We start from the raw sequence: 57,443 nt of genomic DNA on the forward strand, positions 1-57,443 counted from the left end.
ATCATCGGGTCGACGCCCTGGGAGAACAGGTTCAGCCCGAGCGTCACCAGGTCGACGTTGCCGGTGCGCTCGCCGTTGCCGAACAGGCAGCCCTCGACCCGGTCGGCGCCGGCCAGCAGCCCCAGCTCGGCGGCGGCCACGCCGGTGCCCCGGTCGTTGTGCGGGTGCAGGCTCAGCACCAGGCTGTCCCGCCGGGGCAGGTGCCGGTGCATCCACTCGATCGAGTCGGCGTAGACGTTCGGCATGGCCATCTCGACGGTGGCCGGCAGGTTGACGATCAGCTTGCGGTCCGGGGTCGGGTCGACCACCTCGATGACCTTGGCGCAGACCTCCAGCGCGTACTCCAGCTCCGTGCCCGTGTAGGACTCGGGCGAGTACTCGTAGTGGATGTCCGTGTCCGGGGTGTGGATCTCCGCGTACTTGCGGCAGAGCCGCGCGCCCTGGGTGGCGATGTCGGCGATGCCGTCGCGGTCCAGCCCGAAGACCACCCGACGCTGGAGCGTGGACGTCGAGTTGTAGAAGTGCACGATCGCCCGCCGCGCGCCGCGCAGCGACTCGAACGTCCGGTCGATCAGGTGCTCCCGGCACTGGGTGAGCACCTGGATCGTGACGTCGGAGGGGATCAGGTCCTGCTCGATGAGCTGCCGTACGAAGTCGTAGTCCGTCTGGCTCGCCGAGGGGAAGCCGACCTCGATCTCCTTGTAGCCCATCTGCACCAGCAGCTGGAACATCCGGCGCTTGCGCTCCGGCGACATCGGGTCGATCAGCGCCTGGTTGCCGTCGCGCAGGTCCACCGCGCACCAGCGCGGCGCGGCCTCGACGTGCCGGGTCGGCCAGGTGCGGTCGGGCAGGTCGATCCGGAACTGCTGCTGGTACGGCTGGTAGCGGTGGTACGGCATCCGGCTGGGGCGCTGCCGGGCGATGGGATCGGTGTCAGCGTCGGTGACGGGTTGAGCCATGACGGAGTGCTCCCTGGAACATGTGGCGTCAGCAATCGGAAGGTGTCGGCCGGGTGCCGGGCGACGGTGCCCGGGCGGTTGCCGATGGAAGGTTCGGATGTGCTGGACGGCGCGGTTCGACTCCGCGACGAGGTGCCGGCCTTCAGGCCTCGTCGCGGCGACCAAGGAGGAGGTACGCCTGCCACATGACCAGGTAACCCTACGTGGCCGGCCGGGGGGCGGGAAGGCCGGTCCGAACTATGAGACGCACTTCGCAGGCTCGCTGGTCAGCAGCAGGTCGGCCAGGGGGAGGCGCCGGCGTAGGCCGGTCTCCGACCGCAGCAGGTCGGCGGGGAGGCTCAGCGGGTCGCCGAGCTGCCCGACGGCCGCCACCACGTGCGGCCGTACGTCCCCCGGCAGGTCGAGGTCGGCGGCCAGGCCGGCGTGGTCGAACTCGTGCAGTTGGCGTACGTGCAGGCCGAGCGCCGTGGCCTGCACGGTGAGGTGGGCGACCGCCTGGCCCAGGTCGTACGCGTGCCCGGCGGGGCCGGTGCGGTGCGCGCCGAGCAGCAGGGCGGCGGCGCGCTGCGCCCAGCGCTGGTCGGGGTCGGGCAGGTTGACCAGGATCCGCTTGAACGTCTCGTCGTCGCGGTGCCCGAGCGCGAACCGCCACGGCTGGGCGTTGCCGGCCGACGGCGCCCAGCGGGCCGCCTCCAGCAGTGCGGCCGCGTCCTGGCGGGACAGCTCCGCCACCGGGTCGAAGGACCGGGGGCTCCAGCGGAACGCGAGCAGCGGGGTGAGGTCGGCCATGGGGCTAGTGTCCCGTAAGGGCGATTAGGGGGTTAGGGGTGGGATGTCCGAATGTGGCGAAGGGCACCCGTAACGTCACCGCCGGTCAGGGCGTTCCCGCGCCCGGGCTCGTGGCCGGTTCCGTGGTCGGCTCCGGCGTCGCCGTGCCGAGCGGCTCGGCGTCGACCACCGGCCCGGCCAGCTGGACCGTCGCCGGGGCCGGCGCGGGCGTGCCGGCGAGCAGCAGCGTGCCGGACGCGGTGTGCACCGCCGTGGGCGTGCCGTCGGGGTCGTAGCAGTAGATCCCCACGTCCAGCGGCGCGTTGATCGACGCCGACGTGGTCTCGACCGAGTAGCAGGCCCCGGCGGCGCCGGGCGGCGGCTGGGCGGGCGACACGGCGAGCGGGGCCCGCCGGTCGGTCAGCACGTCCAGCCAGTCGGTGAACGGGTGCTGCACGCGCGGGTCGACCCGGCGGGGCACGGCCTCGTCGCGATCGCCGAGGCGTACGCAGGTCGCCGGCTCGGGCCGGGCGGCGGACGGCAGGGCGCACTGGAACAGCCCGTCGGCGGTGGCGGCGAACGAGACGTCGGCGCTCCCGCCGAGCGCGCCGCCCGGCACGTCGACCCGCCAACTGCCGTCGTTCGCGCTGGTCACCAGGATCGTCCGGTCCGGGGACCCCGGAGCGCGCAGCGTGTAGCTGGCGACCAGGTGCCGGTCCTGGGCGGCGGCCGCCAGCGCGGCCAACTCGTCGCGTGCCGCGTCCATGCCCGCCGGCACCGGCGCCGAGGTGGGTGTGGGCCGGGGGGCCGGCAGGTCGGCGGTGCAGGCGGCGAGGAGCGCGGGCAGGGCGAGCGCGAGCGCGGTGGCGAGGCGTCTGGCCGGACGCGCCGACGCGCGCGCGGGCTTCGCGGGAAGGCCGGCCGGGCGGAGATGGGCGTGCACGGGGCCATTCTGCGGCCCGGGAAGCACGCGCGTGCGCCCCGCCGCGCGCGGCGTCCCGGCGTGTCGCGCACCACCCCGCCCCGGGCGGCGGGGCCGGATCGTGGGATCACCCGACCCGGCCGGGTCGGGCGACCGATACCCTGGGTGCGTCTGACACGCGCCGCCGGCTGAACTCCGGCGGCGTCGGCACGCTCAGGGTCGTCGCTGGAGGGAGCGCACCGTCGTGGCACTCGTGGTGCAGAAGTACGGCGGATCCTCCGTCGCCAACGCCGAGCGGATCAAGCGGGTGGCCGAGCGCATCGTCGCCGCCCGCAAGGCCGGCGACGACGTCGTCGTGGTGGTCTCCGCGATGGGGGACACCACCGACGAGCTGCTCGACCTGGCCAACCAGGTCAGCCCGCTGCCGCCGGGCCGCGAGCTGGACATGCTGCTCACCGCCGGGGAGCGGATCTCCATGGCGCTGCTCGCCATGGCCATCCACAACCTGGGGTACGAGGCCCGCTCGTTCACCGGCTCGCAGGCCGGCGTGATCACCACGTCGGTGCACGGCCGGGCGCGGATCATCGACGTCACCCCGGGCCGGCTCAAGGGCGCGCTCGACGAGGGCGCGGTCGTCATCGTCGCCGGTTTCCAGGGCGTCTCGCAGGACACCAAGGACGTCACCACGCTGGGCCGGGGCGGCTCCGACACCACCGCCGTGGCGCTCGCCGCCGCGCTGCACGCGGACGTCTGCGAGATCTACACCGACGTGGACGGCGTCTTCAGCGCCGACCCTCGGATCGTCCCGAACGCGCGGCACATCACCCAGATCACGTACGAGGAGATGCTGGAGCTGGCCGCCTGCGGCGCCAAGATCCTGCACCTGCGCAGCGTGGAGTACGCCCGCCGGGCGGGCTTGCCGATCCACGTCCGTTCGTCATACTCGACCAACACCGGCACGATGGTCACCGGATCGATGGAGGACCTTCCTGTGGAGCAAGCACTGATCACCGGGGTCGCCCACGACCGCAGCGAAGCCAAGATCACGATCGTGGGGGTGCCCGACGAGCCGGGCGCCGCCGCGCGGATCTTCGACACCGTGGCCGGCGCCGAGATCAACCTCGACATGATCGTGCAGAACGTGTCCACCGAGGGCACGGGCCGCACGGACATCTCCTTCACGCTGCCCAAGGCCGACGGCCCGACCGCCATGGCCGCCCTGAGCAAGATCCAGGAGTCGGTCAAGTTCAAGGGCCTGCTCTACGACGACCACGTCGGCAAGGTCTCGCTGATCGGGGCCGGCATGCGCTCGCACCCCGGCGTCGCGGCCGGCTTCTTCGCCGCCCTCGGCGCGGCCGGGGTCAACATCGAGATGATCTCCACCTCGGAGATCCGCGTCTCCGTGGTCTGCCGCGACACCGACCTGGACGCCGCCGTGCGTGCCATCCACGAGGCCTTCGACCTCGGCGGCGACACCGAGGCCGTCGTCTACGCGGGGACGGGACGGTAGCCACCGTGTCGCCGCTGCCCACCCTGGCCGTGGTCGGGGCGACCGGTGCCGTCGGCACCGTGATGTGCGAGCTGCTCAGCGGCCGGAAGAACGTCTGGGGCGAGATCCGGCTGCTCGCCTCGGAGCGCTCGGTCGGGCGGCGGCTGCGCTGCCGGGGCGAGGAGTTGACCGTCCAGGCGCTGACCCCGGAGGCGTTCGACGGCGTCGACGTGGCGATGTTCGACGTCCCCGACGAGGTCTCCGCGCAGTGGGCGCCCGTCGCGGTCAGCCGCGGGGCCGTGGCGGTCGACAACTCCGGCGCCTTCCGGATGGACCGTGACGTGCCGCTGGTGGTGCCGGAGATCAACCCCGAGCAGGTACGCAACCGGCCGAAGGGGATCATCGCCAACGCCAACTGCACCACCCTGGCGATGATCATCGCCATCGCCCCGCTGCACCGCGAGTACGGGCTGCGCGAACTCGTGCTCGCCTCCTACCAGGCGGCCTCCGGCGCCGGACAGGGCGGCGTGGACACCCTGCACGCCCAGCTCACCAAGGTCGCGGGGGACCGGGTGCTCGGCTCCCGCCCCGGCGACGTACGCCAGGCGGTCGGCGACGACGTGGGCCCGTTCCCCGCGCCGCTGGCGCTCAACGTGGTGCCCTGGGCCGGCTCCCTGGTCGACGCGGGATGGTCGTCCGAGGAGATGAAGCTGCGCAACGAGTCGCGCAAGATCCTCGGGCTGCCCGACCTCAAGGTCTCCGCCACCTGCGTACGGGTGCCGGTGGTGACCGGCCACTCCGTCGCGGTGCACGCGGTCTTCGCCACCGAGGTGGACGCCGAGGGCGCCCGCGAGGTGCTGCGGAACGCGCCCGGGGTGATCCTGGTCGACGACCCGGGGGCGGGCGAGTTCCCCATGCCCATCGACGCGGTCGGCACCGACCCCTCGTGGGTGGGCCGGATCCGCCGTGCCGTCGACGACCCCCGTGCGCTGGACTTCTTCGTCACCGGCGACAACCTCCGCAAGGGCGCCGCCCTCAACACGGCCCAGATAGCCGAACTCCTCGCCAAGGAACTGACCCCCCGCTAACCCCTCCCTCTCGCGTCGATCATGGCTGCGCGGGACCTCGACGGCCGGGCGGTGTTGGTCCGCCCGGCTCGATACCGCAGGCATTTTTATGCCGCGGAGATATCAGCCGTCCGGTGGTGGTGGTTCGTCGGCCAGCACACCTAGGCCGGGGCGAGGCGGGTGGCGTCGCGGCCGTGGCGTTTCACCGCGTAGAGGGCCTGGTCGGCGCGGCGCAGTGTGGCTTCGGGGGATTCGCCCGGGCGGGGGAGGGCCACCCCGACGCTGATCGTGCGACCGATCCGCCGCGCCGCCTCGTTCAGGCGCTCGGCGATGCGTACGGCCTCCTCGGGGCGGCCCACCTCGATCACCGCCACGAACTCGTCGCCGCCGACGCGGTAGAGCTCGTCGCCGTGCCGCAGCGCCCCTTCCAGGGCCCGGGCCAGCCGGACGAGGACGCGGTCGCCGGCCTGGTGGCCGTACGTGTCGTTGACGGTCTTGAAGCCGTCCACGTCGATGGCGAGCAGGGCCGTACGCCCCGGGGTTGCCGCCGCGATCCGCTGGCCGAAGGGCCCCGTGTGCCGCAGCCCGGTCAGCGGGTCAGAGTCGGCCTGCTCGCGCAGGCGGGCCAGCGTACGCAGCCGGTCCAGGCAGCTCCACGCCTGACCGGCGAGCAGCTCCAGCAGGTTGACGGTGGTCGGATCGGGGCGCAGCATCCGTTCGTCGGCGACCAGCAGCACCCCGCCGTCGTCGGGCTGGCCGACCGGCACCGCGACCAGGGTGCGCACCCCGGCCCGGGTCAGCGGCAGGTGGTCGGGGATGGGCGGGTGTCTCGCCTCGCCGAGCGTGTAGCCCACGCCGTGGCGGTGGGCGCGGGTGACCAGCCGGTCCAGCGCGGCCGGGCCCGCCTCGGCCAGCTCCGCCCGGATCCGACCCTCCAACTCGCCCGGGGTGGCCGGCGGCGTGCCGAGCCGGGGCCCGCTCGGGCCGGTGAGCACCAGCACCGCCGCGGAGAGCGTGGAGACGTCCCGGGCCGCGGTGATCGCGGCGGCGAACAGATCCCACTCCGTCGACGCCGAGGTCAGCGCGGCGGCGTGCCGGAGGAGCTTCTCGCTGCGGCTCTCCGCCGGTGGCCCGCCGAGCGCCACGATCCGGGCGCCGAGCCGGGCCGCCAGCCGCTCGGCGGTGTCGCGCCACGGCCCGAGGTCGGTCGGACCGCACCACTGGAGGTCCAGCACCCCGATGGGCCGGCCCGCCGGGTCCAGCACCGGTACGCACACCTCGGCGGTGACGTCGGGGCGTACCGGGATGTAGTCGGGGTCGTCGGCGACGTCGGGCACGACGGCGGTCCCGCCGGAGGCGTACACCCGGCCCACGATCCCGGTCTTCGGCGGGACGGTGGAGAAGACCTGCCAGGACCCGGTGGCCGCGACGCAGCGCAGCCGGTCGTGGACGTGCAGCAGCACGGAGATGGTGGCCGGCGCGTGGCGGGCGAGCGCCGTGACGGTCCACCGGCACGCCTCGACGACGGTCGACGCCATGGGGAGGCGGACCGTGACGTCTCGGATGACTCGCTCGTGATCCACTCGGCACGTCGTTCCAGGTAGGGAGGGCTGCGACCGGCGGGCGGGCCCGCGATCAAGCGTACTCAGCGGACCGCCGTACCGCCGTGGCCAAGATCGTCAGCGTTCTTCGTACACATGTGCCATCCACAGGCTGTGGACAGGGCCTGTGGGTACGGGCGGGCCGCGCGCCGGGGCTCGCGGCGATAGCGTGGGGGTCCCGGTCGAGTGGAGGCACCGATGCTCATCGCCCAGCTCAGTGATCCGCACCTGACCACCGGCGCGCTCGCCGCCGAGCCGGCCGCCGGCCTGCACCGCGCCCTGGGTCGGGTGCTGGCGCTGAACCCCCGGCCCGACTGCGTGGTCGTCACCGGTGACCTGGTCGAGCGTGGCCGCCCCGACGAGTACGCGACGCTGCGCGAGATCCTCGGCCGGTTCCCGCTGCCGCTGCACCTCGTCGCCGGCAACCACGACGACCGCGAGTCGCTGCTGGACGCCTTCGGCGGCACCCCGTGGCTCGGCGGTGGCTTCTCGGCCTACTACCACGTCGACCACCCGGAGGCGACCGTCGTGGTGCTGGATTCCCTGATGCCGGGCGGGGGCGGCGCCGGCTGTCTCGGCGAGGACCAGCTCGGCTGGCTGGACGGGGTGCTGGCCGGCCGGCCCGAGGTGCCGGCGGTGGTCTGCCTGCACCACCCGCCGGCGCCCGTCGGCATCCCGTTCCTCGACGACATCCGGCTGACCGACGGCGACGGGCTGGCCGAGGTGGTCGCCCGGCACCCGCACGTCGTCCGGGTGCTCGCCGGGCACGTCCACCGCCCCGTGACGGTGAACTTCGCCGGCACGGTGCTCACCACCGCGCCGAGCACCTGGCGGCAGAGTTCGCTCACCACCAGCCCCGACGAACGGTTCGGCTGGGTCGCCGAGCCGACCGGCTTCCTGCTGCACCAGGTCGCCGGAAGCGGCTGCGTCACGCACCTGGTGCAGGCCAGCCACGCCGCCGGTATGACCTGCGACCTCTGACCGCCGCCGGGGTGGGCGAGGTCTGGTATGTCGCGTACGGCTCGAACATGCACGCCGACCGGATCGGCTTCTACCTGGCCGGGGGCTGCCCGCCCGGCGGGCGCCGGACCTACCCGGGCTGCCGGGACCCGCGACCCCCGAGGCGTACGGTGCCGGTTTCGCTGTCCGGCGGCGTCTACTTCGCCGGCGAGTCCCGGGCGTGGACCGGCGGGATGGCCTTCTACGACCCGGCGCTTCCCGGCGAGGCCGCGGCCCGGGCCTACCTGCTCGACGGCGGGCAGTTCGCCGACGTGGCCGCCCAGGAGATGTACCGGGAGCCGGGCGCCGACGCCGACCTGGTCGCCGAGGCCGTCGCCACGGGGAGGGCCACCCTCGGCCCGGGCCGCTACGAGACCCTGCTCTGCCCCGGCCGGCTCGACGGGCTCCCGCTGCTGACCTTCACCGCCCCGTGGGCGGCGTCCGAGGTGCCGTGGCGCGCCCCGGCCCCCGCCTACCTCGGCATGATCGCCCGCGGCCTGCGCGAGTCGCACGGCTGGGACGCGGACCGCGTCGCCCGCTACCTGCTGGCCCGGCCGGGAGTCGCCGGCACCTGGGATGCGGCGGCCGTCGCGGCGCTGATCGCCGGGACGGACCGGCGCGAGGCGCCGGGCTGACCGACGCACCGTACGGCCCCCGGCTCCGAACGCCGGGCGAGGGCGGGACGCGCGGTGGCCGCGTCCCGCCGTCCGGCGACCCCGGCGGTCGGTCGGACCATCGGCGCACGTCCCGCCGGCCGGCAGCCGATCAACCGGGCGGACGCAATTGCCCGGGGCGGTCGTTTCACCGTCCACAATCACCACCGGAGATCGATAACCTCGGCCGGCCGTGCGGGTGCGCGGCTCGTCCGCCGGCTCAACGACCGGCCGTCTGTGTGGGGGAATCGCATGAGGAGAAGGCTGATCGGTCTCGCGGTGGCGCTCGGCGTCGCGGTGGGCGTTTCGCTGACCGTCGCCGGCCCGGCCCAGGCCGCCACCCCGGCCGTCCAGATCACCAAGGCCTACTACAACTCGCCGGGCGCCGACAACCGCTCGAACTCCAGCCTCAACGCCGAGTACATCCGGCTGACCAACCGGCGCTCCACCACGATCAACCTGAAGTACTGGACGCTGCGCGACCAGTCCAACCACGTCTACAAGTTCTCCGGCGACTTCCGGCTCGCCCCGGGCGCCAGCGTCTTCGTGCACACCGGCAAGGGCACCAACAGCTCGACCCACCGCTACTGGGGCTCGGGCGCCTACATCTGGAACAACACCGGCGACAAGGCGTACCTGCGCAACTCGGCGGGCACCCTGATCGACTCCTGCTCGTGGGGGAGCAAGGGCAGCTACACGTACTGCTGAGGGCGGGCGCCGGCCCCGGGCAGCCGGGGCCGGCAGCACGCCGTCGACACTGCCGGGCATGTCGGAAACGCCCGTCCGGACGGGCCCCCGGTCGCGGGCATGCCCAGCTCCGGGGGTACGCCCCGGTCGACGGGGACGGGCGCCGATGAGAGGCTGTCGGCGACGCGGCGGCGATCCCCCACCGGCGTCACCGCGACCGAACACTGCCGACGGCGCGGCCAGCCCCCGGGGTTGACCGTCACCCGGGTGCCCGCGCCGGCTTCCCACGAGGAGTTCCATGTCCATCCCCGGGATGCGCCGGGCCGCCATCGGCCTGACCGCGCTCGCCGTGACCGCCCTCGGCGCGGTCACGACCACCCCCGACCAGGCGGACGCCGGCCCGAAGCCGGTCGCCGTCAAGCTGCTCGCACTCAACGACTTCCACGGCAACCTCGAACCGCCGTCCGGCTCCAGCGGCACCATCGCCGGGCAGCCCGCCGGCGGGGCCGAATACCTCGCCACCCAGCTCGCCGAGCTGCGCAAGCGCGCCGCCAAGGAGCAGAACACCATCACCGTTGCGGCCGGCGACCTGATCGGCGCCTCCCCGCTGCTCTCCGCCGCGTTCCACGACGAGCCGACCATCGAGGCGCTCTCGCTGGCCGGGCTCGACTACGCCAGCGTCGGCAACCACGAGTTCGACGAGGGCGCCGCCGAGCTGCTGCGAATCCAGAACGGCGGCTGCCACCCGGTCGACGGCTGCGCCGACGGCACCCCCTACGAGGGCGCCGGCTTCCAGTACCTCTCCGCGAACGCGTTCAAGACCGCGACCGGCCAGCCGCTGCTGGCCCCGTACGCCATCCACAAGGTGCAGGGCGTCAAGGTCGGCTTCATCGGCATGACGCTGGAGGGCACCCCGCGCATCGTCAGCCAGCAGGGCGTCGCCGGCCTGACCTTCGCCGACGAGGCGCAGACCGCCAACCGGTACGCCCGCGAGCTGCGCCGCAAGGGCGTCGAGACGATCGTGGTGCTGCTGCACGAGGGCGGCACGCAGGAGGCCACCGGCGGCATCAACGACTGCAAGGGCATCTCCGGCCCCATCGTGGACATCGCCAACCGGATGGACCCGTCCATCGACGTGGTCGTCAGCGGCCACACCCACCAGGCGTACAACTGCGACATCGCCGGCAAGCTGGTCACCAGCGCCAGCTCCTTCGGTCGTCTGGTCACCGACATCGACCTCTCCATCGACCGGCGCACCGGCGACGTGATCAGCGCCAAGGCCGAGAACGTGGTGGTCACCCGGGACGTCGCCCCGGACCGGGCGCAGACCGACCTGATCAACCGCTACAGGACCGTGCTCGGCCCGGTGGCCGGCCGCGAGGTCGGCCAGACCACCACGGAGATCAAGAAGACCCAGGAGACCCTCTTCGGTACGACCATGGGCGAGTCGCCGCTGGGCAACCTGATCGCCGACGCGCAGCTCGCCGCCACCGACGGCGAGCAGGGCGCGGTCGCCGCCTTCATGAACCCCGGTGGCGTACGCGCCGACCTCGACGCCGGGCCGGTCACCTACGAGGAGGCGTTCACGGTGCAGCCGTTCGCCAACAACCTCGTGACGCTCGACCTCACCGGCGCGCAGCTCTACTGCCTGCTGGAGCAGCAGTTCGTCACCGGCCGGACGCTCTACCCGTCGTCGACCGTCCGGTACGTCGTCGACCCCGCCGGCACCACCGGCACCGCCGCCGACGTCTGCTCCGGCACCCGGGTCGTCCGGGGCAGCCTCACCCTCGGCGGTACGGCGGTCACCGCCGACGCCACGTACCGCGTGACGGTGAACAACTTCCTCTCCGGCGGCGGTGACGGCTTCACCGTCCTCACCGGCGGCACCAACGCGGTCACCGGCATGATCGACCTGGACGCGTTCGTGGCCTACCTGACCGCCGAGTCCCCGGTCTCGGCGCCGGCCCTGGACCGCATCCGCACCACTGCGGAGGTCCCCACCGCCTGACGGCGGACGCACCAGTCGACGGGCCCCGGAGCATCCGCTCCGGGGCCCGTCGTCGTCCGGCGCCGCGCCCGCGGCCACGATTCGCGGGCGGGCGCGGTCAACCGGGGACGATCACCCTCGCAGGGTCGGGCGGGCGCGATCACCCCTGCACAGTCGGACGGGCGCGGTCAGGCCTTGGCAGCAGCCGGCTCGGCGGCCGGCGGGGTGGCCGGCGCGCGGCCGTCCTGGGCCGGCGTGAGCAGCCGGCGCAGGGAGAGCGCGATGAGCGAGGCCACCAGGCAACCGCTGACGACCGCCACGACCCAGACCCGGCCGTTGGCCGCACCGAGCAGCGGGCCCGCCGTGACCGGGCCGATCACCCCGCTGATGCCGAAGATCATCGAGCTCATGGCGTTGTACCGGCCGCGCAGCGCGTCCGTGGCGAGCGCGTTCGTCAGCGCCGGCATCACCGGCGACAGCAGGGTCTCGCCGAAGCCGAAGATCGCCGAGCAGGCCACGACGCAGAGGGCGGCAACCAGCGCGTTGCTCGGGCCGACCACGCCCCCGGCGCCCAGCACCAGCCAGGCGATCGCGAAGACCGCGCCCACGACCGCCAGCCCGCCCGTCCGGCTGCGCCCCTCCATCCGCCGCAGGACCAGCAACTGGGAGAGCACGATCATCACCGTGTTGCCGGCCAGCGCCCAGGCGACCACGCGCGGCGTCACCTCGGCCACCCGCACGGCGTACGCGGTGAAGCCGACCTCGATCTGCGCGTAGCCGCAGGTGGTCAGGACCAGGCCGAAGATGACCAGCCGCCGGAACGGGCGGTCACGCAGCACGGTGAGGTAGCCGCCGGCCGACGCCCGGTCCCCGCCCGTCGCGGCGGCGAGCCGGTGGCCCACGTGCGGCAGGGTCAGCAGGATCAGCGCGGGCATCAGGTAGCTGATCGCGTCGAGCACGTAGATCGCCTGGAAGGTGACCGCGCGGGCCGTGTCGACGATCGCCCCGGAGGTCAGGCCGCCGAGGCCGATGCCGAGGTTGAGCAGGGCGAAGTTCAACCCGAAGACCCGCTGCCGCTCGTCGGCGTCGGTGAGTGAGGCGAGGATCGTGTTCTGCCCGGGCCAGATGACGGAGCTGCCCATCGCGACGAGCGTCATCACCCCGAACGCCGAGGCGCTGGAGTCGACCAGTGCCAGTGACCCGGTGCCGACCGCCTCGATCACCAGGCCCGTCAGCAGGATCCGGCGTGCGCCGAACCGGTCGATGAGCGTGCCGCCGACGGGCGACAGCGCCAGGGTCACCACGCCGTACCAGCCGATCACCAGACCGGCGCGGGTGTCGGAGAGGCCGCGGACGTCGGTCAGGTAGATGAACAGGAACGGCAGGGTGAGGCCGCGCCCGATCGCCGACAACAGCGTGCCGATGAGCATCCGCCGAGCTTCGGAACGGCGGGGCAGGGCGCGACTGAGCATCCCCCGATTCTGTGTGCTGGGTGTGACACAGCGCGAGGCCTTTTGGCGCCGAGTTTCCCGTTCGCCCTGTGCGGGGGGTCACAGGGCGGGCGTGCCGGCGGGGCGTCGTACCTCTCTGCGATCCTGGTCGCGATGACCACCACCTGGCGACACCTGCCCGCACCGGCCCGCGAGATCGCCGCCGCCACCACCGACGCGGTCGCCGCCGCCCGCGAGCGCGCCCCCGAGGCGTACGACGTCGCGGTGGCCCGGCTCGCCGCAGCCGACCGGTCCGGCCTGGTGCTCGGCGCGGTGGTCCGGCTGTTGCTGGAGGAGACCCACCCCGACGGCCTGGACGGCGACGACGTCCGTCAGGTGCTCGAAGGCTGCGTGCGTGACGCCGCGCAGTGGCAGCCCGACGTCGACCCGCACGTGGTGCTCGTCCTGCTGGCGGGCGCCCTCGGCGTCTACGACCCCGACGGCGACGAGTCGCCGCCCGACCCGCCCGCCGTGGCGCGGCACGGGCCGCTGCTCGTCGCCGACCTGCTGGCCGCCACGGGGCGGCCCCTCGACGGCTACCTGACGGCCGCGTTCACGGAGATCGCGCGCACCGAACGGCAGGACTGACCGGCCCCCGGGGACCGGCACTCGACTGGGGAGGGTCCGACATGACCAGCAAGTTCACCGAGCTGGCGATCGACTGTGCCGACCCGCACGGTCTCGCCCGGTTCTGGTGCGCCGTCCTCGGCTACGTCGTGCAGGACGAGGACGACGGAACCGTCACGATCGGCTCCCCTGCGGTGCCGGAAGGCAGGGACCGCCCCGGCCCGGTGCCGCCGACGTTGACGTTCGCGCGCGTGCCCGAGGGCAAGACCGTCAAGAACCGGCTCCACATCGACGTCAACCCGACCGACATGGACCGGGACGAAGAGGTCCGTCGCCTGCTCGACCTGGGTGCCCGGCACGCCGACGTCGGCCAGGGCGATGAGCGCTGGGTCGTGCTCGCCGACCCGGAGGGGAACGAGTTCTGCGTCCTCGCGGACCGCTGCCCCTGACCGGACGCCGCGCACCGCGCCAACCTGGTTCCGGATCGCCTACGGTGGGAAGAACGGTCGGAAACGAATCAAGGCCCCTCGCTGGAGGGGCCTTGACCTGTTCTTACCTCTGGTCGGGGTGGCCGGATTCGAACCGACGACCTCTTCGTCCCGAACTGTCGGCGAGGCGGTGGGAGCGGGTGGCGTTCGAGGTCATCCGGCCTGCTGAGGGTCGTTCGGGTCGGGTGTGGTCGGTTCGGTTGCTGTACTCCGCTGCTGTACTTCCTCGGCGGTGCGCAGGACGTTGTGGGCAGCGGTCACCACCGGACAGCCTGCGGTTCGACAGACCGGGCAGCGTCCGTCGGGTCCGGGTCGGTGGTGGCGGAGGATGGCTCGGGCGGTGAGGATCAGCCGGTTGCGGATCTGGGCCAGGGACAGGAACGGTGCGGTCACCGCTCAGCCCACCCCGAGGGTTACGGCGAGGTGGGTGAGCGTCGTCGGGGCGGCGGAGTCGCGGGAGATCTGGGCGAGCATGTCGCGGCCGGCTGGCCGCTGCCGGATCTCGGCGGGGGCGATCCGGTCGGCCTCCACCAGGACCCGGCCGGCACCGACCGGGTCGTCGGCGTGCAGGTACGCGCGGGCGACATCCACGAGGTACGCGGCGCGGTGTTCGGCGCTCAGCCACCGCCAGCCGTCCCGCACGGTCACCCTCTCGTGCCGGGCCACGGCCTCTTCGGCGTCGCCCCGTTCCACCGCTATAGCGATGCGGGCCAGCTCCACCGCCGTCGGCCCGAAGCCGGTCCGATAGTGGTCGTGTCCGTCGCCCACCCACGCCGCCATCTCGCCCACCCACGCCGCCATCTCGCCGGCCTCGTCGACCAGGTCGACGGCGGCCCGATCGTTCCCGTCACGGGCGGCGGCCAAGGCGGCCTGCACCAGCAGCGTCCCGCACAGCGACAGCTCCGCCGGGTCGCCGGACCCCATCGCCGGCGGCGCGATGCGGTACGCGGCGGCCAGCATCACCGACTTCGCCACCCGCGCCCGCCCGGAGGCACGCAACACCTGCCCGAGCTGTACCGCAGTTGCAGCCACCAGGATCCGGTCGCCGGTGGCGGCGAGCATCGCCCGGTCGACGGCCAGCCACGCCACGTCGGGGGCGCCGAGCTTCACCAACACCGACCCGGTCACCCGATACGCCTCCACCAGCGGCGTCCGCCCCGCGCCGGGATCGCGAGCATGGGTGCGCTGCGCGTCGGCCAGCAGCCCCGGCACCAGGTCGACCACCTGCGGGTAGCGGGCGTGCTGGTAGGTCGTCCAGACGTGCGCGGCCTGCCGTACCAACCGGTCGACCGGCAGCACACCGTGGGCCGCCGGGCGTTCCAAGGCGATCTCGTACGTCGACAGAGCCGCCCGGATCCGCTCGACACCCTCGACGCGCTCGGTCATTCCGGCAGGCTTGACGTCCCGGCCGAGCAGCACCGCCGTGTCGATGCGCAGCACGGCGGCGATGTCCTGAAGCGTCGACACCTTGTCCAGCGAACGGACACCCCGCTCGACCTTGTCCACCCAACTCTTCGACTTGCCCAACCGATCCGCCAACACCTGCTGCGACAGCTTGCGCCGCCCCCGCCAGTACGCCACCCGCCGACCGACCGGCAACAACTCACTGCTGTCCACGACGCCACCGCCGATCCGGCACCGCCCGGGTCGTCTCCTCGGCCGGTATTCGATCCGCCTCAGCCTGCGCGAGAATCCGCCGTCGCGCCGCTTCCCGTTCCGCCTGCTGAATCTGTTCGCCTCGGCCTTCGGCTGGAGCGTCGTCGCTCATTCCCGCCTCCGCTGTGAAGAGGGGACGCGGCGGCACTGCTCTTGGAAGGGACCAAGCCGCCGCGCCGGCTGGCGACGCGTCCGAGCCCGGTGCTCACACCGACCGCACCCGCCGCGTCTGGGAACTACTCTTGTGACCGCACAGCTACGCACGGAAGCGCCTCGATGCTTTCAGGACCTTTCACAGGGGATCCGATGGATGACCTCGGCGCACAACTGAGGCAGGCTCGTACCGAGGCCGGCGTGACGCTGGCCTCCATCGCGGCCCGTACCTGCTACTCGGCATCGCACCTGAGCAACGTCGAGGCGGGACGCCGGACCGCGACGCCGGACATCGTGCTCGCCTACGCGCGAGCGTTGGGAGACCCGGACGTGAGACGCAGGCACCTCCTCAAAGCCGCCACCATCGGCCCGATCGCCGCCAACGAGCTGATCCGATCCGGCTTCACCGCTGCCCTCGCCGGCCGCCGCGACAGCGAGGACCGCTGGCGCGACCGGGTCGACCAGTACGGCCGCGACTACATGGAGATCGGTGCCGACAGCCTCCAAACCCGGCTCGCCGGTGACCTCGTCGTCCTGCAACAGCAGCTCGACTCCCCGACCATGTGGGCGACCGCCGCCCGCGCGCTCACCACCTACGGCAAGACGACCAAGGACCCGACCGAGGCGATCGGCTGGTACGACACCGCCCGGATCGCCGCCGACCGCTCCGACGACCTCGCCGTCCGGGTCTGGGTACGCGGCCGGGCCGCCATCGCCCTGGCCTACGAAGGCGCCGCCCTCCCCGTCGCCAAGCGGTACGCCGACGAAGCCATTGCCCTGTCCGACCGGCCGTCGCTCGGACGCCTCCAGGCGCTGATGGCTCGTGCACACGTCGCGGCCGGACGAGGCGACATCGCCGGGGCCATCACGGCTGACGAAGACGCACGACGGATCTTCGACCTAGCTGCCTCACCAGACGCGGAGATCTCCGACGCCGCCGTACCCGCCTGGCGAATGGCCACCTTCCGATCGATGCTCTACGCCCGACTCGGCATGGTCGGCCCCGGCGAACAGGCCCAAACCGATGCCGATCGACTCCGACCGCCAGCGCTGACCCGGTTCGCCACCCATATCGAGCTACACCGCGCCCTCATGATGACCAAGTCTGGAGACCGATCCGGTGGACTCACGTACGCCCGACGAGCCTGGGCGACGCTGCCAGCAGACCGCCGCTCGCAAACCCTCGGACTGGTACTGCAAGAAGTCGAGCGAGCAGCACGCCAACCCACCTGACCCCCGCTGGGGGGAGGCGTTCTCAAGCTGTCGGCTGCTGTCAGCTGGTGGTGAACCGCGTCGACGAGCATGCGCCGCATGTCGTCGGTTGACGTTCCGGGCCGACTCGCATCAGGGCTCACGCTGCCTTCTTGCTGCCTCGCTGACTGGCGCCTCGCTTGCTAGCTCTGTGCAGCAGATCCGCCCTCGCCGAGGAGCAGTCGTGTCGGAGCACCTTCCGCCTCTGGACTCCTCGTCACGTCGCCGTCTAGCGCGGTTGCTGTCGGCGTTGCTGGTGCTCACCGGTGACATAACAGACCTAGGAGCTGCGTGGGATGGACGTCACACAAGCGTGTCCGGCTACCCTCTGGCTGACCTTATAACCGCGCCAGCCACCTCCGAAGGAAGCCCATGCCTCCGTCGCGTCGAGCTCCCGCGACCGCCCCAAGCAGTCACTACACCGGGTCCGTGGAGAGTCCCCTTCACCGCGATGGCTCCTACGTCTGGGCACCGCTTGCCCAGGGGTGGAGGATGGCGACCCCCGAAGAACTGGTTCGTCAGGCATTCATCCACCACCTGCATACGCATTATGGGTACTCCCTTGAACAAATGGCCCAAGAGAGGCCCATGCTGGTTGGGCGTCGAGCGACACGAGCAGACATTCTTGTGTGCCGAGACGCCGAGGCGCTGGCCGACAACCGCGACTACGTCTTGGTTGTCGAAACGAAGGCTGAGCACGTTCCACTGCTGGTGGATGACTACTGGCAAGGCGAAAGCTACGCCCGTACGGTCGGTTGCGAGTTCCTCGTGATGCACAACCAGAAGGAAACGCGGTGCCTTCTGCTGAAGCCTGGTGCGCCAGGTACGAGAACCGAGGTAGCAGACCTTCCGTCAGCGGCAGACTTGGCTGACAGCCGCAAGATGGCGGCGGTGCGGCGCGCCACAAAGGCATTCACGCGAGATGAGTTCCGGAAGCTCCTGCACGAGTGTCATTCGATTCTGCGGGACAATCACAAGATGGATCCCGGGTCCGCCTTCGATGAGATCTCGAAGGTTCTCTTCATCAAGATGGGATTCGAACGGACCGGAGAAAAGGAGCGCTTCACGCGGAGTTACCTGGACCGGTACGCACAAATTCGGCGGAGTAATCCAGATGGACTACTTCAGGACGTCTACGAAGACGCCAAGAAAATTTACGAGGCGGATGAGCTATTCGGCAAAGATGATCGGCTCCGCATCTCTCTCGCCACCTTCCGTCGAATCGTTGCAAAGCTGGAAGGATTTGACCTCTCCGCAACCAGCGATGACGTCAAGGGGATCGCCTTCGAACGCTTCCTCGGCCAGACCTTCCGGGGCGAGTTGGGCCAGTTCTTCACGCCTCGACCAGTTGTCGACTTCATGGTCGAGATGCTCGACCCTGGAGAAGACGACCTCGTGTGCGATCCAGCCAGCGGCACCGGCGGCTTCTTGATCAAGGTGTTCGAATACGTTCGCGACAAGATCATCGCAGACGTCGAGAACAACAAGAAGAAGGTTCGAGCCAAATTGGAGGCAAAGGTCGATGCAGAAGGCTGGACGGACGAGCATCTTCAGGCCTCCATTGAAAAGGAATTCGCCAAACTTAACCGACAACTGGACGAGTCGAATGAGGACTCACGGATAGGACGCTTGTCTCGTGCCCGGATTTACGGATCCGATGCGGAGCAGCGAGCGGCACGCACGAGCAAGATGAACATGATTATGCACGGCGATGGTCATGGCGGAATCTATTACCACGACGGGCTCATCGACGTCGGCGGAATCTTCCCGGGCCGCTTTAACCTCGTAATTACCAATCCGCCGTTCGGTTCGAACGTGGGCCGCGACCAAGTTGTCGGCGCGACCGAGCAGGCGAGGGTGCTGAGCGATGCAAAACGTATCAATGAGTACATCGAGCTATATGGCGAGAAGTGGCACTCCAGCCACATTAGGCTCCATCGGGCGGCCAAGGAACGCCAGCCCATTCTCAGCCTATTCGACATTGGCAGAGATCCGATCGGTAGCTCGGGAACATCGAAGATCAGAGCCAACAGATCTACCGAAACATTGTTCGTTGAGCGCTGCATTAACCTATTGGACCGAGGCGGCAAACTGGGCATCGTCTTGCCGGAAGGCATCCTCAACAATCCCTCGATGCAGTGGTTGCGAGACTATGTCGAAGGGCGAGCCAAGCTTCTCGCGGTCGTCTCAGTGCCCCACGATGTCTTCGCAAGCTCAAAGGCTACTGTAAAGACCTCCCTTGTCTTCCTTCAGCGCTTCACCGAAGAGGACGAGGAGGCATGGTCGGCCGCCCTCGATGAAGGCAGGGCATTTGCAGGTCAATGGGCAGCCCAGCGGCGGCATGAGGTAGAGGCCGAAGCTGCTGCTGCATGTCAAGCGCTCGGACCCGCTGCCGAACGTATGCGGCTCCTGCTCAATGAGCTCAACCAGCTCACCGACGAAGCGGTAGCCCTGCAACGATCGTTCCGGGCCGCAATGCGAAGCTTGGGCTCTCAAGATAAGGCAAAGGTGCGACGTTATCAGCGCGACGCAAGCGGGGACGGGTGGGCACCTGTAGGCACCTTGTTTACAGACAGCATCCCTGCAGGTTCCTCCGTGACCGCTGAAGACGCCATACAGGTTTGGACTCGCATTCGGTCGACCGAAGACCGTATTGCAACACGACGGCAGGAGTTCGAGTCCCTCTCAGTAACTCTGAACGAATCGGACCTTGAGGCAATTCAAGAAATCGTGACCAATGAAGCGGCGGCCTTCGCTGATATCGAGGCCCGGATTCAGGAGGTTGCGCGTCAGCGCGCACGCGAAATCTTCGATTACCCGGTGTTCATGGCAGAGGTAGAGAAGGCAGGTATTACGGCGACCGGTGAGACCGGCCCCGATGTCCCGAACGAACTCCCTGAAGTCCTCGACCGCTATCGCGAATTCCTGAAGAAGCTCAGCGAGCCAGAATATGTATAGCCAGACCGCCCGCTTCGCTGGACTGAAGCGCTGGGACGTCAAGCAACTTAGAACTCTGTCATGGCCCCAGGAGCCCTGCCTCCTGGAGCCGCTGGCGCGTCTCGCAGTGCGTCGGTCCGAACCTGCGACTTCGGCTGCACCCCTTGGAAGCATCTCGTTTGACGGAAGCGTCACTCTGCGCACGGGCGACAGGTCCATCCAGGGCAGGACGTACCTGGCCAGAAGCGGCGACCTGGTTTTTAGCAAAATTGATGCCCGCAACGGTGCGATCGGAATTGTCCCGCCCTCAATCGATCAATTGGCCTTCTCTAGCGAGTACCCGATCTTCGATCTAACGTCCGTGGGGGCACTCCTTCCTCAATACGCGGCGCTTCTGCTTCGGGCTCCCATCTTCCTTTCACAGCTCGAAGGACTTGCAGCAGGGCACAGTGGCCGGAAACGTGTCACGCCAGAGGATTTCCTGTCGCTTCGCGTCCCAGTGCCTGACGAAGACGTGCAGCGCTCGATCGTTGCGGAGTACGAGGAAAAGCTTGCGAACGCCATGGAGCGGATCGGAGAGGTCGAAAATATCGTTCCACAAGCTTCGGCTGAAATCCTTGACCTTCTTGGCATCTCGCTGGACCTTCGGCCGGCGGTTGGCACCCGCTTCACTGTCCAACTCAGCAAGCTCAGTACATGGAGCGTCCGGCGCGCCAGATCTGATCTGTCTGGGCTTTCGGATGAACTGCAGTGCGGATACCCGGTCCGCAGGCTCGGCGATCCAACAGTTGCCGCGATTCTGCGGGGAGTCTCGAAATCGCCTCGGAACCGACCTAATCGAAATGCCCGCCCATACGTGCGTGTCGCCAATTTACAGGCCGGCTTCATCGATTTATCAGATATACGAACTATCGACGTCCCCGAAGATGCGTTCGAATCAGTACGCCTCCACCTGCATGATGTTCTCGTCTGCCGGAACAACAGTCTTGAGCTGGTAGGAAAGGCGGCGCTCTGGCGCGGGCAGATCGGAGAGTGCACCCACGACGACCACATCTTCCGGGTTCGGGTGGTCGGCGATGCGGTTACGCCAGGCTACCTTGAGGCCTACATCAACACGCCCTACGCCCAAGCCTGGCTCCAGAGCCGGGCCCAGGTCACGACGAACCTAGCGGGAATCCCAGGCTCCGCCTTGGCAAACCTTCCGATTCCAATTCCCGACCATTCCGTTCAACTCAAGGTCGAGTCTTTGTATCAGACCGCGTTGGACACCTACGCTGCAACCGTAGACCAGACGTACCGAACACTGGAGGAAGCCCGCTCCCTCGCTGCAGCCAAGGTGTCGAGCGTGAAGGCTCGTACCTTGCGCTGACTGTCGCCATCGCCAAGGGCCCGTTCACCACTCCTGAGCCGGTCGATCTGATATGTCGCGAGGGTGCAACCGCTCTAATGCGGCACAGCACACCTTGAACCGTTGGGGCTGCCCTGGCCATGGCTTGTACCGCACAAGCGTGAGACAATCCTCCACTGTGCCGCAAGCCGCGAGAGGTCCCGGGGGTAGCTCTTGAGTCCGACCAGCCCACGAGCCGGCGACGGGGACGTTGCCCTCCAGGTGCGTCAGGTCGAAGCGTTTCTCCGAGCGAAGTATGTAGACGCCGGGTTGCTCGACCTCAGCGATCTTGAGGGCAAGCCGGACGAGGAACGTAAGCCGCGCATGTTGTCCAGGGCCTTGGCCGCCCAAGCGGTTCGGATCGTCACGGGTTGGACTCCGCAGGAGGCTGCACTTGCTGTCATCGACGGCCACGCAGACCAAGGTATTGACGCAATCGCGGTTGTGGATGGCTCGGATCCACATGTCTTTTTGGTTCAAGCAAAATGGAGCAAGAACGGAAGGGCAAGCTGCGATCGGTCTGCGGTACTGGAACTTCTTGGCGGGCTGCGGTTAATCGATGACGAAGACTTCGCCCCGTTCAATCCCCATGGCCGACAACTGGCCGAGCGGGCTAAGAGCGTTATGGCGAGCGGACCCGTGCCGGTTACACAAGTGATCGCGCTAATGCGAGCCGATGACGTGACCGATGGCTTCCGCCTAGCAATCGACCATGGCGAGAATGAGTTCAACCGCCACGGTGAAGTGCTGCGTCATCGAGTCATACTTTCTTCCGAACTGTGGGCGTCGGTTCGGCAGGATATAGCACCAAAACCAGTCGACTTGGAAGCCAACCTGTTTCCCTGGTTTGCCGTCAGCACCCCGTATGAATCATATCAAGGCGTCGTTGAGGCAGAGCAGGTAGCGCAGTGGCTCGCTCACGGCTCAAGCCTCTTCAATCTCAACATTCGCAACCCTCTTGGTCGCACGCCAATCAACAATGAGATTATCGATACGCTCACGAGCGAGCCGGCCCACTTTTGGTATTTCAATAATGGGGTCACAATTCTGTGCGAGTCGGCCGAAAAGGGCCAGCTGTCCATGCGATTCCCCCAATCGCGTCCGATCAGCTTGACCTTGCGCAACGCCAGCGTGGTAAACGGAGCTCAAACCGTTCGTTCAGTCGCTGAGGCCGTTGCCGCCGATGATGTCGCCGCATCGGCTCAGGTTGGCGTGCGCATCATTGTGACCGGGAAGTCTGCCGACTTCGCCAATCAGGCTACCCAGGCGACCAACCGTCAGAACCGGGTCGAAGCGAGAGACTTCATCGCGCTCGATCCAATCCAGGGTGTCATTCTAGACGAGATGCGAGCAGAGCTAGGGCTCGAGTACAGCGTCCGCCGCAGCGAGCTGGAGCCGCAACCTGACACCGGCTGCTCGGTGGTCGAGGCTGCATGTGCGCTGGCTTGTGCCCATCCCGACAGTCAGTACGCCGCTCGCATAGCGACCACTTTGGACCCGCTGTGGGAGCGGGGCACACAGGGCATCTACGACGCCCTATTCCGGCCGCAGCCTGGTGTCTACCTGCTCTGGAACGCGGTTCAGGTCCTGAGGCAGGTGAGGCGTACCCTCCATCAGCTACGCCCTCGCTATACAGGGCGTGGCGTTGCCTTGGCTGAGCATGGGATATATCTCCTTGCTCACCTGGTATTCCGTCGTCTCGATACCGACGCGATTGACGAACCGGACCCGCAGTTGGAGTGGGCCGAGCGCGCTGTTCGCGAGACAAAGCGGTTGGTTGAGGAACTCTTACCCATTGTCGCGGGCGTAATTGATGAGCTCTACACGGAGCGATCTCAGATCCGCTCAGTCTGCTCCGATGTATCTCGGTGCCGAGAAATAGCGCGGGAGATACTTGAAGGCATGCAACAAGGTCACCTTCCAGACCGGAGCAAGTATCGCCGCGTGCCAACAAGGCGCAAGCGACGCCCGAATGCCGTCTCCGTTCTGATAGATAAGGCCATTCTTGCTGAGGGAGAAGCGCTCACACTTTCGCCAGGCAACCGAGCTGAAGCCGAGGCATTGAGGGATTGGCTGGCGGAGGACCCAGCGCGGGCACGGGCCACTTGGACCCGCCATCGGACGAAACCGATCGTGTGGGCGACGGACGGCCTACGATACTCGCCATCCGGTCTGATCTCTCTTATGTGGGGGCTTGCTCGATGGGAAGACCGACCTGTGGCGAATCAAGGAACCGCCCGTTGGACTATCAGCACGGGCGAAACTCTGGCAGAGTTGGCATGGCGCGCCCTAGGCGAGCTTGACTCCTCCGAGGAGAACCCTGATCCGCAAGTCAGCGCGCTCTAGGGCGACTGGATTCGCTATTGCTCACCGTAGTGGTTGCGAGGTGGAGCGGCATGCCGGCAGCTTGAGTTTTCAGCTAACAGCGCCGACCTGCCATCCCGTCGCCGTCGACCCGCTCCCTGGGGAGCGGGCCGGCCGCCCGGCCGCCACGTGAAGCGGGCCTTGACACAAGCACGGACGCTGGCGGGTCGGGCGGCGGCCTGCTCGGCTCGCCCGGGTCGATGGCGGGCGGGATGGTCTACCGCAACCACCCACGGACGTGCCCGCCAGCGGAGCCCGGCCATCCTGGGGCCGGAGGCGCAGTGACCGCAACTCTGCGACCGGCGCCAGTTGGCTGACGTGGCCGGCGTGCGCTTCCCTACGCCGCGCTGGCTCGTGGCCGCGCGGCCCGGCCGGCTACCGGCCCACCACACCATCGGTCAGCGTGCTGTCGTTCTGCGGCGGCCCTTGCGGGCTTCCCGCTTTCCCCGCCAGCCACCGGGCTTCAGGCGGGTCGGCCGGAGAATGGCAGCAGCGGCAGCGGTCGGCACGCGCCCTGGCGGCGGCGCGTGCGGCCCGTTCAAGGCCGCCTTGATAGATGTACAGAAGGTCCTCCCACACCGGCCGGCAGCGGGCAGCCGGCAGCCGGGCTGTCCGGACTCCCGGCTGCCGGAGTCACGAGTGGTTGGCAGTACCGCTGCTACTCAGCCTCGGCCTGATAGCCGACGTGTGGCGACCCGGCCGCCGAGCGGACGTGGTAACCCCAGCAACGCAGTACCTGCGTCATCTTTGCCGCCCCAGCGGGATTCGCTGAGTGGATGTACACCACGCCGATCTCGAACGGCTGGTCCTCGAACGCAGCTTGTTCCAATACCTCGACGACCGGCCAGATGGTGTCGTCCTCGCCCAGGTCGTGGTCGAGCCACAGTTCCTCTAACCGCTGGCCGCGATACCGATCCAGAGCTTCGATTCCCGCCTTGCTCGTGCGCGCCACCTGCGCCACCCGGCCATCCGTGAACGAGCGCAGGTCGTCGACCATCACGATTTGTCGATGCTTCCCGGTCACAACATCGCCATCCTTCGCGTCGCGGCCCAGCAACGCCACCAAGATTGGCACCGCCAGTCGATAGGCCACAGCCGGTTGATGTGCCAGTACCCGGTGCTACCGTGGTCTTCGTCGAGCACATCAGTGCGGTTCTCTGGCCGAATCGCTGGTCTCGACCTCGGATTTGCCGAGGGCCTTCCTGCCGCTGATGCGGGTCACGTCCCGCCGGCTCCTCGATCACACGGCCGCTGTGCCGGCCTCCGGAATCCACTGAGCGGCCCAGCACGGCCTTCCTGCCGTCCATGATCGCCCGAATTTGCGCGCTTCGACGGATGGGTTTGCCTGCGGCAACCCGCCAGAATGCCGACGACCAGGCACTCCACCCATGCTCGTCGACCTGGACGTGCACCCGCGCGTCATCATGCAGGTGCTCCGGCGCGCAGAGGTGTCGGTGACGATGGAGATTTACTCGCAGGCGTCCTCGGACGCCTCCCGCGACGCCCTCAAGCGCCTGGGGGAGAGCCTGCGGTGACCGCTGCTGCTGTACTCGACTGCTGTACGAATGCATCAGGGGCCACTCTCATCGATGGAGAGTGGCCCCTGACCTCGGTCGGGGTGGCCGGATTCGAACCGACGACCTCTTCGTCCCGAACGAAGCGCGCTACCAAGCTGCGCCACACCCCGAGGCGTGCCGACAAATAGTAGCCCACCCCGCCCGGCGGTCAAACTCGGTACCCCCGTCGGTCCGACTGCCCCGGCCGGTCGCATGGACGGGGCAGCTCGACAGGCGGTCCGCCCACCCACCAGCCAGCGGCGCCCGGCCAGCCCGCCGCCGCTAGCACGCGGCGCAGGTCCGGTGCTGGCGGCGTGGGTCAGCGCGGGATCAGGGTGAGCACGCTCGCCTCCGGCGGGCAGGCGAACCGGATCGGCGCGGTCGGGTGCGTACCGAGGCCGGCGGAGACGTGCAGCCACGCGTCGGAGCCGGGCCAGCGGTGCAGGCCGCGTGCCATGGAGCGGGGCAGGCCGCAGTTGGTGACCAGCGCGCCGACCCCCGGTACGCAGACCTGGCCGCCGTGGGTGTGCCCGGCGAGCATCAGCCCGAAGCCGTCGGCGGCCATCCGGTCGAGGACGGCCGGCTCGGGGGAGTGGGTGAGCGCGATCGACAGGTCGGCGGTCGGCGACACCGGCCCGGCCACGGAGTCGTAGTCGTCCCGCTCGACGTGCGGGTCGTCCACCCCGAGCAGCTCGACGACCCGGCCGCCGGCCTTAACGGTGGTGCGGGCGTTGTTCAGGTCCGTCCAGCCGGCGCCGACGAAGACCTCACGCAGCTCCTCGTGCGGCAACTCGACGCCCTCGGTGTACTCCCGGTCGGGCAGGAAGTAGGTGAACGGGTTCTTCCAGACCGGCCCGGTGTAGTCGTTCGAGCCGAAGACGAAGGCCCCCGGGTAGTCGAGCAGCGGCTGGAGGGCGCGCAGCACGCCGGACACGGCGCCGGGGTGCGCCATGTTGTCCCCGGTGACCACGACCAGGTCGGGGTCGAGGGCGGCCAGCGACGCCACCCAGCGCTGCTTGCGCCCCTGGTCGGGCATCATGTGCAGGTCCGACAGGTGCAGGATCCGCAGGGGCTCCGCGTCGGCCGGCAGCACCGGCACGTCGTACCGCCGCAGGGTGAACATGTTGCGCTCGACGAGTGACGCGTACGCCAGGGTCGCCGCGCCGAGGGCGGCGGTCCCGGTCGCGAGCCGGAATAGTGTGCGCTTTCGCATGGCGTTCAGGGTAGTTTCACCGACCATGAGCACGCTGAAGGACCGTCTGACCGCCGACATGCGCGCCGCCCTGAAGGCGCGCGACGAGCTGACCACCTCCACGCTGCGGATGGCGCTCGCCGCCGTCGGCACCGCCGAGGTCGCCGGCAAGGCCAAGCGCGAGCTCACCGACGACGAGGTGCTCGCGGTGCTGACCAAGGAGGCGAAGAAGCGCCGGGAGGCCGCCACCGCCTTCGGTGACGCCGGCCGCACCGAGCAGGCCGCGAAGGAGACCGCCGAGGGCGAGGTGCTGGAGCGTTACCTGCCGAAGCAGCTCCCCGACGCCGAGCTGACCGAGCTGGTCGCGGGGGCGCTCGCCGCAGGCGGCTTCACCGGCAAGGCGCAGATGGGCCCGGCCATGAAGGCGGCCCAGGCGGCGGTGGCCGGCCGGGCCGAGGGCGGTCGGGTCGCCGCCGAGGTACGCCGACAGCTCGGCCTCTGACTCCGGCCGCACCGACCCGCGTACGCGAAACGGGCGGGCACCCCGCGAAGGGTGCCCGCCCGTGGCGTTCGTGCGGCCGGCTCAGCCGCCGGGGCGGCCCGGCGGACGGCCGGGGTTGTTCGGCGGCCCGCCGTTGCCGGGCGTCGTGCCCGGGGTGGTACCGCCGCCGGAGCTGATCTGGATGGTCACCACGCCGCCCTTGATGGTGCGGCCGTCGGGGCTGGTGCCGGCAGCCTTGCCGGCGGGGCAGCTCGACGGGACCTTGATGTCGGAGATGATCGCGTCGAAGCCCTCCGCCTCGATCCGGGACTTCGCCTGCTGCGGGTCCAGGCACTTGACGTCGGGGATGCGGCGCTGGTCGCCCTCACGGATCTTCTGGCCCGGGGGCTCGAAGTTGATCCGCTTCTTGCCCTTCATGGCGTCGCGCAGCGTCTCGTAGACCGGCGGGTTGATGCCGTCCTTCTGCTTGTGCTTCATCTTGACGTTGGTCTGCGGCCAGTCCGGGTCGGCCATGATGCCCGCCACCGCGTACTGCTTGGTCATCGCGACGAGCGAGGCGGTCTTCTCCGAGTCGGTGGTGCCGGACTTGCCGGCCACCGGCGCGTCGACGGCCTGCTTGACCTCGGCGGCCGTACGGCTGCCGCCGCACCGGCTGGTGGAGGAGTTGTCACCGACCGGGCAGCGGGCGGCGTCGACGGCGGCGCGGGCCACCTCGGTGCTGACCCGCTTCTCGCAGCGCGGGTTGGCGATGTCGAGCTTCTTGCCCTCCGGGTCCTTGATCTCCTGCACCGGGATGGGCTCGCAGTACTTGCCGTCCGCCGCGAGGGTGGCGTAGGCGTTGGCCAGCTCCATCGGGGTGGTCTGCGAGACGCCCAGGGTGAAGGCACCCCAGTCGTGCGCGGCCTCCTTGGTGCCGCTCAGCCGGCGGTCCTCCGTGGTGCGGAACTGGATGCCGAGCCGCTTGGCCACGTCGACCACGTTCTCGGCGCCGACCTGCTGCTGGAGCGGCACGAAGTACGTGTTGATCGACTGGGCGAAGGCACTCCACATGTTCTGCACGCCACCGGCCTTCTTGCCGGAGTTGGTCGGGCAGTACAGGTTGGTGCCGGGGCAGGCTGCGGGCCCGGGCTGGATCCGGTATTCCGAGCGGAACTGCTGCGGGGCGTTGATCGTGTAGCCGAGCGGGATGCCCTTCTCCAGCGCCGCCACGATCGTGAAGATCTTGAAGGTCGAGCCGGCCTGGTAGCCCGTCAGGCCGTCGCCGCCGGTGAGCAGCGGGTTCACGGTGTTCGGGTAGTTGCCGAGCTTCTTCTTCTTGCGCTGCTTGGGGTCGCTGTGCGGCTTGTTGGCCGGCTTCTTCGGGTCGTCGAGCTTGAAGTTGCGGTTCACCGCCAGCGCCCGTACCCGGCCGGTGCCCGGCTCCACCACCGCGACCATGGCGGCTTCCTTGCTCTTCTCCGACTTGGCCTTGCGGACTGCCTTGTCGGCGCCCCGCTGGGCCTGCGGGTCAAGCGTGGTGATGATGGTGTAGCCGCCGCTCTTGAGCCGCCGCTCCCGGTCGTACGAGGTCGAGCCGAACGTCTCCTGCCCCATCCACCAGCGGTAGAAGTAGTCGCAGAAGAAGCCCCAGCCCTTCTCGTTGGTCGAGACGCAGCCGTTGGGGGCCCGCTTGCCGGTGACCTTGAGCTGGACGGCCTTCGCCGCGTCCGCCTCCTGGCGGGTGATGGCGCCGGTCTCGACCATGTTCTCGATGACGTAGTCGCGCCGGTCGACCGCCGCCTTGTAGCCGCTCTTGGTGGTCGGGTCGTTGGTGCTCGGCGCCTTCACCATGCCGGCGAGCATGGCCGCTTCCTCGATCTTCAACTTGCTCGGCGGCTTGTTGAAGTAGACCTGGCTGGCGGCGTAGATGCCGTACGCGCCGTTGCCGAACGCGGCGATGTTGAGGTAGCGCTCCAGGATCTCGTCCTTGGAGAGCTCCTTGTCGATCTGGATGGCGTAGCGCATCTCGCGCAGCTTGCGGGCGCTGGTGTCCTCGGTGGCCGCGACGACGTCCGCCGGGTGGCTCGCCGAGTAGGCGATGGCGAGCCGGACGTACTGCATGGTCAGCGTCGAGGCGCCCTGCTGGCTGGACGCGTTGGACTGGTTGTTGACGAAGGCCCGGGCGATGCCGTTGAGGTCCACGCCGTTGTGCTTGTAGAAGTCGTGGTCCTCGGCGGCGACGATCGCCTTCTGCATGATGGGCGCGATGTCGGCCAGCTTCACGTCGCGACGGTTCTCGTCGTACATGGTCGCCAGCGGGGTCTTGCCGTCGGAGGCGAGCAGGTAGCTGATCTGTGGCGCGCGGGCCACGGTCAGCTCCTTGGGTAGTGCGCCGAAGGTCTCGGCGCCGGCCTTCGCGGCAAGCCCGGACATCGCCACCGCGGGGAAGGCCGCCGCCGCGACCACCACGCCGGCCAACAGGCCACAGATGAGTAGCGATGCGGCGTTGGTCAGCACATTGTGGTCACGTTTCCGCATCCAGGTCACCTCGACAGGGTACGCGAGTAGGGAACGAGGGGCGCCGGGGCGTTCTTTCCCCATTTCCTGCGCGCGCCGACCTCGTTGTGCTAAACGCACGACCCCCGGTGCGTGGTTGCGTGGATCCGGCGCCGAGTCTCTCTCCTTCCGGGAGGGGCCCGCAGCGTTTTCACGGACTCCGACGGGGTAACCGGCGGTCGCGAAGCCCGGGAAGCCGGGAGTGTCCGGAATGATGGATTTCGCCGACAACGTTGCGTAATCAGTCGACTACAGAGCATGATGGTGGCGGCGACAGCGCCACATGTCGTCCGTGCCGCCTTGGGGAAGGCAGGCCGGGCGATCGGGGGGAATTGCCGGCTGGTCCGCGACGGGGTCGGTAGGTACTGCAAGGGGGGACGTGTACAGATGGGCATGATCACTGACTGGCCGTCGCTGGCGGCGTGTCAGAACGGGGACCCGGACGCGTTGTTCGTACAGGGCGCCGAACAGAACGTGGCGAAGCGGATCTGCCGGAGCTGCCCAGTTCGGTACGAGTGCCTGGCCGACGCGCTGGACAACCGGATCGAGTTCGGCGTGTGGGGCGGCATGACCGAACGCGAACGCCGCGCGCTGTTGCGCCGTCACCCCCAGGTGGCGAGCTGGCGCAAGATGTTCGAGGCCGCGATGAAGAAGAACGCCAAGGACAAGGCCGGCAAGGACAAGATCCTCGTCACCACCGCCGGCTGAGCGCCGTCACGGCCGGCTGATCGCCGCGCCGATCGTCCGCAGCCCGTCGACGTCGTGCACGTCGGCGGGCTGCGCCGTCACCGACACCGCCGGCACCGCCGGGAACGCCTCGGTGAACCGGGTCGCCACCTGTCGCTCGCGTACCGCCTGCTGGGCCAGCGCGGCGTGGGCCCGCAGCACGTCGACGGTGCCCTCGTGCCCGCCGAGGCCGGCCAGCCGCTCCGCGGCGGCCAGGCTCTCGGCCGCGTCGAGCGCCGGCACCGCCGAGCGGTGCACCCGGTTGAGCACCAGGCCCGCCAGCGGCATCTTCTCCTCGCGCAGCCGGCCCGCGAAGTAGGCCGCCTCCCGGACCGCGTCCGGCTCAGGCGCCGCGACCAGCAGGAACGCCGTCTCCCGGGCCTGGAGGATGCGGTACGTCTGCTCGGCGCGCTGACGGAAGCCGCCGAACATCGAGTCCAACGCGGCGACGAAGCCGGACAGGTCGGTCAGCAACTGGGCCCCGAGCACCTTCTGCACGACCTTGGAGAACATCCCGAACGAGGCCGTGACCAGGCTGAACATGCTCCGCCCGCCGGTACGCGCCGGGGCCAGCAGCAACCGCAGCATCCGCCCGTCGAGGAAGCGGGACAGCCGGGCCGGGGCGTCCAGGAAGTCCAGCGCCGAGCGGGACGGCGGGGTGTCCACCACGATCAGGTCCCACTCGCCCCGGGCGTGCAACTGGCCCAGCTTCTCCATCGCCATGTATTCCTGCGTGCCGGCGAAGGTCGAGCTCATGGCCTGGTAGAAGGGGTTGGCGAAGATCTCTTCCGCCTTCGCCCGATCGGTGTGCTGGAGCACCACGTCGTCGAACGTGCGCTTCATGTCGAGCATCATGGCGTGCAGCTCGCCGCCGCTGGCCTCGACGTCGATGCCCTTGACCTGGCGGGGGGTGTTGTCCAGCTCGGTCAGCCCGAGCGACTGGGCCAGCCGGCGGGCCGGGTCGATGGTGAGCACCACCGTACGCCGGCCGTGCCGCTCGGCGGCGCGCAGCGCGAGCGCGGCGGCCGTGGTCGTCTTCCCCACCCCGCCCGCCCCGCAGCACACCACGATCCGGACGCCCGGATCGGCGAGGATCTGGTCGACGTCCAGCTGCGGCGCCGCGTCTTCGGAAGGCACCAATCGAGCGTATCGGGCCGGGTCGGTCCTTGCGCCGTGCCGCTGGCAGGTGTGAGTCAATCGGCCCCGACGAGGGCCGCGGCGAGCCGGTCCAGGCCGGCCCGGTCCACCCCGTCGGGCAGCAGGGGCAGCTCCGTCATCGGCAGCCCCAGCTCCACCAGGTCGGCCCGGAGCGTCTCCTCCAACTCGCGGCGGACGGCCTGGTCGCGCGCCTCGGCGGCCAGCCCGGCGACGGTCTCCCGGTCGGTCGGCAGCCCGGCGGCGCGCAGCCCCCGTTCAAGTTCGGCGGCGGCCACCACCCGCCCGGCGGGCAGCGGCGGCCGGGCCCCGTTGACGATCACCCGACCCACCGGGAAGCCGAGCTGGGTCAGCTCGGCGATCGCGTCGACCGTCTCCTGGACCGGCATCTCCTCCAGCAGGGTGACGACGTGCACGGCGGTGATCGGGGAGCGCAGCAGGGCGGCGACCCCCTCGCTCTGGGTCTTGATCGGGCCCACCTTGGCCAGCCGGGCCGTCTCGGCGGTGACGTTGAGGAACCGGCCGATCCGCCCGGTGGGGGGCGCGTCCAGCACCACGGCGTCGTACGCGCGCCGCTGGCCGGCGGTGCGGGTGGTGGCCTCCTTCACCTTGCCGGTGAGCAGGACGTCCCGCAGGCCGGGGGCGATGGTGGTGGCGAAGTCGATCGCCCCGAGCTTGCGCAGTGCCCGGCCGGCCGCGCCGAGCTTGTAGAACATGTCGAGGTACTCCAGCAGGGCCTCCTCGGCGTCGACCGCCAGGGCCCGCACCTCCCCGCCGCCCGGCGCGTCGGTCAGGTGCCGCTCCTCGTACGGCAGCGGGTCGGTGCCGAAGAGCTGGGCGATGCCCTGCCGCCCCTCGACCTCGACCAGCAGCGTGCGCCGGCCGCCGGCGGCCAGCGCCAGGGCCAGCGCCGCCGCGACGCTGGTCTTGCCGGTGCCGCCCTTGCCGGTCACGACATGGAGGCGGGCCGGCCACTGGGTGCCGGCCGGGTCGGCCGGCGACTCTGCTGCTCGCACCCGTCGAGCCTATCCAGGCCGCCGGCTCAGGCGACCTCGCAGACCCACCAACCCGTCTTCTTCACCACGGTGAACCGCAGGTCCTGGTCGGCCACCTTCTCGTCGGCGGTGGTCATGGTGACCTTGGTGGTGACCGTGGCCCGGTCACCGGTCTGGTTGTCCACCTGCGGGGTGCTCCACCGGAACCGGGGGTTCTGGTGGGCCGAGACGTGCTTCTCGACCTCGGCCACCTTGGCCGCGATCTTCTTCTCGTCGCGCGAGGAGGAGCAGACCAGCCCGGCCGCCCGGTCGGCGTCACGCTCCTGGTAGACGGCCTTGAGGAACTCGTCCACCGCGACCGCCGGCTCCTTCGCCCCCTCGCCGCTCTCGGCGTCGCGCAGCGTCAGGAACGCCACGACGCCGCCGCCGGCGCAGAGCAGCAGGATCACGGCCAGGGCGATGGAGGCGATGAGCGCGCCGCGCTTCTTCTTCGGCGCGGCGGGCGGCTGGTGGGGCGGGTACCCGGGCGGGGCCGGAGGGAACGCCGGGTCCCGGGCGACGGCGGGGCCGGGCGGAACGGCGGCGGGGCTGCCGGGCGGGACGGCGGGGCCGGGCGGAGCAGCGGCGGGGCTGCCGGGCGGGACGGCGGGGGCGGCGGCCGGGCCGGGCGTCCCCGTGGCGTCGGGGGTCGCCGGGGGGTCCGGCTGGTCGGCCGGTCCGACGGGGCCACCGCTGGGTGGTTGGGTCATCTCATCCCCCGGGGTTGCGACGTCGTCGCCTGACCGGGCGACGTGCGTGATCGAGCTGGCGGCGAGCCGGCGAGCGCCCGTCCGACCGGAAGGGTAGCGGTCGGTTCGTCGCGCCGGGGGGTCGTGGGTGCCGTCAGTTTCCTTACCGACGCTGTGTCGCATATGTGACTTTGGGTGACCGGGTGTGCGCGTCCGGTTGGCGGGACTGTCGCCCCGGACCTACGTTCTCAGCGGCGCGGGGGCGGGCCAGGCGCAGCGTCCGGGCCCGAAGTGATGACGTGACCAGGTACAACGCCCGGAGGCAAGGCATGCGCGACGTGGACAACATCCCCCGAGGCCAGTTCCCGGCGGGCGACCGGGCGCGGCGGCCCGCCTCCTCGGGCGACGCCGAGGGCGGCGTCGGCCTGCCCATCAACGAGCGGTCGTACCGGCGGCTGGCCGAACCCGTCGAGGTGGTGCGCGTCCCCGGCCGGCCGGGCCCCGGGGGCCGGGACGAGGAGGAGCCCGGGTTCGTCATCCACCTGCCGATCCGGGTCGCCGACCTGAGGGCGGCCACGGCGCTGGCCGGGACCGTCGCCACCTCGCTGAGCTTCCTGGTCGAACTGGACGCCGGCGAGACCACCGTGTCGAGCACGGACGACCAGAACAACCGGCACCGCGTCTTCTGCGACCTGCTGCTGCCGGACCGCTCCCGCTGCCCCCAGGCGTACGAGCACGGCGGCCCCTGCGGGGAGGTGCCGGCGGCCCCGGAGCAGCGTCCCGCGCCCGGCCCGTCCGCCGGACCGTAGGCTGTGCGTCGAGAAGTCGAACTCCATCAGAGGGAGCCCTCCACCGATGCAGAAGTGGGAATACGCCACGGTCCCGCTGCTGGTCCACGCGACCAAGCAGATCCTCGACAACTGGGGCGAGGACGGGTGGGAACTCGTCTCCGTGGTTCCCGGTCCCAACCCGGAGCAGCTCGTCGCGTACCTGAAGCGGGCGAAGGCATGAGCAACGGTCCGCACGCGAAGCTCGCCGAGCTCGGGCACACGCTGCCCGAGGTGGTCCCGCCGGTGGCCAGCTACGTGCCGGCCGTCCAGTCCGGGCAGCACGTCTACGTCTCCGGGCAGCTGCCGATGGTCGAGGGGAAGCTGCTCGCCACCGGCAAGGTCGGCGCCGGCGTCTCCGCCGAGCAGGCCAAGGACCTGGCCCAGCGGTGCGCGCTCAACGCGCTGGCCGCGATCGACTCGCTGGTCGGCCTGGAGAACGTCGTGAAGGTCGTCAAGGTGACCGGCTTCGTCGCCGCCGCCTCCGGCTTCACCGCCATCCCGGGCGTGATCAACGGCGCGTCCGACCTGTTCGGCGCGGTCTTCGGTGAGGCCGGCCGGCACGCGCGCAGCGCCGTCGGCGTCGCCGAGCTGCCCCTGGACGCCCCCGTCGAGGTCGAGGTCGTCGTCGAGGTCTCCTGACCCGCGCCGCCTCCCCCGCGATCTGGCACTCCGCGCCTGGCAAAAGCCGTGAAGCGGTACGTATCGAGGGCCGGATCTGCAAGATCGCGGGGAGCGGCCAGCGGGGCCGTACGATCGCAGCCATGACCGGGCACTTCACCGCGCCGGCGGCGGCGCTCGCCGGCGAACTGCCGGACTGGGTGACGCTGCTGCGTGCCCCGAACCCGGGGCCGATGACGCTCGACGGCACCAACACCTGGGTGCTGCGCGCCCCCGGCCAGGAGCACGCCGTCGTCGTCGACCCGGGCCCGGCCGACGAGGGGCACCTGGCGGCGATCGCCGCGCTGGGGCCGATCGGCCTGGTGCTGATCACCCACGGCCACCCCGACCACACCGACGGCTCGCGCCGCCTGCACGACCTGCTCGACGGGGTGCCCGTACGCGCCGCCGACCCGACGCACACCATCGCCGGGGAGCCGCTGGCCGGGCCGGGGGAGGAACTCGGCGACCACGGGCTGAGCGTCCGACTCGTGCCGACCCCCGGGCACACCGGCGACTCGGTCTGCTTCCTGGTCGGGCACGGCGACGAGCGGGCGGTGCTGACCGGCGACACGATCCTCGGCCGGGGCACCACCGTGGTCGCCCACCCGGACGGGCACCTCGGCGACTACCTGGCCAGCCTGGAGCTGCTCTCCGCGTACCGGGGGATCACGGCGCTGCCGGGGCACGGCCCGGCGCTGGCCGACTGCGGCGCCGCCGCGGACTTCTACCTCGCCCACCGCCGGGCCCGGCTCGACCAGGTCCGGGCGGCGGTCGCCGGGGGCGCCGGCACCGCCGCGGAGGTGGTCGCGACGGTCTACGCCGACGTCGACCGGTCGCTGTGGTGGGCCGCCGAGTGGTCCGTACGGGCCCAGCTGGAATACCTGGGCCGGGAATCCGGCGGAGGCACCGCGGGGTTGGAGCAAGCGTGACCTGCCCGGTGTGCGGAACCGTCGCCGTGCCCGGCGCGCGGTTCTGCCACAACTGCGGCGCCGCGCTGCCGGCCGCCGCGACGCTGCCCGCGGCCGAACGCCGCGTGGTGACGGTGCTCTTCGGCGACCTGTCCGACTTCACCTCCTGGTCGGAGGACCTCGACCCGGAACGCGTCGGCGCGGTCACCGACCGGGTGCTCGCCGCCCTGGCCGGCGCGGTGAAGACGTTCGGCGGGCACGTCGACAAGCTCACCGGCGACGGGATCATGGCGGTCTTCGGCGCGCCGGTCGCGCACGAGGACGACGCCGAGCGGGCCGTACGCGCCGCGCTGTCGATGCAGCGGGCCGTCCGCCGGGTGCTCGACGACGAGCGCGGCGGCGGCGCGCCGCTCGGCCTGCGGGTCGGGCTGAACACCGGCGACGTGATCGCCGGCATCCAGGCCGCGATCGAGTACACGGTCATCGGCGACACCGTGAACACCGCCGCCCGGCTGGCCGACGCCGCCGCCGTCGGCGCGGTCTACGCGGGGGCGCGCACCTCCGCCGCCACCCGGCACGTCGCCTCCTGGCGGGCGCTGCGCCCGCTGCGGCTCAAGGGCAAGCGCGAGCCGGTCGAGGCGTACGAGCTGCTGGGCCTGCTGGACGCCCCGGGCACCCGGTCCGGCCTCGGCGACGAGGCCCCCTTCGTGGGCCGGGAGACCGAGATCGGGCGGGTCGCCGGCCGGCTGGCCGAGGTGATCGACCGCGCCGAGCCCCGGGTGCTGCTGATGACCGCCGAGGCCGGGATCGGCAAGTCCCGCTTCGCCGCCGAGGTGGAACGCCTCGCCGCCGGCTACGACGTCGGCGCCGGCCGGTACGCCGCGCACACCGGCGCCCGAGTGCTGTCGGTACGCTGCGCCGCGTTCGGCGAGCGGCGCCGGCTCGCGCCCCTGGCCGACCTGGTCCGGGCGGCGGTCGGCCTGCCCGGCGACCCCGCCACCGCGCTCACCCGCCCGGCCGTGGAGGAGCGCCTGCGCCGGCTCGGCCAGCGACTCAGCCGCTCCGGCGAGCCGGCCGCGATCACCACCGACCAGCTGCTGGCCCTGCTCGGGTACGCCGAACTGCCCGGTGGCGCGGCCGACCAGGGCGAGTGGGGCACCGCCCAGCCCGCCGACGCCGACGCCGTGCCGAACGCGGTCGCGGACCTGCTCACCGCGCTCGCCGGGGAGGCGCCCCTGGTGGTCGTCGTGGACGACCTGCACGACGCCACCGCCGAGACCATCCGGGCGCTCGGGGTCACCCTGTCCCGGCTCACCGGCCCGGTGCTGGTCCTGCTGCTCGGCCGGCCCGAGCTGGTGCGTACCGCCGGGGCGCTGACCCGGGTCGCGGACGCCGAGGTGCACGCGCTGCCGCCGCTGCGCGGTGCCGACGCGGCCCGGCTGCTCACCACCTACCTCGGCGGCGGCAGGCTGCCGCAGGCCGACGCCGACCGGCTGCTCGCCACCGCCCAGGGCAACCCGTTCTACCTGGCCGAGCTGGTCACGCTGCTGATGGAGCGGGGCGCGCTGACCGCCGTCGCCGAGCGCAACTCCCCGAGTCCGGGCAGCTGGCGGCTCGTGCCCGGCTCGCTCGGCAGCCGCCTGCTCTCCCGCGACCTGGCCGCGGTGCTCGCCGCGCGCATCGACGCGCTGCCGGCGGAGGCCCGCTCCGTGCTGCGGGACGCGGCGGTCGTCGGCGACACGGTGCCGGACGGCGCGCTGGAGGCGCTGCGCGAGCAGCGGGCCGGCCGCGACGGCCGGCCGGCGGCGGTGGTCGCCGTCGAGCTGGAACGGGCCGTGGAGGAGCTGCTGCAACGCCGGATGCTGCACCGCACCCGCACCGGCTACGCCTTCGCGACCCCGCTGATGCGGGAGGCCGCGTACGCCGGGGTGAGCAAGGCCGAACTGGCCGAGCGGCACGCGGCGCTGGCCCGCTGGGCCGCGGCGGATCCGCTGGCGGGGGCGGGCGCGCCGGGTGGCTTCACCGAGGCCGCCCGGGACGTCTTCGTGGCCCAGCACGTCGAACGGGCCGCCACGCTGGCCGACGCGGTCGGGCTGCGGCCGGACGCGCCGGCACGGGCCGTCGTCGGCCTGGGCGTCGCCGCGCTCGGCGGGGCCGCCCGCCGGTCGTTGCAGGCGGGCGAGCCCGCGCTGGCCGTGGAGTACGCCGAACGCGCCGCCGAGCTGGCCCGCGACGGGGTGCCGGCGGCGGACCGGGTGGTGCACGCGCGGGCGCTGCTCCAGGTCGGTCGCCCCGCCGACGCCCTCGCCTTCGCCGAGAAGATCGCCGCGAACGCCGGCGACGAGTCCGCCGTCCGGACCAGTGCGCTGCTGCTCGCCGGGCAGGCCCACCAGACCATGGGCGACCAGGCGCGCGCGGTGGCCTGCTGGCAGGAGGCGTTGCAGGTGGCCACGGCCGGCGGGCTGCCGACGCTGCGCGCCTCGGCGATGCGCCGCCTCGGCATGGCCGACTTCATCGCCGGGCGGCTGGGGCAGGCCAGCAGCCGGCTCGCCGCGTCGTACCAGGTCAGCCTCCAGGCGCAGGACCGCCGGGGGCAGGCGTGGTCGTTGCAGAACCTGGCCTGGGTGACCACCACCCGGGGCGACTTCGCCGGCACCGACGCGGTGCTCGGCCGGGCCGCCCGGCTCTTCGCCGAGCTGAAGGACCCGTACGGGCGGGCCTGGCTGCGCGGCACCACCGCCTTCGCGCGGCTGCTCGCCGGCCGGCTGCGCGAGGCGTGCCGGATGGCGCAGGTCTTCCTGCCGTTCGGCGAGCGGGTCGGCGAGTCGTGGGCGGTGGGCACGCTGCGCGCGGTCGAGGCGTTCGCCACCGCCGAGCTGGGCGAGCTGGCCGAGGCGGACCGGGGGGCCCGCCGCGCGTACCGGGAGTTCGCCGCCGCCTCCGACGACTGGGGGCGCGGGTTCGCGCTGGTCGTCCGGGGGGTCGTGGCGCGCGGGCTGGGCGAGCCGGGGCACGCCGCCGACCTGCTCACCGACGCGCTGTCGTACGCGGAGCGCACGTCGCACCCGCTGCTCACGGGGATGGCCGGCACGCTGCGCGGGTTCGTGGCGCTGGACCTGGGCGACTGCGAGACGGCCGAGCGGGACGCCCGGTCGGTGCTGACCGCCGTGGAGCCGCACAACCCGCAGGCGCCCGCGCAGGTGGGGCCCCGGGTGCTGCTGGCCACCGCCCGGTTGGCCGCCGGCGACTCCGCGACCGCCGTCGGGCTGCTCGCCCCGGTGGCCACCGCCGCCGCCACCGTGCCCTCGCTGCTCTTCTCCCGCCGCCAGACCATGGCCCGGTACGCGTCCGCGCTGCTCGCCCACGGCCAGTGCGAGCAGGCGTTGGACTGGGCGCGGCGGGCCGTCACCGTCCCGTCGGAGGACGTGCGCAGCCAGGTGGTCGCCGCGAGCGTGCTCGCCGAGGCGCTCGCGGCCTGCGGCCGGCACGAGGAGGCGCTGGCCTGCGCCGAGGAGGCGGTCCGCTTGGCGTACGCGACCGAGCAGCGCAGCGAGCGCCGCGCCGCCGACGCCCTGCGCGCCCGCCTCGCCACCCCCTAGGCGTGGGCGGCGAGGTCGGGCGGGGCAGGGGTCGGCGGTCGTCGGCGCTCAGGTGCCGGTAGGGGTACGGGAGCCGGTGCCGGCCGTGCCGCGGGTCGCGACGAGGCTCCAGCCGATGGAGACGGCGAGGGTGGCGACGATGACGCCGAGGGTCAGCGGGATGGGCAGCTTGCCCACCGGGGTCTCGGAGAGGACGAGCTTGACGCCGGCGAAGGCCAGCAGGAACGCCAGCCCGTAGTGCAGGTGCACGAAGCGGCGCAGCAGCCCGGCGAGGCAGAAGTAGAGGCTGCGCAGGCCGAGGACGGCGAAGGCGTTGGCGGTCCAGACGATGAACGTGCTGGTGGTGATCGCGAGGATCGCGGCCACGGAGTCGATGGCGAAGATCAGGTCGGTGGCCTCGACGGCGACGAGGACGATGAACAGCAGCGTCGCCGTACGCCGGCCGTCGATGCGGGTGAAGAACCTGCTCCCGTGGTAGCGGGCGTCGGTGGGGACGATCCGGCGGACGAGGCGGACGACGAGGTTCCGGTCGGGCTGCGTCTCGGCGTCGTGCCGGAAGGCCATCTTCCAGCCGGTCCAGACCAGGAAGGCGCCGAAGACGTACGCGGTCCAGAAGAACGTCTCGAGCAGTCCCGCGCCGAGGAGGATGAAGACGAAACGGAACAGCAGCGCGCCGACGACCCCCCAGAACAGCACCTTGTGCTGGTAGGCGGCCGGTACCGCGAAGTAGCTGAAGACCAGGGCGAACACGAAGACGTTGTCGACCGACAGGGCCTTCTCGATGAGGTAGCCCGCGAAGTAGGCACCGGCGGCCTCGTCGCCCTGCCACAGCCAGAGCAGGACGCCGAAGGCGAGGCCGGCGGCGATCCAGATCGCCGACCACGTGGCCGCCTCGCGCAGGCCGATGACGTGGTCGTCGCGGTGCAGCAGCAGGTCGACCGCCAGCATGGCGGCGATCGCGGCGGTGAGGGCCAGCCAGGCCCACCAGGGTACGGACATCGGGGCTCCCTTTGACCGGGCCGGCGCCGGGGCGCCGGCGTGCTGGCCGAAGGTCTCCCCGGACCGCCCGGTGCGGCGGTCCGCGCGACCGGGACCCGGGTGGGTCCGTACTGACGGCCGGCGCGTCCGGTGGCGGGTACTCCCCCTCGAACTACGTTTCATTATTCACGAAATATGGTTCGTCTGTCTAGTGCCCCGCCGCGCGGTCCGACCCCCGAAGTCTGGCGTTTCTGGGGATGCGGTGTGTCGGGGGTGGCCGATAGCGTGTCAGGTCCGAGGGGCGGTCGGGCGTGCGACCGCGTCGGGTCTGGGGAGGGCCGTCATGAGGTTGCCGCGTTCGGCCGCCGGATGGACGATCGCGGTCTTCGGCGTGCTGGCCCTGCTCATGGGAGCGGTCGGGCTGCTCTGGCCCGAGGCGCTGCTGCGCCTGCTCGGCCTCGAGGTGCCGGCGACGCGCGCCGCGGGCGACCACACCGGCACCTTCCTGACGGCCTCCTCGATGGCCTCGTTCAACATGGGGGTCTACTACCTGCTCGCCACCGCCACCGAGTGGCGCCCGTTCTTCCGCTTCACGGTGCTGTTCCGGCTGGTCACGTTCACGGTGTTCAGCATCGCGGTGCTGGCCGACGTCGCCCCCGGGCGGTTCTTCGGGGTGGCGCTCTGGGAGGGCCTCGGCGCGGCGGCGACCGCCGTCGGGCTCTGGTGGGACGGCCGTCGCGCGGGCCCCGGGGCGGTGGGTGCCAGGCGTGATTCCGCCGTCGGTGCCGTGCCGTCCGCCGATGCGGCTCACTGAGCCGCCGGTCCGATTGGGTATTTTCAGAGCTGTGACCGAGACCTCGCCCGGTGCCCTGCCGGTGCCCATCGTGCCCGGTCTGACCGATCTGCGCGTGTTTGCCCGAGGAGGCTACGCGACGATCTACAAAGCGACCCAGATCTCGGTGGGGCGCGAGGTCGCGGTCAAAGTGGAGAACCGCACGCTCGACAGCGAGCACGACCAGGCGCGCTTCCTGCGCGAGGCGCGGGCCGCCGGGCGGATGTCGTCGCACCCGCACGTGGTCGACCTCTTCGACGTGGGGGTCACGGTCGACCAGCACCCCTACCTGATCATGGAACTCTGCGACGGCTCGTACGCCGAGCGGATGCGGACCTCGCCGCTCGGGCCGGCCGAGGCGCGCGACCTCGGCGTCAAGATCGCCGACGCGATCGCCCACTCGCACGCCGCCGGGGTGCTGCACCGCGACGTCAAGCCGGCGAACATCCTCCACTCGCACTTCAACTCGGCGGTGCTGGCCGACTTCGGGCTGGCGGTCGTGGCCGAGATGCGTGACGCCTCGGTCGCCCTGGAGGTGCTCACCCCGGCCTACGCGCCGCCGGAGATGTTCAACCACAGCCCGCCGTCGCCCGCCGTCGACGTCTACGCCCTCTGCGCCACCCTCTACGCGGTCATGCACGGCCGGCCGCCGCGCTGGCAGTCCGAGCGCAACCCGAGCCTGATCACGGTGTTGGAGATGTTCCACCAGCCGGTCCCCGGCCTGCCCGGTGTGCCGCCCGAGATGATCGACGTGCTCCGGGCGGGGATGTCCAACGACCCCGGCGAGCGTCCCTCGGCCGTCGAGCTGCGCGACCTGCTGGCCGGCCTGCAACTCGGCCCGGCCGGCTCCCCGGTGGGCGGCACGGGCGTGCCCGGACCGGTCGGCGGCGGACCCGGTCCCGTCGGCCCGTACGTCGCCGACCACGTCTCCCGGCCCGCCCCGCGACCGCCGGTGGAGGACCTGCACCCCACGGTGCCCACGGTCGGTCGTCGGCGTCGGCGGCGCTGGTTCCTCGGCGGTGCCGGGATGGTGGCGCTGGCCGCCTCCGCCGGCGCCGGCGCGTGGCTGGGCGGCGCGGTGTCCGCTCCGGGCCCGGCGCCGACCGCCGACGTGGCGGCGACGAGCGTGGCGGCGACGAGCGCGGTGCTGCCCGCCTGCGCCCTGAAGGCCGGGCTGCCCGCCGGGGCGGGCTGCGCCGACGAGCTGGAGTGCTTCGGCCCGATGGTGGTTCGTGGTGCCCGGGCCCGGGCGACGCGGGTGCCCTGCGACGGCCAGCACACCTGGGAGAGCTACGCCGAGGGTGAACTCCCCGACACCCTGGTCGGTGCCGACCACGACGAGGTCAGCGCCGACGCGGGGGTGCGCCGGGTCTGCAACGAGACCACCTTCCGGCTCACCAGCGGGATCAGGATCGCCGACGGCTGGAACCTGGCGGTGCTGCCCCCGGCCGGGGCGGACACCGACCGGACGTACCGCTGCCTGGCCGGGCGCGGGCTCGACGCGCTCGCCTCACCCACCCTCACGGGCCGCTGAGCCGCCGCGCCCCCGGTGGCGCTCCCGCAGGGCGCGGACGGTCTCCCGGTGGTCGAGCGACTCCAGCGTGTCGGCGTCGACGCCGTAGAGCCCTCCGGCCGGCTGCCCCGGGCCAGCCGGCGTGGCGCCCGGTTCCGCCTCGTCCTCCTGCCGGGCCGCCGCCACGGAGACGGCCGCGATCATCGTCGAGAGGACGCAGAGCAGCGCCAGGGCCACCCCGACGAGATCCTGCCGGCCCCACACGATCAGCGTCACCAGCAGCGAGGCCGCCACCAGCGCCGCGACGACCGCCTTCGCCCGCGCGTCGGGCCTCGGAATTCCCACCCGTCCAGGATGTCCGAGCGGAGCCCGCTGTCAACCGGGTCGCCGGCACCGGATGCGATGATCTTCGTTCGAAGATCGTCGCCCGTGGGAGAGGAGTGCCGGTGACCCGCGTCCTCCGGATCGTCGCCACCGTGCTGGTGTCGGGTGCGCTGGCCGCGTGCGGAGCGGACGGGACGCCGGAGCCGGCGACCGCGCCGCCCTCCGCGAGCGGCGCCCCCTCGCCCGCCGCCCCCTCGCTGTCCGCCCCCTCGCCGTCCGCCCTCTCGCCGTCCGCCACGCCACCGTCCGCGGGCCCCGCCTCGCCGGCCGCCGGTCGCGGCGGGTACGCCAACCCGGACGAGGCGATCGCCGCGCACCTGTCGGCCGTCCCGGGGGTCCGCTACCTCGGCCTGTGCAAGAACGCCAGGCGCGACCCGGCGGCGGTCTGCGCCCTCCGGATGGGCTTCGTCGAGCGCGACGAGGTCTACGGGCTGGGCGCCCCGCACAGCGACGTCGTCGGCTTCCTGCTGGTGCGCGACGGGCCCGACGGCTGGCGGGTGGCAGCCGAGTACGCGCCGGGCGGCGGGACGCCGGCGCCGCCGTGGATGGCCGGGGTGGGGTGACCCGGGGCGCGCGGAGGGCATAAAGCGTCAACGGTGAATTATTCGTTACATCGTCTTGCCGGATTGTCGGATATATAGCCACTCGCCGGCCTGCGGCCCTGTCGCCCGCTCCCTAGAGTGACGGAGGTCGAGCCACGGCTCGACCGTCCTGTTCGCCCACCGGAAGGCGTCCACATGCCACGACGAAACCGGTCCATCGCCGCCGCGGGGATCGCCGGCATCCTCCTCGCCGGCGCCGCGGTCGCACCCGCCGCCGCCGCACCGTCCCCCGCCGGCGGGGACCGTCCCGTCACCTCCGACCGGACCAGCCCGCAGGAGGCCCGCCGGGTCGACCGGGTGCCCACGCCCACACTGGACTGGTACGCCTGCTACGAGTACGCCGAGTGCGCCACCGTCCGGCTGCCCCGCGACTACGACCAGCCGAACGGTCCCACGACGGAGGTCGCCGTGCTGCGGGTCAAGGCACGCGACCAGCAGCGGAAGATCGGCAGCCTCTTCGTCAACCCGGGCGGCCCCGGCGGCTCCGGCGGCGAAATCGCGCTCGCCGCGCCGTACTTCCTCGGTGACGAGGTGCTCGACCGCTTCGACGTCGTCGGCGTCGACCCGCGCGGCGTCGCCGCCAGCCAGCAGGTCAGGTGCTTCCCCTCCGTAAAGGAGCAGACCCGGGCGTACGCCGGGCTGAACGTCGCGTTCCCGTGGACGAAGGCTGAGGAGAAGGCGTACGTCGCCTCCTCGAAGGCCGTCGGCAAGGGCTGTTCCACCACGGGCCGGCCGCTCACCGGCGCGATGTCGACCGCCGAGGTCGCCCGGGACATGGACGTGCTGCGCCGCGCCGTGGGCGACCGGAAGCTCACCTTCCTCGGCTTCAGCTACGGCAGCATCCTCGGCCAGTACTACGCCAACATGTTCCCGGACCGGGTCCGCGCCCTGGCGATCGACGGCGTGCTGAACCCGAACGAGTGGGTCGGTCAGGGCAGGGCGCGCAGCCTGTCCCAGGAGGAGCGGATGCGCAGCGCGCAGGGCGCGTACAAGGCGCTGCGGGAGATCCTGGTGCGCTGCGACAAGGCCGGCGCGCAGGCGTGTGCGCTGGCCGAGGGCGACCCCGTCGCGTCGTTCGACCTGGTCGCGAAGCGGCTGCGGGCCAAGCCGGTGGTGATCGAGGACCCCGACCTCGGCCCGCTCACCATCACGTACGCCGACTTCGTCGCCGCCAGCCTGGGCGCGCTCTACGGCCCGGCGGGCTACGCCGAGGTCGTCGACCTCACCGCCGCCCTGCTGGTGCTCACCGACCCGGCGTCGTCCCCGGCCGCCCGCCGCCCGGCGACGGCCGACGTGACCCGGCAGGCCGCCAAGGCCCGCGAGCAGGCCCGCCGGTACGACTTCCCGTACAACAACGGGTTGGAGACCTTCCTCGGCGTGGACTGCACCGACGCGTATCACCCGAAGGACGCCGGCTCGTTCCCGGCGCTCGCCGCGAAGGCCGACAGGCGCGACCCGTACTTCGGCCGGCTCTGGACGTGGGCCACCTCGCCGTGCGCCCGCAAGACCTGGACCGTGCGGGACGAGGACGCCTACACCGGGCCGTTCAACCGGCGGACCGCCGCGCCCGTGCTGGTGGTGGGCAACTACTGGGACCCGGCGACCAACTACCGGGGCGCGGTCAGCTCGGCCCGACTGCTGCCGAACAGCCGCCTGCTCAGCAGCGACAGCTGGGGGCACACCGCGTACGGGACGTCGGCCTGCGTGACCGGCGCCGTCGACGCGTACCTGCTGCGCGGGGCGCTGCCGGCCAACGGCAAGGTCTGTGTGGGCGACGTCCAGCCGTTCGCGGAGCTGCCGGCGGCGCCGGAGGCGACCCGCCGCGCGGAGGCGTCGAAGGGCGCGCTGGCCGCCGAGGGTGCCCCCGGGCGGGGCGAGCCGAAGCGGCTTCCGCCGGTGGTGGCGCCGCTGCCGGCGGTCGGCACGCTGACCGTCCGCTGAGGACCCGGGGTGCGGCGGGCGATCGGGCGCCCGCCGCACCCCGGCCCGCCCTGCATCCCACAAGGGGCCCGCTGGAGGCCCGCGAGGTGCCGCCGGCCCTCAGTCGGCGGGTCAGTAGGACTTGTCCTGGCCGAGGACGTGCTGGGCGACGAAGTTGAGGATCATCTCGCGGCTGACCGGGGCGATCCGGCCGGCGCGCACCGCGCCGAGGAGCGTGGCGACGCCGTACTCGGTGGTCATGCCGGCCCCGCCGAGCACCTGGACGGCCGTGTCGACGGCCAGCGCCGCGGCCTCCCCGGCGGCGTACTTGGCCATGTTGCCGGACACCCCGGCCTCCAGGTCGCGGCCCGCGTCGTAGAGGGTGGCCGCCTTGTGGATCATCAGGCGGGCCAGTTCGACCTGCACGGCGGCGTGCGCGAGCGGATGGGCCACGCCCTGGTGCGAGCCGATGCTCCGGCCGCCCCAGACCTTGCGGGTGGCCGTGTACTCGCTGGCCCGCTCGATGGCGTACCGGCCGGTGCCGGCGCCCATCGCGGCGACCGTGATCCGCTCCGGGTTGAGCCCGGCGAAGAGCGCCGGCAGGCCGGCGTCCAGCGACTCGCCGACCAGTGCGTCGGCGGGCACGCGCACGTCGTCGAGGTAGAGCAGGAACTGGTTCTCCGGGGACACGATCTCCATGTCCAGCTTGGAGCGGGTCAGCCCCGGCGCGTCGGTCGGCACCACGAACAGCGCCGGCTTCAGCTTGCCGGAGACCGCATCCTCGGTCCTCGCCACCACCAGCACATACGAGGCCTCGTCGACGCCCGAGATGTAGCACTTGCGGCCGGAGAGCAGCCAGTCGTCGCCGTCGCGGCGGGCCACCGTGCCGAGCCGGTGGAAGTTGGAGCCGGCCTCCGGCTCGGTGATCGCGAAGACCACCTTCAGCGAGCCGTCGGCGAAGCCCGGCAGGAAGCGCTTGCGCTGCTCCTCGGTGCCGTGCCGGGCGATCACCGTGGCCGCGATGGCGGGGGAGACCACCAGCAGCAGCAGCGGGCAACCGGCCGCCGCCAGCTCCTCGCAGACGATGGCCAGCTCGGTGATCCCGCCCCCGCCACCGCCGTACTCGGTGGGGATGTTGACCCCGAGGTAGCCCAGCCGACCGGCGTCGTCCCACAGCTCGGTGGTGTGCTCGCCGGCCCTGGCCTTGGCGACGAAGTAGTCGTGGCCGTACCGGCGGCCGAGGGCGCGGACGGCGTCGCGGAGCTGGTCCTGCTCGGGGGTGAGGTCGAAGTTCATCGGGGGGCCTCCAGGATCACTCGGGGTTGACCACGGCCAGCACGGCACCCGTGTCGACCTGCCCGCCGGTCGCGACCGGAAGCTCGGCGACCACGCCGTCGGCCGGGGCGAGCACGGGATGTTCCAGCTTCATCGCTTCCAGCGTCAGCAGCAGGTCGCCGGCCGCCACCCGCTGACCGACCTCGACGTGCACCCGGGTCACCGCGCCGGGCAGCGGCGCGACCAGCGAACCGGCCGCCAGCTCGGTGGTGGGATCGGGGAAGCGCGGCAGCTCGGCGAGGCTCGCCGCCCCGTCCGGGCCGTCCACGAAGACCTCCGAGGACACCCGGTGTACGCGGTACGCGCGCCGCACCCCGTCGACGTCGAGCACCACCCGGTCCGGGGCGGCCTGGACCAGGCTCACCGCCGGCGTCGGTGCGTCTGCCGCCGTCTCGTGCGACGTCGGCCCGGCCGCCGTGGCCGTCTCGTCCGGCGTCGGCGTCGGCCCCGGGGCCGCTGCGTCCGTGGGCGGCCCGTCGGTGCGGGCGGCGGAGCCGGCACCCGGCGAGGCCGACCACTCGGCGAGGCCGCCCGAGCGGTCCAGGCGGTAGCGGACCTCGATCTCGCCGTCCGGGCCGGTGAACCGGGTGACCTGCGGGAACGCCGGCACGTTGCGCCAGCCCGAGGGGAGCCCGGCCAGCACCGGCGCCGAGGCGCGGCGGGCGGCGGCGGTGGCCAGCGCGGCAGCCAGGGCCGCCAGGGGGAGCCGGTCGGCGGGCAGCAGCGGGGCGAAGACCTCCGGGTGCCGCTCCAGGAAACCGGTGTCGAGGTCCACGGCCGCGAATTCCGGGCTGCGCAGGACGCGGACCAGCAGGTCCCGGTTGGTGGCGACGCCGTGCAGCTCGGCGCGGGCCAGCGCGCCGGCCAGGGCGCGGGCCGCCTCGGCGCGGGTGGGTGCCCAGGCGATCACCTTGGCGAGCATCGAGTCGTAGTGGACGCCCACCACCGAGCCGTCGACGACACCCGAGTCCAGGCGCAGGCCCGGCCCGGCCAGCGGGCCGAACTCGGCCGCCACCCCGGGCACCGCGAACCGGTGCAGGGTGCCCGTCGCCGGACGGTACCCCTGCGCGGGGTCCTCGGCGCAGAGGCGTACCTCGATCGCGTGGCCCTGTGCCGGCGGGGTCGCCGCCGCCGGCAGCGGCTCGCCCTCGGCGACGAGCAGTTGCAGCCGGACCAGGTCCAGGCCGGTGGTCAGCTCGGTGACCGGGTGCTCGACCTGGAGGCGGGTGTTCATCTCCAGGAAGTAGATCTCCCCGTCGGGCGCGAGCAGGAACTCCACCGTGCCGGCGCCGACGTAGTCGACCGCCCGGCCGGCGGCCACCGCAGCGGCGTGCAGCCGCTCCCGCACCTCGGCGGGGAGGACCCCGGGTGCCTCCTCGACGATCTTCTGGTGGCGGCGCTGGATGGAGCAGTCCCGCACGCCGAGGGCGACCACCGTCCCGTGGGTGTCGCCGAAGATCTGCACCTCGACATGCCGGCCCCGCTCGACGTACCGCTCGATGAAGACCGTGCCGTCGCCGAACGCGCCGGCCGCCTCGCGGCGCGCGGACGCGACGGCCTCGGCCAGCCCGGCGGCGTCCCGGACGACGCGCATGCCGCGCCCGCCGCCCCCGGCGGACGCCTTCACCAGCACCGGGAAGTCGGTGATCTCGTCGGCGTCGGTCCAGGTGGGCAGCATCGGCACGCCCGCCTCGGCGAGCAGCGCCTTCGCCGCCATCTTGTCGCCCATCGCGGCGATCGCCTTCGCGGGCGGGCCCACCCAGGCCAGCCCCGCGTCGGTCACCGCCGCGGCGAACTCGGCATTCTCGGCGAGGAAGCCGTAGCCGGGATGCACGGCGTCCGCCCCGGTCCTCCGGGCCGCGTCGAGGATCAGGTCGATGCGCAGGTACGTCTCGGCGGGCGTGTTCCCGGGCAGCCGCACGGCGTGGTCGGCCTCGGCGACGAACGGCGCGTCGGCGTCGGCGTCGGAGTGCACGGCCACCGTCTCGACGCCCAGCGCCCGGCAGGTGGCGAAGACCCGGCGGGCGATCTCGCCCCGGTTCGCCACTAGAAGTCTCCTGATCACTGAGCCTGCCTCTCGATCGCATTCATCGGGCGCACTGCCGCCTCACATCCGGAAGACGCCGAAGCCGTCAGCGCCCCTGACCGGTGCGTTGTGGATCGCCGACAGGCAGAGCCCGAGGACGGTACGGGTGTCGCGGGGGTCGATCACCCCGTCGTCGTAGAGCCGGCCGGAGAGGAAGAGCGCGCCGGACTGCGACTCGATCTGCTGCTCGACCATCATCCGCATGGCGGCGTCGGAGTCCTCGTCGTAGTCGCGGCCCCGGGCGGCGGCGGCCTGCCGGGCCACGATGGACAGCACGCCCGCGAGCTGCGCCGGCCCCATCACCGCCGACTTGGCGTTGGGCCAGGTGAACAGGAACCTCGGCTCGTACGCCCGCCCGCACATGCCGTAGTTGCCGGCGCCGTAGGAGGCGCCGAGGTTGACCGTCAGGTGCGGTACGGTCGAGTTCGACACCGCGTTGATCATGAGTGCGCCGTGCTTGATGATGCCGCGCTGCTCGTACTCGGTGCCGACCATGTAGCCGGTGGTGTTCTGGAGGAAGACCAGCGGGGTGTCGGCGGCGTTGGCGAGCTGGATGAACTGGGCCGCCTTCTGTGCCTCCTCGCTGAACAGCACGCCCCGCGCGTTGGCCAGCACCCCGACGGGGTAGCCGTGCAGCTCGCCCCAGCCGGTCACCAGGGCGGTGCCGTAGCCGGGCTTGAACTCGTCGAAGGCGCTGTCGTCGAGCACCCGGGCCAGCACCTCGCGCGGGTCGAACGGCACCTTCAGGTCGGCGCTGGCGATGCCGAGCAGCTCCTCGGGGTCGTACCTGGGCGGGGCCGGGCGCGGGTTGCGCGGCGCCGGGCCCTGCTTGCGCCAGTTCAGCCGGCGTACGCACTGCCGGGCCAGCCGGATGCCGTCGCGCTCGTCGGAGGCGAGGAAGTCGGCCAGGCCGGACGTCGTGGCGTGCATGGCCGCCCCGCCGAGGGACTCGTCGTCGGTGACCTCGCCGGTGGCCATCTTCACCAGCGGCGGCCCGGCCAGGTAGACCTGCGAGCGGTCCCGGATCATGATCACGTGGTCGGACATCCCCGGCACGTACGCGCCCCCGGCGGTGGCGTTGCCGAAGACCACGCTGACCGTGGGGATCTTCGCGGCCGAGAGCCGGGTCAGGTCGCGGAACACCCGCCCGCCCGGGATGAAGATCTCCGCCTGGGTGGGCAGGTCCGCGCCGGCCGACTCGACCAGGTTCACCATCGGCAGCCGGTTGGCCAGGGCGATCTCGCCCGCCCGGCGGGTCTTCGCCAGCGACCACGGGTTCACCGCGCCGCCGCGTACCGTCGGGTCGTTCGCGACGACGAGACACTCGACGCCCTCGACGACGCCGATGCCGGTCACCACGCTGGCGCCGACCGGGAAGTCGGTGCCGTACGCGGCCACCGGCGACAGCTCCAGGAACGGGCTGTCCGGGTCGAGCAGCAGCTCGATCCGCTCCCGGGGGAGCAGCTTGCCCCGCTGATGGTGCCGCGTCACGTACTTCTCGCCACCCCCGGCGCGGGCCTTGTCGAGGGCCGCGTCCAGCTCGGCGAGGCGCTCCAGCAGCGCCTCCCGGTTGGCGCGGTGCCCCGGCGAGGACGCGTCGACCGCGCTGCGCAGTGTCGTCACAGGCCCATGCCCTTCGCGATGATCTCGTTCATGATCTCGGTGGTGCCGCCGCCGATGCCGAGGATCCGGGCGTCGCGGTAGTGCCGCTCCACCTCGGCGTCGCGCAGGTAGCCGTAGCCGCCGTGCAGTTGGAGCGCCTGGTCGACGACCTCGGCGCAGGCCGCCACCGCGACGTTCTTCGCCATCGCCACCTCGGTCACCACCGGCTCGCCGGCGGCCACCCGCGCCGCCACCTCGTGCACGTACGCCCGGGCCGCCTCGGTGCGGGTGTGCATCTCGGCCAGCCGGTGCCGGACCAGTTGCCGGCTCGCCAGGGGACGGCCGAACGTGGACCGGTCCCGGCACCAGCGCACCGCCAACTCCACGCAGCGCTGGGCGGTCGCGTACGCCTGGGTGGCGAGCGAGAGCCGCTCCGCGGCGAAGTTCTGCATGATCGACAGGAAGGCGGTGTCCTCCGCGCCGACCCGGTTCGCCACCGGCACCCGGGCGTCGGCGAACGACAGCTCGGCGGTGTCGGAGCAGTGCCAGCCGAGCTTCTCCAGCCGGCGCCCGACGGTGAAGCCGGGGGTGTCCTTGTCGATCACCAGCAGGGTCAGGGCGCCGCTGCCCGGGGGCAGGGTGCAGAGGGCGGTGGTCACGAAGTCGGCCCGTACGCCGCTGGTGATGTAGGTCTTCGACCCGTTGACCACGTAGTGGTCGCCGTCCCGCCGCGCGTGGGTGCGGATGCTCGTCACGTCCGAGCCGCCGTCGGGCTCGGTGATCGCCAGCGCGCCGATCATGGTGCCGGCCAGCGTCGGCCGGACGTACCGGTCGATCAGCTCCGCGTCGCCGGAGGCGACGATGTGCGGCAACGCGATGCCGTGCGTGAAGAGCGCGGCGATCAGCCCGGACGAGCCGCCCGAGCGGATGATCTCCTCGGTCACGATGATCGAGTCGAGCAGGTCCCCGCCGCTGCCGCCGACGGCCTCCGGGAAGCCGATGCCGAGCAGGCCGAGCTTGGCGGCGGTGGCGTGCAGCTCGCGGGGGATCTCGCCGGCCCGCTCCCAGTCGTCCAGGTGCGGCAGCACCTCCCGGGCGACGAAGGCCCGGGTCAGCTCCCGCAGCTGTCGGCGCTCCGGCGTGTCCACGATGGTCATCGGCCCTCCCCGGGTGTCGCGTCGCCGGCCCGGCTGCCCGGGCCGGACATGAGGTCCGCCGGCAGGTCGACGAGCCGGGAGCGGAGCAGCTCGCCGAGCGCCTTGGCCTGCGGATCGAACCGGGTGGAGGCGGCCACCCCCTGCCCGAGCAGGCCCCGGACGACGAAGTTGACGGCCCGCAGGTTCGGCAGCTCGTACCGCTCCACGGCCAGCGGCGCGGTCTCCGGCAGCAGCTCGCGCAGTCGGGCGGTGGTCAGCCAGCCGCGCAGCCACGACCAGGTCGCGTCCGTGCGGGCCCAGACGCCCAGGTTGGCGTCGCCGCCCTTGTCGCCGGAGCGGGCCCCGACCAGCTCGCCGAGCGGCGCGCGCCGGGTGGGCCGGTCGGCCGGCGGCGGGTCCGCCTCCGGCGGGTCGGCGGCGGGCGCCGGCTCGTCCGCCGGGGCGGCGGTGCGGGCCGGCGGCGGGATCGGCACCCGCTCGCCGGAGGGGAGCACCGCGACGTGCGGCACCGCGTCCTGCGGCACGGCGTCGGCGGTGAACACCCCGTAGGGCGCGGCGTCGCCGGGCAACGTGGTCAGGGTGCAGCCGGGGTACGAGGCCAGGGCCAGCTCCACCGCGGCGGCCGAGAACGCCCGCCCGGCCCGCGCCTTGTCGCCGTCGCGCAGGTGTACGTGCAGCAGCGCGCTCGCCGCCTCGGTGTCGGCCGCGTCCGCGTGGTCGGTGCGGGCCAGCGTGAACTCCAGCCCCTCCGTCCCGACGGCCGCCTCGACCTGATCGCGGACCAGGGCCGCCTTGGCGGGGATGTCGAGCCCGCACAGGACGAAGGTCATCGAGTTGCGGAACCCGCCGAGGTTGTTGACGCCCACCTTGAGGGTGCCCGGCGGGGGCGTGCCCCGCACGCCGCTCACCCGTACGCGGTCCGGCCCGTCGGCGGCCAGTGCGACGGTGTCCAGCCGGGTCACCACGTCAGGCCCGAGGTAGGCCGGGCCGCCGACCTCGTAGAGCAGCTGGGCGGTGACCGTCTCCACGGTGACCGCGCCGCCGGTGCCGGGGTGCTTGGTGATCACGCAGGAGCCGTCGGGGTGCAGCTCGGCGACCGGGAAGCCGGGGCGCCGCGCGCCGTCGGGCAGCTCGGTGAAGAAGCTGAAGTTGCCCCCCGTGACCTGCGCCCCGCACTCGACCAGGTGACCGGCGACGGTCGCCCCGGCCAGCGCGTCCAGGTCGTCGCGGCGCCAGCCGAAGCGGGCGATCGCCGGACCCACCACCAGGGACGCGTCGGTCACCCGGCCGGTGACCACCACGTCCGCCCCGCCGTCCAGGCAGGCGGCGATGCCGTACGCGCCCAGGTAGGCGTTCGCCGTCAGCGCGTCGGGACGGGCGAGGGCGTCGCCCTCGACGTACCCGACGCGGACGGTCAGGCCGAGCCGGTCGGCGAGCGACCCGATGGCGGCGGCCAGGCCGGCCGGGTTCAGCCCGCCGGCGTTGGTCACGAGCCGCACGCCCCGGTCCAGGGCGGTGCCGAGGCAGCCCTCCAGTTGGCGGAGGAACGTCTTCGCGTAGCCGAGGGAGGGGTCGCGCAGCCGGTCCCGGCCGAGGATCAGCATGGTCAGCTCGGCCAGGTAGTCGCCGGTCAGCACGTCCAGTTCGCCGCCGTCGAGCATCTCCCGCCACGCCGTCGACCGGTCGCCGTAGAAGCCGGAGGCGTTGCCTACCCGGAGCACGCCGCTCACGCCGCCACCCCGCCCGCCGCGTCGCTTCCGGGGGCCGTCGGTGGGCGGCCGGGGCCGGGTGGGCCGGCGAAGGCCTGCGCGACGTCCAGCCACGCGTCGGCGACCGGGCCGGTCACGGTCAGCGCCAGGTCGGCGCGGTGCCTGCGCTGGGTGACCAGCAGGCAGAAGTCGAGCGCCGGACCGGTGACCCGGTCGGCGGCGTCGGCCGGGCCGTACGCCCAGATGTCGCCCTCCGGCGCCGTCAACTCGACGCGCACCGGCGCCGCCGGCACCGGCCGGCCGTGGGCGGCGAAGCTGTGGCCGAGGGTACGGAAGCCGAGGTGTGCGACGTGCCGCAACCGGTCGGTGCCGGGGCGGGCCACCCCGAGGGCGTCGGCCACGTCCGTGCCGTGCGCCCAGGTCTCCATGATCCGGGCGGTGGCCATCGAGGCGGCCGACATCCGGGTGCCGAACCAGGGCAGCTTCCCGCCCGCCGGCACGCGGGCCAGCGCGTCGGCGAGCGCCGCCCGGCCGGCCCGCCAGCGGGGAAGCAGCTCGCCCGGCGGGGCGAGGAACTCCTCCGCGCCGGAGTCGACGAGCCGGGCGGGGTCGGGGGCGGCGAGTACGGCGGCGAGGAACGCCTCGGCGTCGGTGGCGGCGAGCAGCGCCACGTGGTCGGTCCAGGCGAGGTGGGCGATCTGGTGCCCGACGCTCCAGCCCGGCGACGGGGTGGCCCGCCCCCAGCCGGCCGACGCCCGGCCGGTCACCAGGTCGTCGAGCTGCTCGGACTCGTCGGTCAGGTCCGCGAGCAGGTCCTTGAGGTCGACCATGGTGCCTCCGGGGGCTGGGCGGGCCGGTCAGGGCGGGCGGTCAGGGGGTGAGCAGGGTGGCGAGCTGGCGCTTCCAGGTGTGCAGCAGGGCGGCGCGGCGGGACGAGTCGTCGTTGAGCAGGTTGGCCACGCCGAGCCCACGGAGCAGGTCGAGGGTCGCCTGCACCGCCTCGCGTACGCCCGGACGGCGCTCGTCCACGTCGAGCAGCGCGACGGTGAGCCGGTGCATCTCGCGGCCGACGCGGGCCTCGAGCGGCACCAGGGCCTCGCGCAGCTCCCGGTCGGTGCGGGCGGCGACCCAGAGTTCGAGGGCCGCGACGAAGAGCGGGCCGGTGAACGCCGCGCCGAGCAGGTCGATCACCCGGTCGAGCCGCTGCGGGCCGGGCGGTAGCGCCTCGGCCTCGGTGCGCAGCTCCTCCGCCCGCCGCTCGGCGAGGTGGGCGACGGCGGCGGTGACCAGCGCGGCCTTGGTGGGGTAGTGGTGCAGCTGGGCGCCGCGCGAGACGCCGGCCCGGGTCGCGACGACGGTGGTGGTGGTGCCGGACCAGCCGTGCTCGACCAGGCACTCGACGGTCGCCTCCAGCAGGCGGGCCTGGGTGGCGCGGCTGCGCTCCTGCTGAGGGACGCGGGTCGATGCGGGCACGGGGACAGCGTGCCGCCCCGGAAACAAACAGTCAAGACTGACTTTTTCTGGGCGAGGTCGGATGGCGCCGGGTGACGCCCCACCGTGGAGAGGTCTCGGCGGCGTCCACCCGGAAGGGCGACCGTCTCCGCGCGCGGGTCAGGACGGCGGGGCGGTGTACGGCGGTGGGGGAACCCTCAGCCCCGGATGCGGGCCCGCCCCGTCGGCAACGCTCAGCGGCCGTCGCGCGGGGCGAACACCGCGAGGGCCGTGGCGTCGCTGTGTCGGGAGCGCAGGTACTCGTCCGCCCACCCGGCGGCGTCGGGGAAGCCCGACTCGGCCGTCACCCGGGCGCAGGCGGCGTCCACGTCGAAGGGGGTACGCCGCAGGTCCACCCCGGGCCCGAGGAGCGCCCAGTAGGCGCCGGGACCGCCGTAGGGCATCCCGACGCTGCCCGGGTTGACGATCAGCCGCCGGTCGGCCAGCCGGGTGAACGGCATGTGGGTGTGCCCGCAGACGACCGTGCCCACCTCGGCCGGGACGTCGGCGAGCACCTCCGCCCAGCGTTCCATCCGGGAGTCGACGAGCACGACCTCCTCGTCGTCGCGCGGGGTGGCGTGGCAGAACAGCACCGGGCCGAGGCCGGTGACCTCCAGGGTGACTGTCAGCGGCAGCGCCGCCAACCGGGCCACCTGGTCGTCGCGGAGCTGCTCCGCCGCCCAGTTGGAGACGTCGATCGGGGAGGGGCGGCCGGCCCGCGCCTGCACCAGCTCGCGGTCCGCGTTGCCCCGTACCCAGCGGGCCCGGTCGCCCAGGCCGGCGAGCACGTCCAGCACCTCGACCGGCTGCGGGCCGGCCGCGATGTCGCCGGTGAGCACGATCAGGTCGGCGGCGGCGACGTCCGGCTCGGCCAGTACGGCCTCCAACGCCGGCAGCGCACCGTGGATGTCGGAGAGAACGGCCACCCGGTCCAGCATCGCTCCACCGTGCCCGCCGGGCGGGCACGGTGTCCAGCGATTCTGCCCCGGGCAGACAGAGCCCGGGGCAGCCCAGCCGGGTGCGTCAGACGCGGGCGCGGCGGGCCAGGCGCTCCGGGTCGAGGATGATGATGCTCTTGCCGTCCAGCCGCAGCCACCCGCGCGAGGCGAAGTCGGCCAGCGCCTTGTTGACGGTCTCCCGGGAGGCGCCGACGAGCTGGGCGATCTCCTCCTGGGTGAGGTCGTGGGTCACCCGCAGCACCCCGCCGTCGCGGGTGCCGAAGCGGCCGGCCATCTGGAGCAGGTTCTTGGCGACGCGGCCGGGCACGTCGGTGAAGATCAGGTCGGCCAGGGAGTCGTTCGTGCGCCGGAGCCGGCGGGCGAGCACCCGCAGCAGCTGCTCGGCGATCTCCGGGCGGTTGTTCAGCCACGGGCGCAGGGCCTGCTTGCGCAGCCGCACCAGGCGGGTGTCGGTGACCGCCGTGGCCGTCGCCGTACGCGGGCCGGGGTCGAAGAGCGACAGCTCGCCCACCATGTCCGACGGGCCCATCACCGCGATCAGGTTCTGCCGGCCGTCGGCAGCGCGCCGGCCCACCTTGATCTTGCCGGACAGCAGGATGTAGAGACTGTCGCCGGGTTCGCCCTCGTTGAAGACGATCTCGCCCTTGCGGACCTCGAGCGTCTCCATCTCCTTGGCGAGTGCCTCGGCAGCCTCCGGGTCGACGCCCTGGAAGATCCCGCTGCGAGCCAGTACCTCGTCCATCGCGCACCTCCGCCTGCGCGTGCCGTCCGTCGGCCGGGTCCGCCGTCCGCTGATCCCTCGCGCGTCGCCAGTCTAGGCGCACGTGAGCAGCAATCAGAGGTGCACCCCTGGAATCTTGATCGTTGGGCGTAACCTGCCGGCCCTGATCAAGCAGTAGGATCGCGCGCCCGCCCGGGCGCCGGGGCGGCCCCCGACACCCGGGTCGTAGGGTCACCACGTGCTGAGTGAACCCGTGCTGACCGCCCGCCCGGAGGACGGCCGGGACGTCCCGCTGCTCGTGTGGCGCGCCGACGGCCCGCTGCGCGCGGTCAGCTCCGCGCCGCTGGGCGGCGGGATCGGCGTCCGGCACTGGGTCGTCAACGCGACCGTGCCCATGTCGTACGACCGGGACGACCCCGCCGACCACCTGGCCGAACTGGCCGACCGGCTCGGCCTGGACGGGCCCGGGGTGGGCCTGCTGACCGGGGTGGACGTCGCCGAGGTCGTCGCCCGGACGGACACCGGCGTGCGGATCTGGGCCACGGTCGGCCTGGGCACCCCGGTCTGGGCGGCGGCACCCGCCCCGGCGGCGCCGGTACAGCGGGTCGGCACCGTCAACGTCGTGGCGTACGTCCCGGCCCGGCTCGGCGACGCCGCCCTGGTCAACGCCATCGCCACGGCCACCGAGGCGAAGGCGCAGGCGATCGCGGAGCTGGGCGTGCCGGGCACCGGCACCCCGACGGACGCCGTCACCGTGCTGTGCCCCGTCGACGGCCCCGAGTCGGCGTACGGCGGACCGCGCTCGACCTGGGGCGCCCCGCTGGCCCGGGCCGTGCACGCCGCCGTCACGGCCGGCGGGGCCGGCACCGTGGTCCCGTGGTCCGACCGACCGGCGGGCTGAGACTCCGTCCGATCGGCTCTCGTCCCGGCGTCGCAAGCCCGATAAGGTCGCGCTCGATGTACGCTGCCGCCTCCCCACCGCGCCGCCGCGCCGCACTCGGCCTCGGCGCGCTGCTCGCCGTCCTGCTCGCCGCCGGCTGCGGAGGGCCCGATTCCGGGTCCGACGCCGTCTGGCAGCCCGGCGCGGGGGGTGGCAACACCGGCGCCCCGGTCCGCTCGGGCGAGCCCACCCGCTCCGCCCAGCCCGCCGAGCAGGCCATCTCGCTCTCCGCGACCGGCGACATCATCATGGGCAACGCGCCGAACCGGCTGCCCCCCTCCGGAGGCAAGGGCTTCTTCGACTCGGTCGAGAAGGCGCTCGCGGCCGACCTGGTGATGGGCAACCTGGAGGAGCCGCTCACCGTCGACACCGGCACCGGCAAGTGCGGGCCGAACTCGACCCG

Annotated in this window: 48 protein-coding genes, 1 tRNA gene and 1 pseudogene (2 of these 50 only partly in view); 26 read left to right on the forward strand and 24 right to left on the reverse strand. The window is 72.1% G+C overall.

What is annotated here, in order from left to right; genetic code table 11:
* The 3 genes from leuA to ACTMS2_RS20615 all read right to left on the reverse strand — a co-directional run.
* Positions 1-959, reverse strand: the 5' portion of a protein-coding gene (gene leuA, locus ACTMS2_RS20605; protein WP_441176864.1) for a 2-isopropylmalate synthase. The gene continues 793 nt to the left of window position 1, outside the view; the window shows 959 of its 1,752 coding nt (coding positions 1-959); its start codon is at positions 957-959; its stop codon lies beyond the left edge, outside the window.
* A gap of 237 nt (positions 960-1,196) precedes the next feature.
* Positions 1,197-1,748, reverse strand: coding sequence for a nitroreductase family protein (locus ACTMS2_RS20610; RefSeq protein WP_441176865.1), 552 nt, complete (start codon positions 1,746-1,748; stop codon positions 1,197-1,199).
* 85 nt (positions 1,749-1,833) lie between these two features.
* Positions 1,834-2,670, reverse strand: coding sequence for a hypothetical protein (locus ACTMS2_RS20615; protein ID WP_441176866.1), 837 nt, complete (start codon positions 2,668-2,670; stop codon positions 1,834-1,836).
* A 223-nt stretch (positions 2,671-2,893) separates the two neighbouring features.
* Between ACTMS2_RS20615 and ACTMS2_RS20620 the strand changes: the two genes are divergently transcribed.
* Both ACTMS2_RS20620 and ACTMS2_RS20625 read left to right on the forward strand, forming a co-directional pair.
* Positions 2,894-4,159, forward strand: a complete 1,266-nt coding sequence (locus ACTMS2_RS20620) for an aspartate kinase (protein ID WP_089003025.1) — start codon at positions 2,894-2,896, stop codon at positions 4,157-4,159.
* Between the two features lie 5 nt (positions 4,160-4,164).
* A complete protein-coding gene (locus ACTMS2_RS20625) occupies positions 4,165-5,226 on the forward strand; it encodes an aspartate-semialdehyde dehydrogenase (RefSeq protein ID WP_357722441.1) in 1,062 nt (353 codons plus the stop codon).
* A gap of 140 nt (positions 5,227-5,366) precedes the next feature.
* Here ACTMS2_RS20625 and ACTMS2_RS20630 read toward each other — a convergent pair whose 3' ends face one another.
* Entirely contained in the window at positions 5,367-6,788 is a 1,422-nt protein-coding gene (locus ACTMS2_RS20630) for a diguanylate cyclase (protein ID WP_441176867.1), read from the reverse strand.
* Between the two features lie 216 nt (positions 6,789-7,004).
* Here ACTMS2_RS20630 and ACTMS2_RS20635 point away from each other — a divergent pair, with 216 nt between their 5' ends.
* From ACTMS2_RS20635 to ACTMS2_RS20650, 4 genes are all read left to right on the forward strand, one after another.
* A complete protein-coding gene (locus ACTMS2_RS20635) occupies positions 7,005-7,787 on the forward strand; it encodes a phosphodiesterase (RefSeq protein ID WP_363625522.1) in 783 nt (260 codons plus the stop codon).
* An 11-nt stretch (positions 7,788-7,798) separates the two neighbouring features.
* Positions 7,799-8,440, forward strand: a complete 642-nt coding sequence (locus ACTMS2_RS20640; RefSeq protein WP_441176868.1) for a histone deacetylase — start codon at positions 7,799-7,801, stop codon at positions 8,438-8,440.
* 270 nt (positions 8,441-8,710) lie between these two features.
* Complete coding sequence (locus ACTMS2_RS20645) at positions 8,711-9,166, forward strand: lamin tail domain-containing protein (RefSeq protein WP_441176869.1); 456 nt, start codon at positions 8,711-8,713, stop codon at positions 9,164-9,166.
* A 277-nt stretch (positions 9,167-9,443) separates the two neighbouring features.
* Positions 9,444-11,153, forward strand: coding sequence for a bifunctional metallophosphatase/5'-nucleotidase (locus ACTMS2_RS20650; protein WP_441176870.1), 1,710 nt, complete (start codon positions 9,444-9,446; stop codon positions 11,151-11,153).
* 167 nt (positions 11,154-11,320) lie between these two features.
* Here ACTMS2_RS20650 and ACTMS2_RS20655 read toward each other — a convergent pair whose 3' ends face one another.
* A complete protein-coding gene (locus tag ACTMS2_RS20655; RefSeq protein ID WP_441176871.1) occupies positions 11,321-12,604 on the reverse strand; it encodes an MFS transporter in 1,284 nt (427 codons plus the stop codon).
* Positions 12,605-12,736: 132 nt separating this feature from the next.
* Here ACTMS2_RS20655 and ACTMS2_RS20660 point away from each other — a divergent pair, with 132 nt between their 5' ends.
* Both ACTMS2_RS20660 and ACTMS2_RS20665 read left to right on the forward strand, forming a co-directional pair.
* Positions 12,737-13,210 carry a hypothetical protein gene (locus ACTMS2_RS20660; protein ID WP_363625514.1) on the forward strand — a complete coding sequence of 158 codons (474 nt, stop codon included), beginning with the start codon at positions 12,737-12,739 and terminating at the stop codon, positions 13,208-13,210.
* A gap of 41 nt (positions 13,211-13,251) precedes the next feature.
* The gene (locus ACTMS2_RS20665) at positions 13,252-13,638 is read left to right on the forward strand and encodes a VOC family protein (RefSeq protein ID WP_441176872.1); all 387 of its coding nucleotides are present in this window, start codon (positions 13,252-13,254) and stop codon (positions 13,636-13,638) included.
* Positions 13,639-14,073: 435 nt separating this feature from the next.
* Here ACTMS2_RS20665 and ACTMS2_RS20670 read toward each other — a convergent pair whose 3' ends face one another.
* A complete protein-coding gene (locus ACTMS2_RS20670) occupies positions 14,074-15,294 on the reverse strand; it encodes a helix-turn-helix domain-containing protein (protein ID WP_441176873.1) in 1,221 nt (406 codons plus the stop codon).
* Between the two features lie 345 nt (positions 15,295-15,639).
* On the opposite strand from ACTMS2_RS20670, the gene ACTMS2_RS20675 reads away from it, so the two are divergent.
* From ACTMS2_RS20675 to ACTMS2_RS20690, 4 genes are all read left to right on the forward strand, one after another.
* The gene (locus ACTMS2_RS20675; RefSeq protein WP_441176874.1) at positions 15,640-16,719 is read left to right on the forward strand and encodes a helix-turn-helix domain-containing protein; all 1,080 of its coding nucleotides are present in this window, start codon (positions 15,640-15,642) and stop codon (positions 16,717-16,719) included.
* A gap of 510 nt (positions 16,720-17,229) precedes the next feature.
* Positions 17,230-19,695 (forward strand): N-6 DNA methylase, encoded by a 2,466-nt coding sequence (locus tag ACTMS2_RS20680; RefSeq protein WP_441176875.1) that lies wholly within the window; start codon positions 17,230-17,232, stop codon positions 19,693-19,695.
* Positions 19,696-20,173: 478 nt separating this feature from the next.
* Complete coding sequence (locus ACTMS2_RS20685; protein ID WP_441176876.1) at positions 20,174-21,043, forward strand: hypothetical protein; 870 nt, start codon at positions 20,174-20,176, stop codon at positions 21,041-21,043.
* 288 nt (positions 21,044-21,331) lie between these two features.
* Positions 21,332-23,407 carry an AIPR family protein gene (locus ACTMS2_RS20690; RefSeq protein WP_441176877.1) on the forward strand — a complete coding sequence of 692 codons (2,076 nt, stop codon included), beginning with the start codon at positions 21,332-21,334 and terminating at the stop codon, positions 23,405-23,407.
* 676 nt (positions 23,408-24,083) lie between these two features.
* Here the strand turns inward: ACTMS2_RS20690 and ACTMS2_RS20695 are convergent.
* The gene (locus tag ACTMS2_RS20695) at positions 24,084-24,422 is read right to left on the reverse strand and encodes a cyclic-phosphate processing receiver domain-containing protein (protein WP_441176935.1); all 339 of its coding nucleotides are present in this window, start codon (positions 24,420-24,422) and stop codon (positions 24,084-24,086) included.
* A 391-nt stretch (positions 24,423-24,813) separates the two neighbouring features.
* Between ACTMS2_RS20695 and ACTMS2_RS20700 the strand changes: the two are divergent.
* A pseudogene (locus tag ACTMS2_RS20700) lies at positions 24,814-24,960 on the forward strand (site-specific integrase); the annotation flags it as partial.
* Between the two features lie 78 nt (positions 24,961-25,038).
* On the opposite strand, the gene ACTMS2_RS20705 reads toward ACTMS2_RS20700, so the two are convergent.
* Together ACTMS2_RS20705 and ACTMS2_RS20710 are read right to left on the reverse strand one after the other, a co-directional pair.
* A tRNA-Pro gene (locus ACTMS2_RS20705) sits at positions 25,039-25,112 on the reverse strand.
* A gap of 188 nt (positions 25,113-25,300) precedes the next feature.
* Positions 25,301-26,194 (reverse strand): metallophosphoesterase, encoded by an 894-nt coding sequence (locus ACTMS2_RS20710; protein ID WP_441176878.1) that lies wholly within the window; start codon positions 26,192-26,194, stop codon positions 25,301-25,303.
* A 25-nt stretch (positions 26,195-26,219) separates the two neighbouring features.
* Here ACTMS2_RS20710 and ACTMS2_RS20715 point away from each other — a divergent pair, with 25 nt between their 5' ends.
* Positions 26,220-26,675, forward strand: a complete 456-nt coding sequence (locus tag ACTMS2_RS20715; RefSeq protein WP_441176879.1) for a GatB/YqeY domain-containing protein — start codon at positions 26,220-26,222, stop codon at positions 26,673-26,675.
* A gap of 81 nt (positions 26,676-26,756) precedes the next feature.
* On the opposite strand, the gene ACTMS2_RS20720 is transcribed toward ACTMS2_RS20715, so the two are convergent.
* On the reverse strand, positions 26,757-29,192 hold the full coding sequence (locus ACTMS2_RS20720) for a penicillin-binding protein (protein WP_441176880.1): 2,436 nt from the start codon (positions 29,190-29,192) through the stop codon (positions 26,757-26,759).
* Between the two features lie 405 nt (positions 29,193-29,597).
* On the opposite strand from ACTMS2_RS20720, the gene ACTMS2_RS20725 reads away from it, so the two are divergent.
* Entirely contained in the window at positions 29,598-29,918 is a 321-nt protein-coding gene (locus tag ACTMS2_RS20725) for a WhiB family transcriptional regulator (protein ID WP_089003040.1), read from the forward strand.
* A gap of 6 nt (positions 29,919-29,924) precedes the next feature.
* On the opposite strand, the gene ACTMS2_RS20730 is transcribed toward ACTMS2_RS20725, so the two are convergent.
* Genes ACTMS2_RS20730 through ACTMS2_RS20740 form a run of 3 tightly spaced genes read right to left on the reverse strand, consistent with a single transcriptional unit; the run spans position 29,925 to position 32,835 of the window.
* Positions 29,925-31,076: an ArsA family ATPase gene (locus ACTMS2_RS20730; protein ID WP_441176881.1), complete on the reverse strand. Its 1,152-nt coding sequence runs from the start codon at positions 31,074-31,076 to the stop codon at positions 29,925-29,927.
* Between the two features lie 53 nt (positions 31,077-31,129).
* Entirely contained in the window at positions 31,130-32,107 is a 978-nt protein-coding gene (locus ACTMS2_RS20735; protein WP_441176882.1) for an ArsA family ATPase, read from the reverse strand.
* A gap of 26 nt (positions 32,108-32,133) precedes the next feature.
* Positions 32,134-32,835, reverse strand: a complete 702-nt coding sequence (locus tag ACTMS2_RS20740) for an Rv0361 family membrane protein (RefSeq protein WP_441176883.1) — start codon at positions 32,833-32,835, stop codon at positions 32,134-32,136.
* Between the two features lie 308 nt (positions 32,836-33,143).
* On the opposite strand from ACTMS2_RS20740, the gene ACTMS2_RS20745 reads away from it, so the two are divergent.
* From ACTMS2_RS20745 to ACTMS2_RS20765, 5 genes are all read left to right on the forward strand, one after another.
* Entirely contained in the window at positions 33,144-33,623 is a 480-nt protein-coding gene (locus ACTMS2_RS20745) for a hypothetical protein (protein WP_441176884.1), read from the forward strand.
* 46 nt (positions 33,624-33,669) lie between these two features.
* Complete coding sequence (locus ACTMS2_RS20750; protein WP_012184767.1) at positions 33,670-33,825, forward strand: DUF4177 domain-containing protein; 156 nt, start codon at positions 33,670-33,672, stop codon at positions 33,823-33,825.
* A complete protein-coding gene (locus tag ACTMS2_RS20755) occupies positions 33,822-34,283 on the forward strand; it encodes a RidA family protein (RefSeq protein WP_357722523.1) in 462 nt (153 codons plus the stop codon). Before ACTMS2_RS20750 ends, ACTMS2_RS20755 begins: the two co-directional genes overlap by 4 nt.
* Positions 34,284-34,405: 122 nt before the next feature.
* Entirely contained in the window at positions 34,406-35,233 is an 828-nt protein-coding gene (locus ACTMS2_RS20760; RefSeq protein ID WP_441176885.1) for an MBL fold metallo-hydrolase, read from the forward strand.
* Positions 35,230-38,811: an adenylate/guanylate cyclase domain-containing protein gene (locus ACTMS2_RS20765; RefSeq protein WP_441176886.1), complete on the forward strand. Its 3,582-nt coding sequence runs from the start codon at positions 35,230-35,232 to the stop codon at positions 38,809-38,811. Before ACTMS2_RS20760 ends, ACTMS2_RS20765 begins: the two co-directional genes overlap by 4 nt.
* A 48-nt stretch (positions 38,812-38,859) precedes the next feature.
* Here ACTMS2_RS20765 and ACTMS2_RS20770 read toward each other — a convergent pair whose 3' ends face one another.
* Complete coding sequence (locus tag ACTMS2_RS20770) at positions 38,860-39,810, reverse strand: TerC family protein (RefSeq protein WP_089003048.1); 951 nt, start codon at positions 39,808-39,810, stop codon at positions 38,860-38,862.
* 322 nt (positions 39,811-40,132) lie between these two features.
* On the opposite strand from ACTMS2_RS20770, the gene ACTMS2_RS20775 reads away from it, so the two are divergent.
* Together ACTMS2_RS20775 and ACTMS2_RS20780 are read left to right on the forward strand one after the other, a co-directional pair.
* Positions 40,133-40,603 carry a hypothetical protein gene (locus ACTMS2_RS20775; RefSeq protein ID WP_441176887.1) on the forward strand — a complete coding sequence of 157 codons (471 nt, stop codon included), beginning with the start codon at positions 40,133-40,135 and terminating at the stop codon, positions 40,601-40,603.
* A 31-nt stretch (positions 40,604-40,634) separates the two neighbouring features.
* A complete protein-coding gene (locus ACTMS2_RS20780) occupies positions 40,635-42,155 on the forward strand; it encodes a serine/threonine-protein kinase (protein ID WP_441176888.1) in 1,521 nt (506 codons plus the stop codon).
* On the opposite strand, the gene ACTMS2_RS20785 is transcribed toward ACTMS2_RS20780, so the two are convergent.
* Positions 42,132-42,479 carry a hypothetical protein gene (locus tag ACTMS2_RS20785; RefSeq protein WP_441176889.1) on the reverse strand — a complete coding sequence of 116 codons (348 nt, stop codon included), beginning with the start codon at positions 42,477-42,479 and terminating at the stop codon, positions 42,132-42,134. The two genes, ACTMS2_RS20780 and ACTMS2_RS20785, sit on opposite strands and share 24 nt — an antisense overlap.
* A 101-nt stretch (positions 42,480-42,580) precedes the next feature.
* Here ACTMS2_RS20785 and ACTMS2_RS20790 point away from each other — a divergent pair, with 101 nt between their 5' ends.
* Together ACTMS2_RS20790 and ACTMS2_RS20795 are read left to right on the forward strand one after the other, a co-directional pair.
* Positions 42,581-43,081 (forward strand): hypothetical protein, encoded by a 501-nt coding sequence (locus tag ACTMS2_RS20790; RefSeq protein ID WP_441176890.1) that lies wholly within the window; start codon positions 42,581-42,583, stop codon positions 43,079-43,081.
* A gap of 174 nt (positions 43,082-43,255) precedes the next feature.
* On the forward strand, positions 43,256-45,061 hold the full coding sequence (locus tag ACTMS2_RS20795) for an alpha/beta hydrolase (protein ID WP_441176891.1): 1,806 nt from the start codon (positions 43,256-43,258) through the stop codon (positions 45,059-45,061).
* A gap of 111 nt (positions 45,062-45,172) precedes the next feature.
* Here ACTMS2_RS20795 and ACTMS2_RS20800 read toward each other — a convergent pair whose 3' ends face one another.
* The 9 genes from ACTMS2_RS20800 to ACTMS2_RS20840 all read right to left on the reverse strand — a co-directional run bounded on the left by ACTMS2_RS20800 (position 45,173) and on the right by ACTMS2_RS20840 (position 56,121).
* On the reverse strand, positions 45,173-46,336 hold the full coding sequence (locus tag ACTMS2_RS20800) for an acyl-CoA dehydrogenase family protein (protein WP_441176892.1): 1,164 nt from the start codon (positions 46,334-46,336) through the stop codon (positions 45,173-45,175).
* Positions 46,337-46,352: 16 nt separating this feature from the next.
* Positions 46,353-48,440, reverse strand: coding sequence for an ATP-binding protein (locus ACTMS2_RS20805; protein ID WP_441176893.1), 2,088 nt, complete (start codon positions 48,438-48,440; stop codon positions 46,353-46,355).
* Positions 48,441-48,482: 42 nt separating this feature from the next.
* The gene (locus ACTMS2_RS20810) at positions 48,483-50,084 is read right to left on the reverse strand and encodes an acyl-CoA carboxylase subunit beta (RefSeq protein WP_441176894.1); all 1,602 of its coding nucleotides are present in this window, start codon (positions 50,082-50,084) and stop codon (positions 48,483-48,485) included.
* Complete coding sequence (locus ACTMS2_RS20815) at positions 50,081-51,220, reverse strand: acyl-CoA dehydrogenase family protein (RefSeq protein WP_441176895.1); 1,140 nt, start codon at positions 51,218-51,220, stop codon at positions 50,081-50,083. Before ACTMS2_RS20815 ends, ACTMS2_RS20810 begins: the two co-directional genes overlap by 4 nt.
* The gene (locus tag ACTMS2_RS20820; protein ID WP_441176896.1) at positions 51,217-52,950 is read right to left on the reverse strand and encodes an acyclic terpene utilization AtuA family protein; all 1,734 of its coding nucleotides are present in this window, start codon (positions 52,948-52,950) and stop codon (positions 51,217-51,219) included. The genes ACTMS2_RS20815 and ACTMS2_RS20820 overlap by 4 nt, the downstream gene beginning before the upstream one ends.
* Positions 52,947-53,759, reverse strand: a complete 813-nt coding sequence (locus ACTMS2_RS20825; RefSeq protein WP_441176897.1) for a TIGR03084 family metal-binding protein — start codon at positions 53,757-53,759, stop codon at positions 52,947-52,949. The genes ACTMS2_RS20820 and ACTMS2_RS20825 overlap by 4 nt, the downstream gene beginning before the upstream one ends.
* Before the next feature lie 40 nt (positions 53,760-53,799).
* A complete protein-coding gene (locus tag ACTMS2_RS20830) occupies positions 53,800-54,402 on the reverse strand; it encodes a TetR/AcrR family transcriptional regulator (protein WP_441176898.1) in 603 nt (200 codons plus the stop codon).
* A 212-nt stretch (positions 54,403-54,614) separates the two neighbouring features.
* The gene (locus ACTMS2_RS20835; protein WP_441176899.1) at positions 54,615-55,358 is read right to left on the reverse strand and encodes a metallophosphoesterase family protein; all 744 of its coding nucleotides are present in this window, start codon (positions 55,356-55,358) and stop codon (positions 54,615-54,617) included.
* Between the two features lie 85 nt (positions 55,359-55,443).
* Complete coding sequence (locus ACTMS2_RS20840) at positions 55,444-56,121, reverse strand: Crp/Fnr family transcriptional regulator (RefSeq protein ID WP_089003062.1); 678 nt, start codon at positions 56,119-56,121, stop codon at positions 55,444-55,446.
* A 217-nt stretch (positions 56,122-56,338) separates the two neighbouring features.
* Here ACTMS2_RS20840 and ACTMS2_RS20845 point away from each other — a divergent pair, with 217 nt between their 5' ends.
* Positions 56,339-57,001 carry an adenosylcobinamide amidohydrolase gene (locus tag ACTMS2_RS20845; protein WP_441176900.1) on the forward strand — a complete coding sequence of 221 codons (663 nt, stop codon included), beginning with the start codon at positions 56,339-56,341 and terminating at the stop codon, positions 56,999-57,001.
* Between the two features lie 56 nt (positions 57,002-57,057).
* Positions 57,058-57,443: the beginning of a CapA family protein gene (locus tag ACTMS2_RS20850; protein WP_441176901.1), read on the forward strand. 778 nt of this gene lie beyond the right edge of the window; the window shows 386 of its 1,164 coding nt (coding positions 1-386); it begins with the start codon at positions 57,058-57,060; the stop codon falls past the right edge of the window.

It is taken from the genome of Micromonospora sp. SD12, assembly GCF_052068495.1.
Taxonomy (GTDB): domain Bacteria; phylum Actinomycetota; class Actinomycetes; order Mycobacteriales; family Micromonosporaceae; genus Micromonospora; species Micromonospora echinofusca.

Bases quoted from the DNA above. Each gene is read 5' to 3' on its own strand.
- ACTMS2_RS20610 (WP_441176865.1), bottom strand. From the start codon at position 1,748: ATGGCCGACCTCACCCCGCTGCTCGCGTTCCGCTGGAGCCCCCGGTCC.
- ACTMS2_RS20635 (WP_363625522.1), top strand. From the start codon at position 7,005: ATGCTCATCGCCCAGCTCAGTGATCCGCACCTGACCACCGGCGCGCTC.
- ACTMS2_RS20645 (WP_441176869.1), top strand. From the start codon at position 8,711: ATGAGGAGAAGGCTGATCGGTCTCGCGGTGGCGCTCGGCGTCGCGGTG.
- ACTMS2_RS20650 (WP_441176870.1), top strand. From the start codon at position 9,444: ATGTCCATCCCCGGGATGCGCCGGGCCGCCATCGGCCTGACCGCGCTC.
- ACTMS2_RS20655 (WP_441176871.1), bottom strand. From the start codon at position 12,604: ATGCTCAGTCGCGCCCTGCCCCGCCGTTCCGAAGCTCGGCGGATGCTC.
- ACTMS2_RS20660 (WP_363625514.1), top strand. From the start codon at position 12,737: ATGACCACCACCTGGCGACACCTGCCCGCACCGGCCCGCGAGATCGCC.
- ACTMS2_RS20665 (WP_441176872.1), top strand. From the start codon at position 13,252: ATGACCAGCAAGTTCACCGAGCTGGCGATCGACTGTGCCGACCCGCAC.
- ACTMS2_RS20675 (WP_441176874.1), top strand. From the start codon at position 15,640: ATGGATGACCTCGGCGCACAACTGAGGCAGGCTCGTACCGAGGCCGGC.
- ACTMS2_RS20680 (WP_441176875.1), top strand. From the start codon at position 17,230: ATGGCGACCCCCGAAGAACTGGTTCGTCAGGCATTCATCCACCACCTG.
- ACTMS2_RS20695 (WP_441176935.1), bottom strand. From the start codon at position 24,422: ATGGTCGACGACCTGCGCTCGTTCACGGATGGCCGGGTGGCGCAGGTG.
- ACTMS2_RS20710 (WP_441176878.1), bottom strand. From the start codon at position 26,194: ATGCGAAAGCGCACACTATTCCGGCTCGCGACCGGGACCGCCGCCCTC.
- ACTMS2_RS20715 (WP_441176879.1), top strand. From the start codon at position 26,220: ATGAGCACGCTGAAGGACCGTCTGACCGCCGACATGCGCGCCGCCCTG.
- ACTMS2_RS20720 (WP_441176880.1), bottom strand. From the start codon at position 29,192: ATGCGGAAACGTGACCACAATGTGCTGACCAACGCCGCATCGCTACTC.
- ACTMS2_RS20725 (WP_089003040.1), top strand. From the start codon at position 29,598: ATGGGCATGATCACTGACTGGCCGTCGCTGGCGGCGTGTCAGAACGGG.
- ACTMS2_RS20740 (WP_441176883.1), bottom strand. From the start codon at position 32,835: ATGACCCAACCACCCAGCGGTGGCCCCGTCGGACCGGCCGACCAGCCG.
- ACTMS2_RS20745 (WP_441176884.1), top strand. From the start codon at position 33,144: ATGCGCGACGTGGACAACATCCCCCGAGGCCAGTTCCCGGCGGGCGAC.
- ACTMS2_RS20750 (WP_012184767.1), top strand. From the start codon at position 33,670: ATGCAGAAGTGGGAATACGCCACGGTCCCGCTGCTGGTCCACGCGACC.
- ACTMS2_RS20755 (WP_357722523.1), top strand. From the start codon at position 33,822: ATGAGCAACGGTCCGCACGCGAAGCTCGCCGAGCTCGGGCACACGCTG.
- ACTMS2_RS20760 (WP_441176885.1), top strand. From the start codon at position 34,406: ATGACCGGGCACTTCACCGCGCCGGCGGCGGCGCTCGCCGGCGAACTG.
- ACTMS2_RS20770 (WP_089003048.1), bottom strand. From the start codon at position 39,810: ATGTCCGTACCCTGGTGGGCCTGGCTGGCCCTCACCGCCGCGATCGCC.
- ACTMS2_RS20775 (WP_441176887.1), top strand. From the start codon at position 40,133: ATGAGGTTGCCGCGTTCGGCCGCCGGATGGACGATCGCGGTCTTCGGC.
- ACTMS2_RS20795 (WP_441176891.1), top strand. From the start codon at position 43,256: ATGCCACGACGAAACCGGTCCATCGCCGCCGCGGGGATCGCCGGCATC.
- ACTMS2_RS20800 (WP_441176892.1), bottom strand. From the start codon at position 46,336: ATGAACTTCGACCTCACCCCCGAGCAGGACCAGCTCCGCGACGCCGTC.
- ACTMS2_RS20815 (WP_441176895.1), bottom strand. From the start codon at position 51,220: ATGACCATCGTGGACACGCCGGAGCGCCGACAGCTGCGGGAGCTGACC.
- ACTMS2_RS20825 (WP_441176897.1), bottom strand. From the start codon at position 53,759: ATGGTCGACCTCAAGGACCTGCTCGCGGACCTGACCGACGAGTCCGAG.
- ACTMS2_RS20835 (WP_441176899.1), bottom strand. From the start codon at position 55,358: ATGCTGGACCGGGTGGCCGTTCTCTCCGACATCCACGGTGCGCTGCCG.
- ACTMS2_RS20840 (WP_089003062.1), bottom strand. From the start codon at position 56,121: ATGGACGAGGTACTGGCTCGCAGCGGGATCTTCCAGGGCGTCGACCCG.